We start from the raw sequence: 56,444 nt of genomic DNA, 5'->3' as shown, positions 1-56,444 counted from the left end.
GAGCCCCCGACACGGTTACGACCTCATGCAGGCTCTCACCGAGCGCACCGGCGGAACGTACTCGCCCTCGGCGGGCACGATCTACCCCCGTCTGGCGAAGCTCGAGGAAGAGGGGCTCGTGACCAAGACCGTCGACGGTCGCAAGACCGTCTATGAGATCACCGACGCCGGTCGCGCCGAGGTCGCCGCGCGCGAGGGCGACCTCGAAGGCATCCAGGCCGGCCTCGCCGACAGCGTCCGCCTGATCGCCGACGAGGTGCGAGGGAGCGTCCGGGATGCCATGCGCAGCCTCCGCGCCGACCTCGCCGCCGCGACGCGCGACGAACGCGAACACGCACAGACCGCCTCCGCGAACGACCCGCGCGTGCGCAGCCGTGAGCAGCTGCACCGCGCCGACGCGGCCCTCACCGAGTTCCGCGGTCGCGTGCGCGCGGAACTCCGGTCGCACGTGGCCCGCGGCGGCGAGTTGGCGGCATCCGGGGTCGATGAGATCGAGTCGGCGCTGCGTCACGCCTCCGAGGCCGTGGCACGCGCGATGCGCGGCTGAGCGCTCATTCCCAGACGAGCTCCTCGTCGGCGGCGAGCGGCTCACCCAGCGGAACGACCAGCACCGGACGGTGCTGCCGGTGGGTGAGCCGCGCCGCGACCGACCCGGTCAGGAACTCGCGCACCGACTCGCCGAGCCCGCGCTTGCGCGTGCCGACGACCAGGAGCGACGCCCCGAGCTCATCGGCCAGCTGGATGAGCGCGAGCGCGGGATCGCCCATCACCTGACGCACCGACCACGGCACCGTCTCGCCGTCCAGCGCCACCGTCGCATCGTTCTGCACGTCAGCCAGCGCTGCGCGTGCCGCCGCTCCCATGACGTCGGCGGTCGACGAGTGCACGTACCCGTCGGGGTCTTCGAAGGCGACGAAGCGGGTGGTGTCGACGTGCGCGATCACCAGCTCCGTTCCCGCCAGGGTCGCCTGCCGCGCCGCCTCACGGATCACACGAGGCGACTGCCCCGGGACGACACCCGCGATCACTGCTCCGACGAGGGTCGGGGACGGGGTCTTCTCAGCCATGGGGTGGTCCTCTCATTTCTCGGTGCCGGGCCTCCGGTGACCGGGAACAGGCGGGGGCAGAAAGCACCGTGATATCCTGGCTGTTACTCTTACCGGCTCGGTCCGGAACCGCAATACGCAGGGCCCGAAGCAGGCCCTCGACGTCGATCGTGAGGGGGTCTCGCATGGGGCGTGGCCGTCAGAAGGCGAAGAACACCAAGATCGCCCGTGAGCTGAAGTACGACACCTATTCGGTGAACTACTCGGCTCTCGAGCGCGAACTCGGCGCACCCGCAGCGGGTGAAGACGCGTACGTCGACAAGTGGGCCGACCAGTACGCCGACGAGTACGAAGACGAGAAGGCTTAGCCCCTTTCTCCTCCGTCCCACTCCGGGCAACGGTGGTTTTGCGCGCGTCGGCGACGGCCTGAGTCAGGCTGATCGCCGGCCGTGATGCTCCGCTGGCGCGCATCATCCGCGATGAGGCGCTCCAGCGACGCCACGGCGTGGCGGTCCGTGAGCGCCTCCCGAGCGAAGGCGAGCCGGAGTGAGCGTGATCGTCCCCGCGCGGAGGGTCAGGACTCCTGGCTGCCCTCGACCCAGGCGAGGTACTCGTCCGACACGGTGCCGGTGACGTACCGGCCGTCGAAGCAACTCATGTCGAGATCGACGAGGTCGGAGCCCTCCATGATCGCGGCCTTGAGGTCGTCGACCTCCTGGTACACGAGGTAGTCGCAGCCGAGTTCCTCGGCGATCTCGGGGATCGTCCGGCCGTGCGCGACCAGCTCCTGCCGCGACGGCATGTTGATGCCGTAGACGTGCGGGTAGCGCACGGGAGGCGCGGCCGAAGCGAATGTGACGCTCTTGGCGCCGGCATCCCGAGCCATCTGGATGATCTCGCGGCTCGTCGTGCCACGGACGATCGAGTCGTCGACCAGCAGGACGTTCTTGCCCTGGAACTCCGTCGACATGGCGTTGAGCTTCTGGCGCACGCTCTTCTTGCGCACCGCCTGCCCGGGCATGATGAACGTGCGGCCGACGTAACGGTTCTTGTAGAAGCCCTCGCGGTACTCGATACCGAGCTTGCGGGCCACCTGCATGGCCGCCGGACGCGCCGAGTCGGGGATCGGCATGACCACGTCGATCGCCCCGGCGGGGGTGTACTTCGCGATCGTGTCGGCGAGGCGCTCCCCCATGCGCAGGCGCGTCTCGTACACCGAGATGCCGTTCATGATCGAGTCCGGACGCGCGAGGTAGACGTACTCGAACGAGCACGGGGCCAGCGTCGAGTGCTGCGCGCACTGCTGGGCGTGCAGAGTGCCGTCGAGCGTGATGAACACGGCTTCGCCGGGCTCCAGGTCACGCACGACCTCGAAGCCGGCGTTCTCGAGCACGAGCGACTCGGATGCCACGACCCACTCGTCGCGCGCCTCACCGCCGGGCACCTCGGGGGCCGGCCGCCGGCCGAGGATGAGGGGACGGATGCCGAACGGGTCGCGGAACGCCAGCAGTCCGTAGCCGGCGATCAGCGCGATCGAGGCGTAGGAGCCTTCGACCCGCTCGTGCACGCGGGCGACGGCGCGGAACACCTGGGCCGGATCGAGGTCGGGGCCGGTGATCTCGGTCTGCAGCTCCGAGCCGAGGATGTTCACGAGCAGCTCGGTGTCGGAGCTGGTGTTGAGGTGGCGGCGGTCCTTGTGGAACAGCTCGCTCGTGAGCTCGCGCGTGTTCGTGAGGTTGCCGTTGTGCACCAGCACGATGCCGTAGGGCGCGTTGACGTAGAACGGCTGCGCCTCTTCTTCGCTCGACGCGGTGCCCTTCGTGGCGTAGCGCACGTGACCGAGGCCGATGTCGCCGAGGAGGGCGCGCATGTCGCGCGTGCGGAACGCCTCGCGCACCTGCCCGCGAGCCTTGTGGATGTGGAACACCCCGCTCGACTCGGCGGTGGCCATGCCCGTGGAGTCCTGACCTCGGTGCTGGAGGAGGAGGAGCGCGTCGTAGATCTCCTGGTTGACCGAGCCCTGCCCGGCCATGCCGACGATGCCGCACATGGGGTGTTACTTTGCTCCGTTCGCCGGGTGACCGGCATCCGCGTAGGAACCGACCAGGCGCACCGCGCCCCCGTCGACGCCCTTCGCGCCCTGTTCGAACTCTCCGTCGGGGCGCGCGTCGTCGCGGACCACACCGACCTGCCACGTCGCGATGCCGTCGGCCTGCAGCGCCGCGGTCGCGGCATCCGCCACCTCGGGAGCGACGACCGCGAGGAAGCCGATGCCCAGGTTCCAGGTGCCCTCGGTCGCGGTCAGGTCGAGCCCGCCCATGTCGGCGAGCACGCGGAACACCGCCGACGGGCTCCACGTTGAGCGGTCGACGTCGACCCACGTGTTCTGGGGCAGCACGCGCGCGAGGTTCGCCGCGATGCCTCCGCCGGTGACGTGGCTGAGCGAATGGATGCCGGATCCCACGACCGCGTCGTCGAGTAGACGCAGAAGCGGGGAGGTGTAGAGCCGCGTGGGCTCCAGCAGCGCCTCGCCCCAGGTGCCGCCGAGCTCGGCCGAGGCGGCGCCGTACGCGATGCCGCGACCGGCGACGATGTGCCGCACGAGCGAGTAACCGTTGGAGTGGAGTCCGCTCGAGGCGAGAGCGAGAACGACGTCTCCCCCGCGCACCCGCTCGGCGCCGAGCACGCGATCAGCCTCGACGACGCCCGTCGCCGCCCCCGCGACGTCGTAGTCGTCGACACCCAGCAGACCCGGGTGTTCGGCCGTCTCGCCGCCCACGAGAGCGGTGCCCGTCATCGCGCACCCGCGAGCGATGCCCGCGACGATGTCGGCGATACGCTCGGGCACGACCTTGCCGCAGGCGATGTAGTCGGTCATGAACAGGGGGCGCGCGCCCACCACGACGATGTCGTCGACGACCATTCCGACGAGGTCTTCGCCGATCGTGTCGTGCTTGTCGATCGCCTGCGCGATCGCGACCTTCGTGCCGACGCCGTCGGTGCTGGTCGCCAGCAGCGGTCGCGCGTAGTCGCGCAGGGCCGAGGCGTCGAACAGGCCGGCGAAGCCGCCCACACCCCCGAGCACCTCGGGGCCGTGCGTGCGACGGACCGCCGACTTCATCAGTTCGACGGCGAGGTCGCCCGCAGCGGTGTCGACGCCGGCAGCGGAATAGGGGTTTTCGTGGGGAGCAGAGGCCACCGCAACAGACTACCCGCATGACTCGCGGCGTTCCCGCGGCGGGGGGCGGGTGGGGCGGGGGCCGGGGGTGAGGGTGGGCGGGGCGGCGCGCGGGCGGGGGTGACCAAGGGAGGACACGGGACCAGCGGAGGATCCCGAAACCCCCGGCATCCTCCCTCGGCCCCACACCCTCCCGTCCGCACCACCCGAACAGCCCGCCGCAACCCGACGCGACGGCGCGATACCGGAACACGGCGCGACGGCGCGATACCGGAACACGGCGCGGCGGCGCGATACCGGAACGCGCCGCCGTAACCGGCGCGACGGCGCGACGGCGCGACGGCGCGACGGCGCGACGCCGGAACGCCGCACGCCTGGCGGCCCGCTATCTGCGGCTCGCTCCGCCCTCGCCGCTGCGGTGGAGGCCTCGTGCGATCGCGCGAGTGATCAGGGATTGCACACCCGGCCAGTCATGCACGACCTGTCGATAGCCGACCCTGATGACGTGATAGCCGTTGACCATCAACACCGCGTCGTGACGGATATCGGCATCGCGCTGCGCTCCGACGTGGTGCGCGCCGTCGATCTGGAGGACGAGACGGTCCCCGATCAGGAGATCGACGCGGTGCCCGAACAGGAACGCCTGGGGAACGAGTCGAAGGCCCAACCATCGGAGGCGGACGAGAACAAACGTCTCGAGTCCCGAGTCGGCGAGCGGCTGCGCGATCTGTGCGAGCGCCCGCGCCTTTCCCGGCAAGGGGAGCCCGGTCAGCTCGTCAAGCGACACCAAGCCCTTGTTCAGCGCGGACTCCCAGATCACGAGCGCCGGCTCGTGTGCCAGACACGTCGCGACGACGATGAGTGTGTTCACAACGCCATCGACAAGGGCGTCCGGATGCCGCGGCACGAGCGGCCGTGAGCGGTGGACCCGCGTGCCGGCGACGACGTCGACGCGCCCGGCATGCGGCGCGGCCGCGACGTGCGCTTCGTCGTGCGACGGGACCCACAGACCGTGGTGCACCGCGGCGGTGACGCACGTCATGATCACGCCGCCCCGGGCGGCGGCGACGAGGTACGGATCGGCGTCGGGTAAAGCGAGCCAGCGTCTTCTCACACGGATGAGGTCTCCACATTCGATCGCGGCGGCCACGGTGCGCCAGGAGACGCCCGCCTCGGTCAGTCGCGAGCTGCGCACCACCCCACCGGCGCGGCGCGTGAGCTCGAGGGGATCGGCGCGGGGATTTGGCATCCCGACACTATGGCCGCGGCGACCTGGATGCCGCGGCGTACCTGGCCCGAATCGTGGACGGCTGCGTCTTCTCGCCGCACGGGGAGGAGGCGTCGCGAGCGGAGCCATGCCGGGGCGGGGGAAGCCCGCAGGGAGACGGGCGGGCAGGGACCGGAGAGCGAGCGGCCGGGAGGGGGCATGGCGGAGGACGGAGGATGCGGGAGGACGGGAGGGGGATCAAGGCCGGAACATCCTTCCCCGCCCCCGACTCCTCCGCCCGGCACAACCGGCTGCGGGCGCGGCGGCCCCGGGCGGTCGGGCGCTCCCTACAATGGCGACATGACGGGCGGTCAGCCGGAGTGGGTGATCCGCGAGGATGCGGCAGTTCCGGTGTTGGTCGCGCTCTACCTCCGTCAGGCCATCGGCGTCCGGGCGCCCGACGAACTCCCCGCCCTCCGCGGCGTCGCGCGCTCCCCCCAGCCGCCCCGACCCGAGCAGGAGCAGTCGCGGCTCGAGCGGGAGTGGCGCGAGTACTGGGCGATGACGGTGGAGCCGCTCGCCCACCTGTCGCCGGTCCCCCTCGAACTCGTCGATGGGTTCGACGACCTCGTCGCCCTGCCCACCGGGCGCGCGGAGGCCCTGCGCACCGCGATCATGCCTCACGCGGCCGACGCGCTCGACTTCGCCCGCCGCACGAACGAGCGCTACACGGGCGACCGGTCGGCACGTCCCGGGGTGTCGTATCGCGCCTATGCCAGCGCGATCGCGGAGCACGAGCGGCGCGTGGGCCGGCGCGCGCACTCGTTCGAACTCAACGTGCAGGTGCTGCCGCTGGCTCAGCGCGGGGTGTGGTGGATTGGCTCGCTCACCGTGGCCGTGACCGATGGCCTGCGCAGCGACGTGGTCGCTTTCGACACGGCGATCCACCCGATCATCGCCGACCTGGCCTGATTCTCAGGAGCGGTAGCGCTCGTGGTCGACCGCGACGTCACGCGTGCGCTGCCCCACCACGCGCTCGAAGATGAGCGCCACGACAGCGCCGAGCGTGGCGCCGACGACGACGCAGATGAGAGCGGTGAACCCGAACACCTGCAGCTGGGAGTACACGACCTGCGTGTACGGGCTCAGGTTCGCCCCGTCGATCGCGAACGTCAGAATGAGCGCGGTCAGGATGCCGAGAAACGCACCCGCGGCCAGGAACACCCCGTACTTCGGTGCGCGTCGCACGCGCAGCGTCACGATCTCCTCGTGCACGAGGGGCGTGGGGTCGGAGTCGGGCTGCTCAGCCATGCTCATATTCTCCCACCGACGACCGCGGGGCGGGCCACCGATACCACGCCGTCGAGATCACGGCCGCAACGGCAGCAGCGCGCTCAGGTCGGCGCGGACGCCGGAGGCGATGATGCGGCCCGCGGCCGCGGCATCCGCCCACTTCTCCGCACCCGTGGCCACCGCGATCCACGTCGCGGCGTCGGTCTCGACGACGTTCGGCGGCGTTCCCCGCGTGTGACGGGGGCCCTCGATCACCTGCACCGCCCCGAACGGCGGCACGCGCATCTCGACCGAATTGCCCGGCGCCTTCTCGGCCAGGAGCTGCAGCAGGTACCGCACCGCGGTGGCGGTGGACGTGCGCGGGGCGTCGCCGGCGGCGACCGCGGCGAGGGCGGCGCGACCGTCTCCGGTCTCGATGCGGCGGGGAGGCATGGCATCCACGGTACGCGAGCCGCTCTGCCCCGGCCGTGCGGCAGGGGGCGGGCGGTGTCGGGCCCGCTCGCTAGGCTGGCCGGGTGAGAATCCTGGTCCTCGGTTCGGGCGCGCGCGAGCACGCCATCATCCTCGCCCTGCGCTCCGAAGAGGTCTCGCACGCGATCTTCGCGGCGCCGGGCAACGCGGGGATCGCCCGCGACGCCCACGTGGTCGACCTCGACGCGAACGATCCCGGTGCGGTGACCGAGTTCGCGCAGACGGAATCGATCAACCTCGTCGTGATCGGGCCCGAGGCGCCGCTGGTCGCCGGCGTCGCCGATGCACTGCGCGAGCGCGGCATCCCGGTCTTCGGCCCGGGCAAGGCCGCCGCGCAGCTCGAGGGTTCCAAGACCTACGCCAAGCGCATCATGGATGCCGCCGGCGTCCCCACCGGTCGCGCCGTCCGGGCGCACGACCGCGCCTCCGTCGAAGCGGCCCTCGACGAGCTCGGCGCGCCGCACGTCGTCAAGGCCGACGGGCTCGCCGCGGGCAAGGGCGTCATCGTGACGTCCGACCGCGCCGCCGCCCTCGCCCACGCCGAGAGCTACCTGCCCACCGGACCGGTGCTCATCGAGGAGTTCCTCGCCGGCCCCGAGGTGTCGCTGTTCTTCCTCAGCGACGGCGACCGGGTGCTGCCACTCAGCCCCGCGCAGGACTTCAAGCGCCTGCGCGACGGTGACGAGGGCCCCAACACCGGCGGCATGGGCGCCTACTCCCCGCTGCCGTGGCTGACCGAGCGATTCGGCGGTGAAGAGGCGTTCGTCGACCATGTCACGCGCGAGGTCGCCGAACCCGTGATCCGTCAGATGGATGCCGAGGGCACCCCGTTCATCGGACTGCTGTACGCCGGGCTCATCCTCACCGAGCAGGGCGTCAAGGTTATCGAGTTCAACGCCCGTTTCGGTGACCCCGAGACGCAGGTCGTGCTTCCGCGCCTGGTCGACCCGCTGTCGACCCTGCTCATGGCGGCGGCCTCGGGCACGCTCGAGTCCCAGCCGCGCCCCGCCTTTGCCGAGGCCACCGCGGTCACGGTCGTCCTCGCGAGCGAGGGCTACCCCGAGGCGCCCGTGACCGGGCGGGTGCTGACGGGCATCGACGACGCCGAAGAGGTCGACGGCGTGCACGTCGCGCACGCCGCGACGATGCTCCGCGGCGGCGAGCTGCACGCCACCGGGGGGCGCGTGCTCAACGTCGTCGCCCTCGGCACGACGTTCCGCGAGGCGCGGACGGCGGCGTATGAGGCGCTGGGCCGGATCGGGCTCGAGGGCGGGCAGTATCGCACCGACATCGCGGCCCGCGTCGTCGAGGACTGACGCCCGCGCCTCCGGCTAGGCCGTCGGAGCCCCCTGCGTGGCCGGGGCCGCCTCGCGCGGAGCGCCGTGCGGGCGGATCACCGACGGACGCCGCATGAACAGCACCGCGACCAGACCGATAAGGATCACCCCGATCGGCAGGAGCAGCGACTGCCCCATCGCGGTGCTGAATCCCTCGGCGATCTGCGGCGGCAGCGTGCCGGAGCCGAAGCTCTCGGCGGCATCCCCGGCTCCGGGCAGGTTCGCCTCCAGGCGGGCCTGCATGAACGCCGCGATGGATGCCGAGCCGATCACCGACCCGACGGTGCGGGTGGTGTTGTAGATGCCGGCGCCGGCCCCCGCCTGCCGCGGCGGCAGGTTGCGGGTCGCGGTGGTCGCGAGCGGACCCCACATCCCGGCGTTGCCGATGCCCATGAGCGCCGAGGGGACGAGGAACGTCCAGATCGGCGCGTCGGCGAAGATCAGGGCCGAGTAGAACACCAGGGATCCGCCGACCAGCACCAAACCCGGCACCAGCAGGAACCGCGGGTCGGTGCGGTCGAGGAGCTTGCCCGCAAACGGAGCGAGAACACCCGACAGGATCGCGAGCGGGATGAGCAGCAGCGCGGACTCCGTGGGGGTCAGCCCCCGCGCGAGCTGCAGGTAGAACATCTGCGGCAGCGCCATGCTCGTCACGGTGAAGCCGACCGCCGCGATCGCGATGTTCGCGATCGAGAAGTTGCGCTCGCGGAAGAGCTCGAGCGGCACGAGGGGCTCGGTCTTGGACCGCGCCTGCGTCCAGACGAACACCGCCATCACCACGACGCCCGCCGCGACCATCGCCCAGATCCACGGAGACCAGTCGAAGTGCTCGCCCTCCTGCAGCCCGAAGACGATGAGGAAGAGGCCAACGGCGCTGAGGGCGACGCCCACGAGATCGAACTTGTGGGCGGTCTGGGGCAGCTGCGGCACGAGGATCACCGCGGCGATGAAGCCGATGATCCCCACGGGGATGTTGATGAAGAAGATCCACTCCCACCCGAGGCCGTCGACGAGCAGACCGCCCGCGAGCGGGCCCACGAGCGTGGCGACACCCGCGGTCGCGCCCCACAGTCCCATCGCCGCGCCCCGACGCTGCGCGGGGAAGGTGCGGGTGATGACCGCCATGGTCTGCGGGGTCATGAGCGCGGCGCCGAGCCCCTGGACGGCACGGGCGATGATGAGCACCTCGAGCGACGAGGCGAGACCACACGCGAGGGACGCGAGCGTGAAGATCGCCAGCCCCGTGAGGTAGACGTTCTTGGGGCCGAACCGGTCACCCAGACGCCCGGTGACCAGCAACGGCACAGCGTACGTGAGCAGGTAGGCGCTGGTGACCCACACCACGTTGTCGAGGTTGTTGGTCGCCGGATCCAGCGCGGCCTTGATCGCCGGGTTGGCCACCGACACGATCGTGGTGTCGACGAGGATCATGAAGAACCCGATGACCAGCGCCCAAAGGGCGGGCCAGGGGCTTCGTTCGGGGGCAGCGGATGCCACGGAGGTGGGGCGGGCGTCGGTCATGCGAGGGTCTCCTTCGAGGCACGGAGTCGTTCGAGGTGATCGGAGGGTTCGTCGACGGCCCAGGGCAGGGTGCCGTCGACCAGGGCCGTGCGCAGGGAGTCCTGCCAGGCGAGTTCGGCGTCGAGGAGAACGGCCTGCCGCTCGACCTCGATCATGTACTGCTGCGGGACGGCCCGGTCGCGGGCGCGAGCGAGCCCGTCACGGTGCACGTCGCGGGAGGCGACGAGGAGGTCACGCCGCCGGTCGAGGAGGGCAACGACCTCGTCGCGCTCGAGGTTGTGGGCCTCGGCGAGCGCAACCCGGAAGTCGCCGGGCCGGTCGATCTGCGGGAGCTCGGCGCGCACCCAGGCGTCCACGGCCTCGCGTCCGGCGTCGCGCAGGGCGTAGGTCGTGCGTTCGGGGCGGTTACCATCGCGGTCGACGCCGACCTCGGCGATCAGGTTCTCACGTTCGAGACGCCCGATCGTGTGGTAAATCGTGCCCTTCTGCAGCGGAACGAGGCGGTCGTCGCCCCGGTCGCGCAAGAGACGCATGATCTCGTACGGATGCATGTCGCCCTCGCGCAGCGTCGCGAGCAGCATGACCGCGAGCGGTGTGAGTCGTGTGGTTTCCGGCATCCACCCCTCCATGGTCCGTGTCGACTAGTCCACATGGACTATAGCGCGCGGAGAGACCCGAGGGGCGCCGGTCGGGTTAACGACGAGTGTCCAAGACACGCGGGTCGCGTAGCGCGACATCCGCGTGTCTTGGACACTCAGGGGAGGGAGAGGCCGGTTACGGCGCCGGGACGTCGCTCTCGACGTCGGGGGATGCGGCGCGGCGGCGCTTCCCCCACGCGGGCAGACCGAAGATGCCGCGCTGGTTGGCCGCTTCGACCTCGAGCCCGTAGTGCTCGCCGATCTGGTCGCGCAGCTGCGCCCGCTCGACCTTGTCGTAGGCCTTGAGCTCACGCCGGAAGGCCACCACGGTGGCCCAGCAGATGGCGAGCAGCACCAGGCTGAAGGGCAGCGCGATGCTGATCGCCGCCGCCTGCAACGCCGTGAGACCACCGGCGACGAGGAGGGCGAACGCGATCACCGCGGTGGCGAGGGCGAAGAACACGCGCGTCCAGCGCGGGGGCGTCTCTTCTCCGCCGGTCGCGATCATGCTCATCACCAGCGCGCCGGAGTCGGCCGAGGTGACGAAGAAGATCCCGATGAGTAAGAGGAACCCGATCGCGAGGAACACCGATCCCGGAACGCTCTCGATCATCTGGAACAGAGCCGTGGAGACGTCGATCGTGCCGTCTTCGCCGATGAACGAGACCGAGCCGGTCAGCTCGGCGTAGATGGCCGACCCGCCCAGAACCGTGAACCACAGGATGCCGACGAGGGTGGGCACCAGGATGACTCCGGTGACGAATTCGCGCACCGTGCGCCCGCGCGAGATGCGCGCGATGAAGATGCCGACGAAGGGCGCCCACGAGATCCACCAGCCCCAGTAGAACGCCGTCCACGCGCCCTGCCAGGCGACTCCCGCGTCGCCCGCGTACGCGCTGACGGTGAAGGAGAGGCCGACGAAATTCTGGATGTAGTTGCCGATCGACTGCACGACATCGCGTAGGAGGAACTCGGTGGGTCCGGCGAACAGCAGGTACAGCATGAGGACGCCCGCGAGCACGAGGTTGAAGTTTGAGAGCCACTTCATTCCGCGACCGACGCCGGAGAGCAGCGAGAACAGCACGAATCCGGTGATGATGCCGATGAGGATCGCCTGGCTCACGATCGAGGGCTCCACGACCCCGAGGAAGTCCAGCCCCGCGCTGATCTGAATGATGCCGAGACCCAGCGACGTCGCCACGCCGAAGAGCGTGCCCACGAGGGCGGCGACGTCGATCGCGTTGCCCCAGCCCCCCTGCACGAGGCGGGCACCGAGGATCGGCTCGAGCGCCCAGCGGATCGTGCGGGGGCGCTTGCGCCGGTGGAAGGCGTACGCGAGACCGAGACCGATCACGACGTAGATCGACCACGCGTGCACGCCCCAGTGCAGGAAGGTCTGCGACATCGCCTGCTGCGCGAGCTCGCTCGGCGTGCCTTCGACCCCCGGGCGAGGCGAGGCGAAGTGGCTGAGCGGCTCGCTCACGCCGTAGAAGACGAGGCCGATCCCCATTCCCGCGGCGAAGAGGAGCGAGAACCACGACAGGGTCGAGAACTCGGGCTCATCGTCGTCTTGGCCGAGCTTGATGCGGCCGAACCGGCTGAAGCCCATGGTGAGGGCGAACACCACGAAGAACGCGGCGATGAGCACGTAGTACCAGTTGAAAGCCGAGACGATCGCGGTCTGCAGCGTGCCGAACGCGGCCTCCGCCGCAGACGGGAAGATCAGGGAGAAGGCGATGAAGGCCAACGCGATCGCCGCCGCGGGCCAGAACACCCAGCCGCGCAACGTGCGGCGGGAGCCTTCCGCGGGGGGATCGATGGATGCCTCGGTTTCAGGGTTCGCCTCGGTCATCGTTCCACGGTAGCGATCCGGCGTGATCGCACGGGAGGGAGGGCGCGGCGCACCGCGTTGTGGCACAATCCGCTCCGCGCGCCCGGCGTCGCGGCATCCAACCCGCGATAATGGGCGGGTGATCCCCGCTTCTCCCCTCGAGCTCGACGGCTGGCGCCACGTCTACTCCGGGAAGGTCCGCGACCTCTACGTCCCGGACGACACCCCCGACGACGCTGCCCCCGCGCACCTGCTGGTCGTCGCGAGCGACCGCGTCAGCGCGTTCGATCACGTGCTGAGTCCCGGCATCCCCGACAAGGGCGTGCTCCTGACGACGCTGAGCCTGTGGTGGTTCGACCAGCTCGCCGGCGCCGACGGAGGTCGTGGCATCCCGAATCATCTGGCCGCCGACCACGTCCTCGTCGGCGACGACGCCGTGGAGCTGATCCCCGGGGCCGTGCGCGGGCGCGCCATGCTCGTACGCTCGCTCGACATGCAGCCGATCGAGTGCGTCGTGCGCGGCTACCTCACCGGCTCCGGGTGGGCCGAATACCAGGCCTCTCGCACGGTGTGTGGCATCCCGCTCCCGGAGGGGCTCCACGACGGCGATCGCCTTCCGGAGCCGCTGTACACCCCCGCGTTCAAGGCGCCCCAGGGCGAGCACGACGAGAACATCACGTTCGAGCGGTCCGTGGAGCTCGTCGGCGCCGAGACCGCGGCCGCGCTGCGCGACGCGTCGCTCGAGATCTACCGTCGCGCCGCCGCGACCGCCGAGAGCCGTGGGCTGATCCTCGCCGACACCAAGTTCGAGTTCGGCTTCGACGCCGACGGCGTGCTCACGCTGGCCGACGAGGTGCTGACGTCGGATTCGTCGCGGTACTGGGATGCCGAGGCCTGGCGCACCGGCTCGACCCCCGCCGAGCGCATGGCCAGCTTCGACAAGCAGATCGTGCGGGACTGGCTCGCCGCGAACTGGGACAAGCAGGGTGAGCCCCCGGCCCTCCCCGACGAGATCGTCGCCCGCACCCGCGCCCGCTACGCCGAGCTGCTCGAGCGCCTGACCGGCGCCTGACCGGCGCCCGGCGCCTGACGCCGCGGGCGCGTGCTGGCTCTGCCCCCTGCCCCTGCCCCTGCCCCTGCCGAAGGCACACGATCCGGTCGAAACCACACGCTATGGGCCGCACGAACGTGTGACTTCGTGCCGAACGTGTGAGCTCGACGTCCATTCCACCCCGTACAAGGAGAGACATGTTCCGCTGGAAGCTGCACGGAAACGGGCGCACCGTGGCGCCGGGAGCGGTCGTCGCACCGGATGAGCGACTGAACTGGGGCGCGACGGTCGCGATCGGCCTGCAGCACGTCATCGCGATGTTCGGCGCGACCTTCCTCGTGCCCGTGCTCACGGGCTTCCCGGTGTCGACGACGCTGCTGTTCTCGGGCGTCGGGACGCTGCTGTTCCTCCTCGTCACGCGCAACCGCCTCCCCAGCTACCTCGGCTCGTCGTTCGCGTTCATCGCGCCCGTGACCGCGGCGACCGCGACCGCCGGGTTCGGTTCCGCCCTCGCGGGCATCGTGGCCGTCGGCATCCTGCTCATGGCCATCGGCTTCGTCGTGCAGTTCGTCGGGCTCGGGTGGGTCGACAGGCTCATGCCGCCGGTGGTCGCGGGCGCGATCGTGGCACTCATCGGCTTCAACCTCGCGCCGGTGGCGTGGTCGAACTTCCAGGTGCAGCCGCTGCCCGGCACGATCACGCTCGTCGCGGTGATCCTCTTCAGCGTGCTGTTCCGCGGGTTCCTGGGGCGCATCTCGATCTTTCTCGGCGTCATCGTCGGCTACGTCGCCACCGTGCTGATCCAGGCCGTCACGGGCGAGACGCTCATCGACTTCGCCGCCGTCGCGGCCGCGCCGTGGATCGGGTGGCCCGAGTTCCAGATCGCCGACTTCACCTCCCCGGCGACGTGGTCGGTCATCGCGATGTTCCTCCCCGTCGTGCTGGTGCTCGTGGCCGAGAACGTCGGTCACGTGCGGGGTGTGGCGGCGATGACGGATGCCACGGCCAACCGCTCCACCGGGCGAGCGCTCATCGCCGACGGTGCGGCGACGACGCTCGCGGGAACGTTCGGCGGATCCGGCACCACGACGTACGGCGAGAACATCGGCGTGATGGCGGCGACCCGCGTGTACTCGACGGCCGTCTACTGGATCGCCGGATGCACGGCGATCGTGCTGAGCCTCTCGCCCAAGATCGGTGCCGTGTTCAACACGATCCCCGCGGGCGTGCTCGGCGGCGTGACGACGGCGCTGTACGGCCTGATCGGCATCATCGGCATCAAGATCTGGGTCGACAACCGCGTCGACTTCTCGCGGCCCGTCAACCAGTACACCGGCGCGGTGGCGCTGGTGCTCGCGATCGCCGGGTTCACGATGCAGTGGGGCGACTTCCAGCTCGGGGCGATCGTGCTCGGTTCCGTCGCGGCGCTGGTGATCTACCACCTCGGCAATGCGATCGCCCGCGCGCGCAAGACCGGCGCCGACGACGGTGGTCCGATCCCTGCGGTGGGCCCGCTGGGCGGCGACCCGCGCTGACGCGCCGGGCTGCGGCATCCGGCGCGGGCACCGTCGGCGCGCGAGCGCACACGTTCGGGTCGAGCGCACACGTTTCGGACGACCCCAACGTGTGCGCTCGTCCGTTTCGTGCGCTCTCGCCGTCGCGGGCGCCTACGCCGACCCCGCACCGCGAAGCGGGCACCCGCTGCACACCCGGCGCCGGCCCGCAAGCGGGGTCGACGTGCCGCCCTGCCTCGGTAGCGTCGGCGATCCCGGCGACGGCGTCCTCGCGCCCCGCCACCGACGACGAGAAGGGCATGTTCATGGCATCCGAAACCGATCCCTCGCAGGCCGGGGCCGACGAGAACTCCTACGAAGGCGCCGACGTCGAGGTCTCACCGTCAGGCACCGACGGCGACGCCAAGCCCGGCGGCCTCGGCACCGACGGCACCATCCCCGATGCCCCCGGCGGAGTCGCCGCCGGCCACTCCGACACGGCCTCGAACTTCAACGCCGAAGAGGACTGACTCACCTCCAGCGCACACGTTCGGGTCGAGCGCACACGTCGCAGCCGTCCCGAACGTGTGCACTCGTCCCGAACGTGTGCACTCGCGGTTCGCCCAGCCGCGCCCCGGTAGACTGGCGGAGGCGTGTCGGGAAGTCTGGTCGACGATTGTGTCGATCGACCCCGAAAGGATGCCATGACCGACAATGACGCCCGCGCCCCCCGGTGGCCCGGATACGCCGAGGTCCACCGCGTCACGACCCTGCTGCGCCGCGAGGCCGTCGGCGGAATGCTGCTCGTGGGGGCCGCGATCATCGCCATCATCTGGGCGAACTCCCCCGCCGCCGACACCTACTTCGCGCTGCGCGACTTCCGCATGGGTTACGAGCCGTGGCACCTCGACCTCAGCCTCGGTGCGTGGGCGGCCGACGGCCTGCTCGCGATCTTCTTCTTCATGGTCGGCCTCGAGCTCAAGCGCGAGATCGTCGTCGGCAGCCTGCGGCGGTTCAGCACGGCCATCGTCCCCGTCACCGCCGCCTTCGCTGGCGTCGCCGTCCCGGCCCTCATCTACGTGGCCGTGGTCCACACCCAGCCGAGCCTGCTCGCGGGGTGGGCCATCCCGACCGCGACCGACATCGCCTTCGCGGTGGCGGTGCTCGCCCTCGTCGGCTCCCACCTCCCCGGCCCGCTGCGCATCTTCCTGCTGACCCTCGCGGTCGTCGACGACCTGATCGCCATCGCGATCATCGCCATCTTCTACACCAGCGACATCTCGCTCCTCCCCCTCGGGATCTTCGCGGTCCTCGTCGTGATCTACGGCGTCATTGCGCACCGCGCTCGCGCCTGGTTCTCCCGCGCCCCGTGGGCGGCCTGGGTCGTTCTGCTCCCGATCGGCTTCGCCGCCTGGGCGTTCCTGCACGCCTCCGGGGTGCACGCGACGATCGCCGGTGTCGTGCTGGCGTTCACCGTCCCGGTGGCTGCCTCCCGCCGTCGCCCCGAGACCAACGGCATGGACCTCGCGGAGGTGTTCGAGCACCGTTTCCGCCCCCTGTCGGCGGGCATCGCGGTTCCGATTTTCGCCTTCTTCGCCGCGGGCGTCTCGGTCGGCGGTGGCGAGGGCCTCGCGCGGGCGATCATGGACCCCGTGACCATCGGTGTCGTCGCCGGTCTCGTGCTCGGCAAGCCGCTCGGCATCCTGCTGGGCGTGCGTCTCCTCACGCTCGTGACGAAGGTGCGCCTCGACCCGGCGCTGAAGTGGATCGACCTCGCGGGCGTGGGTCTTCTCGCCGGCATCGGCTTCACCGTGTCACTGCTCATTGCCGACCTGAGCTTCCCCGAGGGGTCGCCGCACACCGACGACGCGAAGATCGCGATCATGGTCGCGTCGCTCCTGGCATCCCTGCTCGCGGCCAGCGTGCTGCTGGTGCGCAACCGTCGTTACAAGCAGATCGAGGCCGCCGAGAACGTGGATGCCGACGGCGACGACGTCCCCGACGTCTACCAGCAGCCGCTGCGCCGCAACCCGGCCGGCGACCGCTGAACGCGCGGCGCGATCAGCCGAAGATCTGCGCGGTGATGTCGGAGAGCCAGCCGCGGGCGTTGACGTTGACGGTCTCGAGGTAGACCCACACGTCGTCGCGGGCGACCACGACGTCTTCGTTGGTCACGGTGTCAGAGGGTCGGGTGCAGTACTGCACCCCGAAGTCCTGGGCGGCCTGGCACTGATACCCCTCGGATGCCAGGGACTCCAGGCCCTGCGCCACGTCGGCGTCGCTCGCGGTGCTGACGATCAGCAGCACCGCGGCGGCTTCTTCCTGGATCCAGTTGCACGACAGAACGGTTGTGGCGTCCGCGGGTGCGGGGCGGACGAAGCCGTCGGCGTGCTGGGCGGTGAGGGCCCCCACGGTCTCGTCACGGCTCGTGGCGGTGCCCAGATCGTCGCAGGATGCCGGGATGTTCGCGGCCGCACTCGCCGATGTGGCCGTGGCCGACGGACGGGGCGTCTCGCTCGGGGTGACGACGGTGACCGACGGGGTGGGGGTCGACGACGCCACCGGTGTCACCTCGTCGGGGACACAGCCGGCGAGACCGACGATCGCCATCAGAATCGCCCCGGCGACAACGCCTCTGCTCCGACGCATGATCGACCCTCTCCACACCGGCGGACCGGGTGGTCCGCGCGCTCGATAGCGCTCAGGCTAGCGCCCGGGAGCCGGAGCCGCCCCGTCGGTCACGCCGAGGCGCGCTCGATGATCTCCGTCGGAAGGATGGCGGTGTGCGCGGTCGCCCGCCCGGCGAGCACGTCGAGCAGCATGGTCGCCATCTGACGACCCTGGTCGTGCGAGGGCTGGCGCACCGTCGTGAGCGCGGGCACGAGCGAGGTCGCGACCGCGGAGTCGTCGAAGCCGATGATCGCGACGTCGCGCCCGGGCTGATGACCGTGCTCGCGCAGCGCGGTGTACGCGCCCCGCGCCATGAGGTCGCTCGCCACGAACAGCGCCTCGGGAAGATCTCCGGATGCCAGAATCCGCCGCATCGCCGCAGCGCCCCCGGCCTCGGTGAAGTCGCCGTCTTCCACGGCCACCGGCTCGAGCCCGGCGTCAGCCAGTGCCTCGCGGAACCCCTGCAGGCGGTCGATGCCGGCGGGCATGTCGGCGGGACCGGCGATGGTGGCGAGGCGCCGATGCCCCCGGTCGAGCAGGTAGGCCGTGGCATCCCGGCCACCCCGCACGTTGTCGACGTCGACGAAGTGGTCGGTGGGGCGGACCCGTGCGGGGCGTCCGCCGTAGACGACGGGCACCGCATCGCCGAGACGGTCGATGAACGTGTCGCTCGTGTGGTGGGACGCCACGATCGCCCCGTCGACGCTGCCGCTGCGGAGGTAACCGAGTGCCTTCGCGCTGGCGTCGTCGCTGGCGATGAGCATGTTCATGACGTAATCGGACTCACCGATCACATCGCTGATCCCGGCGACGATCGATCCGAAGAACGGGTCGCCGAAGAACCGGTCGGTGTCTTCGGGAATGACGAGGGCGATCGCCCGCGTCTGCCGGCTCGCGAGCGAGCGGGCGGCCCGGTTGGGGACGTACTGCAGCTCCTCGATCGCGCGCTGGACGGCCGCGAGCGCGGCGGGAGACACAGAGGTCGAGCCGTTGACCACCCGAGAAACCGTGGAGCGGGACACACCTGCTCGCGCGGCGACCTCCTCGATGGTCGCGGAACCGCGCACCGGCGTGAGTTCCATCGCTCTCCTCTCCCGAGCGACGGTTTACTGCGCGGGGGCCGCTGCCAGCGCTCGCTCGGCGATGATGCGAGCGTACTGCCGCCCCGAGTCCTTCACCGTCCGCTCCTGCGTCGCGTAATCCACGTAGACGATGCCGAAGCGCTTCTCGTAGCCCCAGGCCCACTCGAAGTTGTCCATCAGCGACCAGTAGAAGTAGCCGCGCACATCGATGCCCTTGTCGACCGCGTCGAGGATGGCGGCGAGGTGCGCCTCGACGAACTCCACCCGCTCGGTGTCGTGCACGCGCGTCTCTTCGCCCTCCACGACCGGGACGTCGTCGTAAGCGGCGCCGTTCTCGGTGACGTACAGCGCGACGCCGGCCTCGGCCGAGTACTCGTCGCTGACGCGCTCCAGCAGGCGGGTGAGCCCCTCGGGCTGCACCTCCCAGCCCATCGTCGTGCGGGGGAGGCTCCGGTCGTGCCAGAACAGGTTCTCGTGCGAGGGGAACGGCGACGAGATCGGTCGGGCGGTGGGGGCGTCGCCGCCCGGCGGGTTCACCAGGGGCGGGGTGCCGCCGACGAACTCGCCGTGGTAGTAGTTCACGCCGAGGGTGTCGATGGGGGTCGCGATCGTCTCGAGGTCGCCGGGCCGAACGGCCTCCTGCCAGCGCGAGACGGCCTCGGCGTCGACCGCGCGGAAGTCCTCGACGATGTCGGCCGGGTAGGAGCCGCGGAAGACGGGGTCGAGGAACCAACGGTTGAACTGGCCGTCGACGCGCCGCGCGGCGTCGCGGTCGGCGGAGTTCGCCGGGTCGACGGCATCCGCCACCGTCAGGTTGAGCGTGAGCCCCAGGTTGAGCGAGGCGTCGCGGGAGCGCAGCTCGCGCACCGTCTGCCCGTGGCCGAGCAGCAGGTGATGGGCGGCCAGCATGCCCTCGGCCTGCGAGGAGTGACCGGGCGCGTGCGCACCGGCGGTGTAGCTGAGGAACGACGAGCACCACGGCTCGTTCAGCGTCGTCCACACGTTCACGCGGTCGCCGAGGGCGTCGTGCATGTCGAGCGCGTACTCGGTGAAGAGGTCGCTCGTCTCCCGTACGGTCCACCCGCCGCGGTCCTGCAGAGCCTGCGGGAGATCCCAGTGGTACAGGGTCAGCCACGGGAGGATGCCGGCATCCAAGAGCTCGTCGACGAGACGCTTGTAGAAGTCGACGCCCTTCGCGTTGAGCGCACCGCCGTCGGGACGCACGCGCGACCACGAGGTCGAGAACCGGTAGGTCTGCAGGCCCAGGCGCTTCATCAGCTGCACGTCGTCGCCGTAGCGGTGGTAGTGGTCGCAGGCGACGTCGCCGGTGTCACCGTTGATGACGGCGTCGGGCACGCGGCTGAAGGTGTCCCAGATGGAGGCCGTGCGGCCGTCCTCGAACGCGGCGCCTTCGATCTGGAAGGCGGCCGTGGCCGCGCCGAACAGGAAGCCCTGGGGAAAGGCTCGGGTGGGGGACATGGATCGGGTTCCTTCCGTGGGCGCAAGCGTCATCCCTTGACCGCCCCTTGCATGATGCCACTGACCAGCTGCTTGCCGGCGAAGACGAACAGCAGCAGCAGCGGGATCGTCGACAGCAGCACGCCCGCGAGCACGATCGAGTAGTCGACGAAGTAGTTGGACTGCAGCAGCGACAGCGCGACCGGCAGCGTGGGGTTCTGACGGTCGAGCACGATGAACGGCCAGAAGAAGTTGTTCCAGGCGCTGACGAACGTGAAGAGGGCCAGCATCGCCGCGGCCGGTCGCGCAGCCGGGACGCCCACGGTGAGGAACGTGCGGAAGGAGCTGGCCCCGTCGACGCGCGCGGCCTCGATGAGCTCGTCGGGCACGGCCTGGCGCAGGTACTGCGTCATCCAGAACACCCCGAACGCGCTCGTGAGGGCGGGGATGATGATGGCCCCCAGCTGGCCGGTCCAGCCGAGCTCGCTGAACAGGATGTACAGCGGCACGACGCCCAGCTGCGTGGGCACGGCCATCGTCGCGACGACGAAGACCAGCAGCCACGGGCCGCCGCGGAACTTCAGCTTCGCGAACGCCCAGCCCGCGAGCGTGGAGAAGAACACGACGGATGCCGCGATCAATCCGGAGCTGATGATCGAGTTCACCAGCGCCGGCCAGAAGTTCACCGCGGGATCGCCCATGACGGCGGCGGCGTTGGCGAAGAAGTTGCCCCCGGGGATCCACGACCGGTTGGCGTCGCGGATCGTGGACGAGTCGCCCGATCCGATGAGGAGCGACCAGTAGAAGGGGAACAGGCTCGCCAGGAGCACCGCGCCGAGGGTGGCGTAGACGATCCAGCCGGGGCGCGAGCCGCGGACGGGCCGCGCGCGCCGGCGGGGCTTCGGGGGCAGATCCGGGTCGACGACCGACACAGGGATGGCGTTGACGGAACTCATCGGCCCGCCTCCTCTCGTGCGAGACGCGCCTTCGCGGCCCGCGCCTGGGCGCGCATCTCGCGCCGGGACCGCGCGTCGCGCCGCCCTTCGTCGCGGACGAGGGAGCGTGTGATGAACAGGTTGATCACGCCGATAGCCAGGATGATGAGGAACAGGATCCACGCGAGCGCCGCCGCACGGCCGAAGTTCCACTCCCCCCAGCCGACGTTGTAGAGCCAGAGCGTGACGGTGAGCCACTGGTTGTCGGCGCCGCCGGTGCCGTACTGGTCGTACATGCGCGGCTCGTCAAAGATCTGCAGCCCGCCGATGGTCGAGGTGATGATCACGAAGATCAGCGTCGGTTTGAGGCTCGGAAGGGTGATGGAGAAGAACTGCCGCACCTTGCCGGCGCCGTCGACGGTCGCGGCCTCGTAGTACTCGCGGGGCACGGCCTGCATCGCCGCCAGCAGGATGAGGGTGTTGTAGCCGGTCCACCGGAAGTTCACCATCGTGGCGATCGCGATGTGGCTGGCGAAGGCGTCGGAGTGCCACGGCACGGCGGGCAGGCCCAGGTTCTGCAGCGTGGTGTTCACCACGCCGTACTGGTCGCCGAACATGTTGCTGAAGATGAGGGCCACGGCCACCGGCGCCATGACGTAGGGCACCAGCACGCTCATGCGCCAGAAGGTCTTGGCGCGGATGTTCTGATCGAGCATCGCGGCGATGAAGATCGCGAGGATCAGCTGCGGGACGCTGGAGAGCAGGAAGATGCTGAAGGTGTTGCGCAGCGCGATCCAGAACTTGGGCTGGCTGAGCACCCACGCGTACTGGTCGAAGCCGATGAACTCGCCCGAGTTTCGCACGAGATCCCAGTCCATGAACGAGATCACGGCGGTGTACGCGATGGGGAAGAGACCCGTGATCGCGAACAGAATGAAGAACGGCGAGATGTAGAGGTAGGGCGAGAACTTCAGGTCCCACGCGCTGCGGCGTCGGCTGAAGCCCACGCGCCGGGGCTCGCGCGCCCCGGGCGTCGCGGACCGTGTGGGCCGCTCGAGTGTGCTGGTCACGTTCTGTCTCCTCAGGGTCCTCACGCGTGAGGGGTCAGAATCTGTCGCCTGCGACGAACGCAGGCGACAGTTCTTGACCCCTCACGCGCGAGGAAAAGGGGGGAAGGGGGGTTAAGACAGGGCCTCTACCTCGGTTGCCCACTGCTGCCACGAGGACGAGGCATCCTGGGTACCGTCTTCGACGCGCGTCAGCGCCTTCTGCATGGCGTCGTTGATCTGGAAGTAGAAGGCGCCCTTGTACGGCGACACCTTCACGGCCTGCGCGCGCTCGGAGAGGATCTCGCCGACGGGCGCGTCGTTGAAGTACGCGTTCGTGTTGCTGAGGAGGGCATCGGCCTCCAGCGCCTCGGTCTGGCTCGGGAACGTCCCCGCGTTCTCGAAGGCCTTGACCTGCGTCTCAGGGTCGGTCAGCCAGTCGGCCAGTTCCTGAGCGGCCTCGACGTTCGCGCCGTTGGCGGGGACGGTCAGGTACGACCCGCCCCAGTTACCCGCACCGCCGGGGAAGACGTTGGCGATGTCCCAGCCCGTGACCTCGGGGGCGTTGCCCTCGATGACGCCGAGCATCCACCCGGGGCAGAGCATGGTGGCGAAGGCGCCGTTGGAGAGGCCGGCGAACCAGTCGTCCGACCACTGTCCGAGGTGCGCCGACTGCGTCGCGCTGGCCGAGAGCACCTGGTCGTAGATCTTCTTGACCTCGGGGTTCTCGGTGGCGATGATCTCCCCGTTGTCGGGGTCTTCGTAGGCGGCTTCGACCTGGTTGATCGCGCCCTGGTAGGTGCCGCCGGCGGAGTCGAAGAAGGCCTTGCCGGTCGCGGCGACGTACTGGTCGCCGACCGAGAAGTAGGTCGACCAATCGCCCTCGAGGAGCGCAGCGACCTCGGCGCGATCGGTCGGGAGGCCCGCGGCCGCGAAGAGGTCGGAGCGGTAGCAGACGCCCTCGGGGCCGATGTCGGTGCCGTAGCCGACGAGGTTGCCCTCGGGGCTGGTGGCGGCGGTGACCTTGTAGTCGAGCCAGCGGCTCGTGAGGTCCTCGGGCACGGGCGCGAGAAGGTCGGCGTACTCCATGACCTCGGGCAGCCAGTCGACCTCGATCGCCTCGATGTCGGCGAGGCCGGTCTTGCCGAGCTTCTGGAAGTAGTTCTCGCGGGCCTCGTTGCTGGTCGCCGCCTTGTTGTGGACGATCGTCACGTTCGGGTGCGCATCCATGTACTCCTGGAGGAGCGCATCGGTGTAACCGAAGTCGTTGAACGTCGCGATGGTGAGGGTGATCTCGCCGTCGGTTCCGCCGGAGGCGGAGCCCCCGCCGCCGGAGCATCCGGCGAGGACGAGGGCGGAGGTGGAGGCGACGGCCGCGACGACGGCGGCACGGCGCAGGGCACGTGATTTCACTGGACACTCCTTCGTGGTGGGCAAAATCGGTGCGCTTCTGTGCGTGTCGCCCCCTCGACCTCTGAACCGTGGGAGCGCTCTCACCGATCGCGATCGACGTTATGGGATCGCTCCCACGCTGTCAAGAGAGCGCTCCCACGCGACGAGGAATGCCTGTCGCACGCCTTCCCGGAGGCGCCCCCGTCGCGGCGTCGCGCCGGGCGGTCTAGCGGGCGCGTCAGCGCCCGGGAAGTGTCGCGTAGCGCCGCACGTACTCGTCGAGAGCGAGGCTCGTGCGCCTCTTAATGACGAAGGCGTCGCCGCCCCAAAGCCCGATGCCCTGCAGGTTCGAAAACTCCGGTCCGGCAATCACGGCACCGCCGTCGGCGGCCAGCGCGACGAGCGCCACCTGGTCCATGGCCGATCCGTCCGGCACGAGGACGATCCGCTCCCTCAGGACTCCCGACGCCTCGACCACCGCGCGCGCGGCGCGGAAACCAGGCTCTCGGGGTCCGGGCTCGATACCGTTCTCGCGCTGATACGCCGCCACCTCCTCAACCTCTGCGGCGTCGATCTCGCGTTGTCGCGCCGTGAACGCCGTCACGATGTGGACGTTTCGACCGGTCTTGCGCGTGAGGGCGTGGGCGGCCAGCCAGATGACCTGCGGCGAGTTGTCCGTCATCCAGTCATGCTCGAACACCTCTGGTTGCGCGAGAACCGCGTCGTACGCCCGCTGCCCCTTTCCCAGAACCGCACCGATCGCGCTGAGCTGCCACGACGGGGCGACGCCGGCGCGCTCCAACGCGTCCGCGACGGCGACCGCCTTCTCCCCTGCCGTCTGCGCCCATCGCAGGATGACGTCCTCGGGGAAGGCTGCCAGTCGCTGAACCGCCGCATCGAGAGTCCGGGCCCACAGCCGGCCGCCGAGCGAATCGATCACCGGCCAGAACTCGGCATCCGACAGCCCGTCGAGGTACGTCGCGTCCGTCCGGACGGGCGGCGGCGGATCACGTAGCTCGTTGCCGTCGAACCATGCGACGGGATCGGCTTGAGCATGCGCGGGCAGGACGGCGTCCCAGATCGTGATCGCCTCATCGGACATGCCGCGGAACGCCCTCTCTCCGAGCACGGACCCCGGCACGTCCCCTCGCTGCGCGGTGACGTGTCACGACCCCCGCGTCGAAGATCACCGAGAAGTACTCCGTGCGGGTGCGAGCCGACGCAACGATGGACCGGATGACGTCGCCGCTCAGCGGCATCCGCAGAATTTCCACGCGGCCACCCTACGTTCGCCGTCACGAGGCGTCGAGCGGGCCGCGCGCGGCGACGCGTGAGCCCCGCCCTGAGACCGGCGTGAAGCCGCGCGCCCCGTAGAATGGCATCCACTGCCCTTCCGACACCTGGAGCTGGAATGCCCACCATCGTCGTCGACGTCATGCCCAAGGCCGAGCTTCTCGACCCGCAGGGAAAGGCGGTCGCCGGAGCCCTGTCGCGTCTGGGCGAAAGCCGGTTCTCCGACGTGCGCATCGGCAAGCGCTTCGAGCTCACCGTCGAGGGCGACGTCGACGAGGCCACCCTCGCCCGTGCCCGTGAGATCGCCGACGAGATGCTCTCGAACGCGGTCATCGAAGACGTGGTGAACATCGAGGTCGTGGAGTGACCGCTCGCATCGGGGTCATCACGTTCCCCGGTTCGCTCGACGACCGCGACGCCCAGCGCGCGATCCGTCTCGCCGGTGCCGAGCCGGTCGCCCTCTGGCACGGCGACCATGACCTGCAGGGCGTCGACGCCCTCGTGCTCCCCGGCGGCTTCAGCTACGGCGACTACCTGCGCGCCGGCGCGATCGCCGCGTTCGCGCCGATCATGTCCGAGGTCAAAGACGCCGCGGCGAAGGGCATGCCCGTGCTGGGCATCTGCAACGGCTTCCAGATGCTCGTCGAGGCGCACCTGCTGCCCGGCGGGCTCATCCGCAACGCTCACCAGCAGTTCATCCGCCGCGACCAGCGGCTCCGCGTCGAGAACGCCGCGACCGCGTGGACCAGCGACTTCACTGAGGGCGACGAGATCGTCATCCCGCTCAAGAACGCCGACGGCGGGTACATCGCGGATGCCGAGACCCTGGCGCGCGTGAACGGTGAGGGCCTCGTGACCTTCCGCTACCTCGGGGTGAATCCCAACGGCTCGCTCGACGACATCGCCGGGCTCACCAACGAGCGCGGCAACGTGGTCGGCCTCATGCCACACCCCGAGCACGCCGTCGAACCCGGCTTCGGCCCGGGCACTCCCGCCGCAATGCGCTCGGGTGTCGACGGGCTCGGCTTCTTCACCTCGGCGATCTCGGCCGTCGTGGCCGCGACCGCCTGATCCGAGCCCTCCGCTCACCGCGCGATCTGCGCGGAATGCCAAGACGAATTCGCGCCATTTGGCGTATCCTCGCAACTGGAACCGCTTCCCGGGGCAGGCGGCTCCAGCGGCCGTTCGCGAACCCGAAGCGCGCTCGACCGCCCGTCCAGGGTGTCTGGCATTTACGACGCGACCGCGTGTGCGCAACACGGCACGGGGCAGCGCTCGTCTGGCGGAGGTCACATGAGCGATTCCGATCGACCGAGCGAATCCGGCGCGGTCCTCCGCGCCGCAGCTGCACACACATTCTTGCGACTGGAGCCCGGACACGGGCAGCCGCTCGCGCGGCACCTGTCGCTCCTGGCCGAGCCAGACCCCGGTGCACCACCGCTGGTGTGGACCGACACCCGCGCGTCGCTCCTCTCGGCGATGCTGGTCGCGCGGGCGCGGCACGACGCACTGGGGGACGGCATCGAGCTGATCTCGCGGTACTTCGCCACCGGGCGGCTGGTGCGCCCCTCGGCCCTCTCGGGCCCGGCGAGGTCGAGTCTCTTCGCCGCTGTCGCCGAGTACTGCGCGGCCGTCGGTTGGCCGCAGATCGGCGCTCACTACGCCTTCGAATCCCTGCTGTTCGCAGAGACGCCCGCGCAGCGGTTCCGGGCGCTGAGCGTCCAGGCGCTGAGCCTCGGCCTCAATGCGGAATACCCCGCCGCGGCCGCAGCCATCGCCGAAGCGCGTCGGATCTTCGACGACCAGGGATGGAAGCGCGTCGACATGTCGCACTGTCTCCTCCTGGGCGACGGTCTCGTCGCCGTAAGTCACGCCGACACGGCCCAGATGCGAGCGATTGCCGACGAGCTCGACGCGACGCAGCCCGACGACCCGTACTGGAACTACAGCGCGAGCATGATCCGGGTCACGACCTACTTCATCGACCGCGACACCACCGAGGGCCTCGCGAAGACCTGGCAACTCATGCACAGCTCGGGCCGGGCGCGCAGCTTCCGTATCGTGCGGGAGCTGCTCCTGGGGCTCCACGCCGACATGCTCACCTCGCAGGGTCAGTACGACGAGGCTCTGGCCGTGCTCTCCCAGGCCGTCACCCACCCGGGCCACGCCGTGTGTTTCCCCATGCAGCGAGCCGCGACCCTTCTGCAGATGGGCCGCGAGCGCGAGGTCATCGAGACGACCAACGCCTGCGTCGCCCTCTACGACGAACACTGCCTGCGCACCCTCACGCCGCTCTTGACCCGCCGCGCCGTGGCGTTCCTCCGGCTGGGTAGCCAGAAGCGCGCGGTTCAGAGCATGGAATCGGCCATCCTGCTCATCCAGCGCACGGGCGGGTCGGTCACGCCGTTCCTCATGATCCCGCTCACTGACACCGATCGACTGCTCGATCTGGTCGCGGCACACAACCCCGACCTCGTCCCGACGATCACGGCGATGCGCCAGATGCTCCCCGGGATCGCCGCGCGCGCCACCGGGTCCACCGCCCTCACAGCCCTCACGAGCACCGAGCGCGAACTCGCCCACCTGCTGACGTCTCACCTGGGTTTGGCCGAAATCGCTCGGACGCGCAGTGTTTCCTTGAACACGGTCAAATCGCAGGTGCGCTCGATCTACGGCAAGCTGGGGGTGTCGAGCCGGGAGGAAGCGGTCGAGGTGCTGCAGCACCCGACGGAGTAACCCGGCGGCGACCGACGCGAACGGGGGCCCATGAGCGCGAACGATCAGGATGCCGTCATCGACCGGATCCTGGCCCTGTGGAGCGGCGACCTGGAGACGCTGCCCTCGGAGCCGCGGCTGGCGGAATTGACCGGGGCCAGCCGAGCCTCCGTCCGCGAAGCGCTCGTCCGACTCGAGGAGCGGGGTTACGTGCACCGCACGCAGGGCACCCGCACCACACCGAATCGGCGCCTGCCCGACGTGGGTCGCCGGATCGACGAGCAGTTCGATCATTCGCTCTCGATCCGCTCCGCCGGGTACGAGCCGCGCCTCGAGCTGGCGGAATCCGATGTCCGCGTCCTGCGCGGGGGCGATCCGGAGCGGTTCGACGACCTGCCCGACGGCACCCGCGTGCTGCGCACGGTCAAGATGTGGCGGGTCGACGGCGCGCCGTACGCCCTCGCCGAGGATCTGATCCCCCTCGCCCGCGACGTCGACCTCGACCCGCGGCGGCCGGTGTTCGAGCTGGCCGAGGAAGCCAATGGCATCCGGGTGGCGTGGGAGACCCTGTGGGTCGATGCGGTGGGACTGGATGCCGAGCGTGCGGCGCTGCTGTCGACCGCTGCCGGGACCCCGGTGGTCGAAATGACGTACTGCGGTTACGGCACCGGCGACGACGTCGGGTACTGGTCGCGCGAGGTGCAGGTGTCGGCCCCGACGGGTCTGCGCAACGCCCTCATCCGCCGGGTCCGGCACGAGCGAGGCGTTTCGAACCTGTAACCGCGGAGTGAACATGTCAGACAAGTGATTCCCTGCCGTGCCAGGCGCGCGTAGGTTCTCGGACATGACCGACTCCCTCGCCACGCATCACCTGACCGCCGAGACCGTCACCGCCGAGGGCTTCGCCCCGTTCGGCGTGGTCCTCACCCCGCTGGCCGACGGCACCCCGTTCACGTCGGAAGAGGCCGTGCTCGACGTGTCGGGCGGCATCCCGCGCTTCTACCTGATGGCGCTCGACGACAAGCATCCCGAGTTCACCCGGGTCACCCAGCACCTCGACACGACGCAGACGCTCATGGCCGTCGGCGACGTCGAGTGGACGATCGCGGTGGCCCCGCCGACCGTCTCGGCGCCGACTCTCGACGACCTGCGGGCATTCCGCATTCCGCCCCGCACCGCGATCACGATGCTCAAGGGCACCTGGCACGCCGGCCCCTTCTTCGCCGAACCGCACATGGACTTCGTCAACCTGGAGCTCGACGACACCAACGTCGTCGACCACCACAATTTCCGCCTCGACGAGGCGCACGGCGTTCGTGTCGTGATCGACGCACCATGAGCGGGCCCACGCCGCTTCCCGACGCCGGCACCCGCCTTGCCGCGCTCGAGCGCGCGGCGGCGCACCAGGAAGAACTGAGCGCGGGCGACGGCCGGCCCTGGGTCGGCGAGCGTGACGGCGAGCACCCGGTCGTGATCGTCGGCGCCGGCCAGGCCGGTCTCGTGCTGGCTCGGGGTCTGCGCCGTCGCGGGATCGACGACGTCGTCGTCCTCGACGCCGCACCCGCCGACGCGACGGGGCCGTGGACGACCTACGCGCGCATGCACACGCTGCGGACGCCGAAAGACATCGCGTGGCCGACGTGGGGCGTACCGGCCGCGAGTCCTCGGGCGTGGTTCGAAGCCGTGTACGGCGAGGCCGCGTGGCATGGGATCGAGTACTTCCCGACCGTCGCGTGGCAGGGGTTCCTCCGGTGGTACCGCGAGGTCGCCGGCATCGCGGTGATCGGGTCGACCACCGTGTCCGCGATCACTCCGACGAGCCCCGACGGCCCGCTCCGGGTGGCGCTGAACGGGCCGGACGGGAGCTGGATCCTTCCGGCTCGGCACGTCGTGCTCGCCACCGGCATCGAGGGGGCGGGCGGCCGGCACATCCCCGCCCTGTTGGACGGGCTCCCCCGCGACCGCGTCCACCACACCCACGACCCCCTCGACTTCGGCGTGCTCGCCGGCGCGCGCGTCGGGATCCTCGGGGCGGGCACGGGCGCCTTCGACAACGCCGCGACCGCGCTGGAGCACGGCGCGGCCGCGGTCGACGTGCACATGCGCCGGCCCGCCATGCCGCAGGTGAGCCCGTACCGGTGGATGGAGTTCGCGGGGCTCATCGAGAACTACGGCTCCTTCACCGACGCCCAGAAGTGGGCGTTCAACGTCCACCTCTCGGCCGTGGATCAGCCCGCGACCCAGAACGCGATCTGGCGCGCGCACGCCTTCGACGGCTTCCGGTTCCTCACCTCCTCGCCGTGGCAGCACGTGGAGTGGGACGGCACCGAGATCGTCGTGACGACGCCGCATGGCATCCATCGATACGACGTCGTCCTCGCCGCGACGGGGATCGTCGCCGACCTCGCGCGGCGTCCGGAGCTGGCCGCCTTCGCCGCGGATGCCACGGTGTGGAGCGACCGTCTGACCCCGGAGCAGGTGGCGCAGAACCCCGGGCTCGCGGCCTTCCCGTACCTCGACGACGATTTCGGGCTCGTCAGCCGTACCGCGCCCGACGCGTCGGCGATGTCGCGCGTCCACCTGTTCAACCACGGCGCGCGGCTGAGCCAGGGAATGCTGAGCCATCAGATCCCCGGCCTCGTGGGGGGCGCGACCCAGCTCGCCGCCGCCCTGTCGCGGCGGCTGTTCGCGCGCGACGCGGAGACGCTGCTCGCGGAGTACCTCGCCTACGACGTGCCGGTCGGGGTGCACGTCGGGCGACGGCCCGAGCCGGAGGGCACGGAGGTAGCGTGGGTCGCGTGACTTTCGAGACCCCCCTGGTCGTGTCCGTTCCGACCGCGGAGCTGCGCGACGATCTGCTCCCCCTCCCCGACGGCGTCGACGTGCTGGTGTGGGACATGAAAGAGCCCGCCCCGCGCCCGCACATCGACATCGTCGTGCCCCCGTACCTGTCGATGGACCGCGTGATCGCCCGGCTGTCGGAGGTCACCACCCGCCTCGTGCAGAGCCAGTCGATCGGCTACGACAACGTCGACGGCCGCCTGCCCGACGGCATCGTCTTCGCGAACGCCTCGAGCGTGCACGAAACCGCGACCTCAGAGCTCGCTGTCGCCCTCGCCCTCGCCGCCCAGCGCGCGCTGCCCACCTTCGTACGCGCGCAGGACCGCCGTGAGTGGAAGGGGCAGTGGATGCCGGGACTCGCCGACGCGCGCGTGACCCTGCTCGGTTTCGGGGGCGTGGGCCGCGCGATCGCGGCGCGGCTGAAGCCCTTCGAGGTCGAGCTGCGCGCGGTCGCCTCGCACGGCCGCCTGCAGGATGACGTCGAGGTGCTCCCGCTCGGCGATCTGCCCGAGGTGCTCGCCCGGACCGACGTGCTGATCGCGTCGCTCCCCGGCGGCGACGCGACGCGTCACCTGCTCGATGACGAGATGCTCTCCGCCCTCCCCGACGGCGCGCTGGTCGTGAACGTCGGCCGGGGCCCGCTCATCGACACCGACGCCCTCGTCGACCACGTGCGGCGCGGGCGTCTGCGGGCAGCGCTCGACGTGACCGACCCCGAACCACTCCCGACCGAGCACCCGCTCTGGACCCTGGAGGGCGTGCTCATCGCCCCGCACGTCGGCGGCTCGACCGGCGCCATGCGCCCGCGCATCGCTCGCCTCGTGCGGCGCCAGATCGATCGGATGCGCGCGGGCGAAGAACCGCTGAACGTCGTGATCGGCGGCTGAGCGCCGCTCAGCCCGCGGCGCGAGCGGCGTACGCGTTCGCGGCGGCGGCGACGTCGTCGACGTAGCTGTCGAGGTGGTTGTAGGAGAAGATCGCGCGGCGCCACCCGGGAGCGCTCGTCATTTCGCCCGCGGCGCACAGGTACCGCGCGGCCGCGAGGGCGGCGTCGTCGATCTGGTTCGGGTCGGCGGCTCCGTCGCCGTTGCCGTCGGCGCCCCAGCGCTCCCACGTCGCGGGGATGAACTGCAGGGGGCCCACGGCGCGATCCCACGTGGCATCCCCGTCCCAGACTCCCCCGTCGGTGTCGGAGATCTGCGCGCTCGCGCTGCCGTCGAGCGGAATGCCGCGGATCGCGGGGCGGGGGTAGCCGGCGTCGTCCAGGCTCCCGCCGGAATGGGTGCCGTGCGCGGACTCGATCGCGCCGATCCCGGCGAGCGTGTTCCACCCGATCCCGCACGCGGGCTGTTCGGCCTGGATCGTCAGCGCCGCCGAGGCGTACGCGCGCAGGGCACGCTCGGGGATGCCGGCGACCGCGGCGGTCCGCGCCGTCCAGACGGGGTCGGCGGCGATGACGGGCGGGCGCGGTGCCGCGGGCAGCGCCGCCGCAGCTTCCCCTCCGACTCCCACGGGAGCCTCCGCCCCAGCCTCCACGCCGGCCACCGCCGGCGCCCCGACGGAGGTGCGCTCGCTCAGCGGCCGTTCGCGACTGCTCGCCTGCGACGAGGCGTACAGCACGAGGGCGATGGCGACGAGCGCCACCGCCACGACCGCGGCGAGAATCGAGGGCCACGGGGTCGCGCGGCCGGCGTCGTCATTCACGCGGACCCCCCGAGCACCGGCCGGGTGCCGGTATCGCCGGAACAGTAGCCGCGCAGATCGACCGGACGGTGAACGCCGACCGACGATCGGGGGTCAGGCGCGGAAGCCGGCGGGGTTGGACAGCAGATCGGCGAAGGCGAGCTCGGCGGGGCCGATGAGCATGAGGCGCGAGCGCAGGTGCGCACGCTCGAGACGGATCGTGCGGCCCTCCGCGCCGAGCGGATGCACGCGCACCGCCTCGGCGAGGCGCTCGCGGCTCACCGACAGCAGCGCCCCGAGGTAGCCCGAGAGCACGACCGTCTCGGGGCTGAAGGCGTTGACGAAGTTCGTCAGCGCGAGTGAGAGCACCTCGACCTGACGGGTCACCTCGGCCATCACCCGGGGGTCGCGGGCGACGCCGAGTTCGACGTCGAGCTCGTCCTCGTCGAGCTTGCGACGCCCGAGCAGCGGCTCCAGGAGGTCGAGCCGCACCTCGGCCTCGAGGCATCCCCGCCGCCCGCACACGCACGTGCGTCCGCGCGGGTCGACGACCGTGTGGCCGAGCTCGCCCGCGTAGCCCGAGGTTCCGCGCAGCAGCGTGCCGTCGATGATGAGACCGCCGCCGATGCTGTGCATCGCCCCGCCGAGGTACAGCAGGTTCGACACGCCCATCCCCACCCCGAAGCGGGATTCGGCCAGGGCACCGATGCTCGCGTCGTTGCCGGCCGACACGGCGAGACCGAGCTCGTCGCTGAGGCGGGCCGCGACCGGGTCGCGCTTCCACCCGAGTGTGGGGGAGACGAGCACGGAGCCGTTCGCATTGACCAGTCCCGGCACCGCCAGCCCCGCGCCGACCACCCGGTAGTGCCGGTCGATGTCGGCGCGCATCGCCTCGACCGACGAGGCGACGATCTGCACGAACCGCCGCGGCGAGGGGGCCTGCGCGGTGTCGTGGCGCAGCCGCGCGTGGACCACGCCGCCGAGTCCGACCAGGGCGACGGTGACCGCGTGGGGCTCCGCCCGCACGCTCAGGGCGGCGACGTGATCCTCGGGCTCGATGTCGAGCGTGGGGCGCCCGACCTTGCCGGTGCGTTCCCCGGCGGCGACCTCGCGGACGAGGCCCAGCTCGGTGAGCTCCATGACCAGCCCCGTCACCGTGGAACGGTTCAGACCGATCGAGGCGCCCAGCTGTGCCCGTGAGAGCGCTCCCCGCAGATGCAGCAACGACAGCACTGACGCGAGGTTCTGCTGCCGGATGAGGTCGTTCGTCGTACGACCCGACGGAGGAGCGAGCGGCGTCGCAGGCTCGAACACGGCAGGGGTCATGAGGAGGGCACCTCCCCCATCATCCCATCGCGGAGACGGGGATGGGGAGCCGGCCCCGCGGCCGAGCTCCCCACCCGATCAGACACCGCCGTTGCGTCGCTTGTTGAAGATGTCGAAGGCGACCGCCAGCAGCAGCACGATGCCCTTGATCGCCATCTGCCACGCGGCGTCGACGCTGAGGATGGACAGACCCATGTTGAGCACGCCCATCACGAGGCCACCGACGACCGCCCCCACGACCGTGCCGATGCCGCCCTGCACGGCGGCGCCGCCGATGAACACCGCGGCGATGGCATCCAGTTCGTAGTTCTGACCGGCGGATGCCACGGCGCTGCCGGCGCGTGCGGTGCTGACCACGGCTGCCAGGCCCGCGAGCACGCCCATGTTGACGAAGATGAAGAACGTCACCCACTTCGTCTTCACACCGCTCATCACGGCGGCGAACAGGTTGCCGCCCATCGCGTAGACGTGGCGACCGAACGTCGTGCGGTTGAGCACGAACGTGTAGGCGAGCACGAGCGCCGCGAGGATGATGAGCACGATCGGGGTGCCGTTGTAGGTGGCGAGGGTGAAGGAGACCGCCATGATCGCCACGACCGCGACGGCGTTCTTCACCCAGAACGACCACGCCACCTCGCGCGGCAGCTCCAGACGACGCAGCGTCGCCCGCGTGCGCAGCTGCTGGGCGATCAGGGCGACGGAGGCGAGCGCGCCGAGCACGAGGGTCAGGCTGTCCCAGTTGCCGAGGTAGCCGAGCACGGGCGGGAGCCAGCCGGCGCCGATCGCGGTGAAGCCGTCGGGCAGGCCGCTGATCGTGCCGCCCGTGAGCAGCACGAGCGTGAGGCCGCGGAACAGCAGCATGCCCGCGAGGGTCACGATGAACGCGGGGATCCCGACGAAGGCGACCCAGAATCCCTGCCAGGCGCCGATCACCGCGCCCACGAGGAGCGAGACGAGCACGGCGATGTACCACGGGAGTCCCCATTGGTTCATCGCGATCGCCGCGATGGCCCCGACCATGGCCACCACCGAGCCGACCGACAGGTCGATGTGCCCGGCGATGATCACCATGACCATGCCGATCGCGAGGATCAGCACGTAGGCGTTCTGCTGGATGAGGTTGTTGACGTTTCCGGGGAGCAGCAACCGGCCGCCGGTGAGCACCTGGAAGAACACGATGATGATCACCAGGGCGGCGAGGATACCGAACTGCCGGAAGTTGATCCGCGCGAGCAGGCCGCGGCGCCGGGGTCCGGGCTGCGTCGGAGCCTCGACGGTCTGAGTGGATGCGGTGGCCATTGCAGTCAGTTCCTTCCGGCGGTCATGTGCCGCATGAGCGTCTCTTGCGTGGCGTCTTCACGGCTGACCTCGGCCGTGATGCGTCCCTCGGAGATGGTGTAGATGCGGTCGGAGAGCCCGATGACCTCGGGCAGCTCCGACGAGATGACGATGACGGCCTTCCCCTGGGCCGCGAGTTCGTTGATGATGCCGTAGATCTCGTACTTCGCTCCGACGTCGATGCCACGGGTGGGCTCGTCGAGGATGAGCACGTCGGGTCCGGTGAACATCCACTTCGACAGGACGACCTTTTGCTGGTTCCCGCCGGAGAGACGACCGGTGATCGCGGCGACGCTGGGCGCCTTGATGTTCATCTTGTAGCGGTACGAGTCGGCGACCTTGTACTCGCGGTAGCGGTCGACGACGCCGAGACGCGCGAGGCGCGACAGCGCGGACGCCGAGACGTTGACCTGAATGTCGCCGATGAGGTTGAGGCCGTACTTCTTGCGATCCTCGGTGGCGTACGCGATGCCGTGCTTGATCGCGGCGTCCACGGTGCGCACGTCGATCTGCTGACCGTTCTTGTACACCTCTCCCGAAATGCCGGTGCCGTACATGCGGCCGAAGATGCTCATCGCGAGCTCCGTGCGCCCGGCGCCCATGAGGCCGGCGAAGCCGACGATCTCGCCCGCGCGCACCATGAAGGAGGCGTCGTCGATGACGACGCGCTCCGTGTCGACGGGGTGGTGCACCGTCCAGTTCTCGACGCGGAAGAGTTCCTCGCCGATGTCGGGCTCGCGCGGCGGGAACAGGCTGTTCAGATCCCGGCCGACCATCGCACGGATGATGCGCCCCTCGTCGGTGTCGGGGTCGTCGCGCCCCATCGTCTCGATGGTGCGACCGTCGCGGATGATCGTGATGCGATCGGCGATGCGGAGCACCTCCTTCAGCTTGTGGCTGATGATGATGCAGGTGATTCCCTGGTCGCGCAGCTGATCGATGAGGTCGAGCAGGTGCGCGGAATCGTCGTCGTTGAGAGCGGCGGTGGGCTCGTCGAGGATGAGGAGCTTGACCTCCTTGGCCAGCGCCTTGGCGATCTCGACGAGCTGCTGCTTGCCGACGCCGATCTCGTAGATCTTGGTGGCCGGGCTCTCGCGGAGCCCCACGCGCGTGAGCAACTCGGCGGCGGCGGTGTTCGTGGCGTTCCAGTCGATGACGCCGCGCTTGGCCTTCTCGTTGCCGAGGAAGATGTTCTCGGCGATCGAGAGATACGGGCTGAGCGCGAGCTCCTGGTGGATGATGACGACGCCGGCGGCCTCGCTGTCGTTGATCGAGCGAAAGGCCACGGTCTCACCATCGAGGGTGATGGTTCCGGCGAAGCTCCCGGCCGGGTAGACCCCGCTCAGCACCTTCATCAGCGTGGACTTGCCGGCCCCGTTCTCGCCGCAGATCGCGTGCACCTCTCCGCGGTGCACGTCGATCGAGACGTCGGCGAGGGCCGGGATGCCGTTGAACGACTTGGAGATCCCCGCCATGCGCAGGATCGGTTCGGTCATGGTGTCTCCCTCCGTCGCCGTGGGGCGACAGGTAGTTCCGTCGCCGGGGGCGACAGAGAGAGCGGCGGGGCGGGCGAACCCGCCCCGCCGCAGAGTGGATCAGAGCCCGACGTCGGAGGCCTTGAGGAAGCCCGAGTCGATGAGCATGGTCTGCACGTCGTCCTTGACGACCACCTCGGGAGTGAGGAGGTACGACGGCACGACCTTGACACCGTTGTCGTAGGTCTCGGTGTCGTTGACCTCGACCTCCTCGCCGTTGGTGATCTCTTCGATCATCGTGAAGACGCGGTCACCGAGCGCGCGGGTGTCCTTCCAGACCGTCATGGACTGCAGACCCTCGAGGATCGCCTTGACGTTGGCCTTGTCGGCATCCTGGCCCGTGATGATGGGGTAGTCCGCACCGGCGGTGTAGCCGGCCGACTTCAGGGATGCCTCGATACCGATCGCGAGGCTGTCGTTGGGCGACAGGACCACGTTGACCTTCTTGCCGTCGCCGTAGAACGACGACAGACGGTTGTCCATCTCGGCCTGAGCCTTGTCGGACGCCCAGCCCTGGATGCCGATGCTGGCCCACGCGTCGTCGTTGGCCGGCGCCTTGCCGCTCGGCACGACCAGCTGGCCGCTCTCGACGTAGGGCTGGAGAACGTCCCACGCGCCGGCGAAGAAGAACTTCGCGTTGTTGTCGTCGGGGCTACCGGCGAAGGGCTCGAGGTTGAAGGGGCCTGCGCCGCCCGCGAGGCCGAGCTGCTCCTCGATGTACTCGCCCTGGAGGGTACCGACCTTGTAGTTGTCGAACGTGGCGTAGTAGTCGACGTTCTCGCTGCCGTTGATGAGACGGTCGTAGGCGATGACGGTCGCGTTCTGCGACTTGGCCTCTTCGAGCACGGGGCCGAGCGTCGAGCCGTCGATCGCGGCGATCACGAGGATCTTCGCGCCGCCCGAGATCTGGTTCTGGATCTGGCTGATCTGCTGGTCGGTCTTGTTGTCGGCGTACTGCAGGTCGACGGTGCAGCCCGCGTCTTCGAGCTTCTGCTGCAGCTGCTCGCCGTCGTTGATCCAGCGCTCGAGGCTGCGGGTCGGCATCGCGATGCCGACGTTGCACTCGGTGGTGCCTTCGCCGGCCGCGTCGCCGCCGTCGGCCGGTCGCGTGGAGCTACACGCTCCGAGGGTGACGGCGAGAGCGGCAACGGCCGCTCCGGTCAGGATTTTCTTCAGCATTGTGATCTGCGTTCCTCTCTGAACTGCAGGGACCCCCGAGGGTCGCACCCGGCGCCCACCCCGGCGTCGAATCGGGTACGTCCTCGTCCCGGCTTCGTGGTGCCGTCGTAATTATGACGGCTCCGTGAACATATCCCCGCGGCCCCGAAGTTGTCCAGAGCCGGAGCGCGCGTGGAATGCAACGAACGCATAACGGAACGGGTGGGGCACAGCGGCGTGCCGCACCCGACCCGGTTCGTTCAGATTCCCGCCAGGAGTTCCTTCATGGTCGCGATCTCCGCCGTCTGCGTCTGGACGATCGCATTCGCCAGAGCGATCGCGTCGCTGTTCTGGCCGTCAGCCTGCTCCTGCTGAGCCATGTCGATCGCACCCTGGTGGTGTTCGATCATCTGTTGAAGGAACAGTCGTGCAGCTTCGGCTCCGGAAGCCTGCTCGAGCGACTGCATATCGCCGTCGCTCATCATGCCGTTGCCGTGATCCATGCCGCCCATGTCGGCGGCACAGGCATCCCACTCCTCGAGCCAGCCCTTCATCTGTTGGATCTCGGGGGTTTGCGCGGCCTTGATCTGCTGCGCCAGCGCGGTCACCCGCTCGTCGATACCGCTCTTTGACAGCAGCGTTTCCGACATCTCGATCGCTTGCTCGTGGTGCGGGATCATCATGCTCGCGAACATGACGTCGGCCGCATTCGCGTCAGCGGTGCTCCCGGCGGCCGAGCTGCTGGCGCCTCTGTGGTCCATTCCGGGCATGCCGCCGCCGGAGTTCGCACCGCCGGCGCAGCCGGACAGGGCGAGCACGGCGGCGAGGGTGAGGGCAGCGGTCGCCGCAAAAGGGGTTCTCATGGTGATGTTCTCCAAAGTCGGTAGTGAAGACTCGACCGTCGTCGAGCGAAAGATGCGTCGCCCGCGCGAACAAGCGGGCACACGCGTCCTCACGTACGACTGATGCAGAGAACGACGAGGGAGGGCGGCGGCAAGCGGGAAGCGCCGACGCTCCACGTCCCCGGGAACGCGCGTGACGCCGTCGCTCGTGAGGGGATCCGCCATCGCGCCCGGCGCGACCCCCACACGATCACGCCGACCAGCAGAGCCAGAACGCAGGCCGCCCAGGCCATCTGATGATCGTCGCCGCAGTCCGCGCACGCGGGGGCCGCGGCGGGGACAGCGGCATCCGTCGTGATGTGATGGTGGCCTCCATCGGCGACGGGGTCACCGCCGATGGAGAACACGTCGCTGTGCCCGGCTGGCATGCCGTGCGTATTCAGAGAATGCATCGCCAGCAGGCCGGCGATGATGGCCGCGATCGCGCCGATGATCACGACGAACATGCGCGTTCGTGATCCCCGCACCTGCTGCTCGACGACGATCAGCGACATCCTCACCTCCCGTTCCCCCAGGCTAGCGACTCCCCCGGGCCCGGGATTCACGACGGACGTGATCTCCACCGGTCAACGCACCACCCGCGCCGGTCGTGGCGCGTTCAGATGGCGGGGCGGAAGGGGCGCAGGAGGGTGATGCCGTCCTCGATGGAGCCCTGGATGAGTTCGAGCATCTGCGGGACGAGTTCCTGCATGCGCGGTGCTCCCAGGTGGGCGTCGAGGAGTTCCTTGGTCTCCCAGCGTTCGTAGATGACGAAGGAGCCGGGCTTGCCCTCGACTTCGTGTGCTTCGTAGTCGATGTTCCCGGCATCGTTCCTGGACGGGGTGACGGCGGCGGCGATGAACGCCTTCAGGTCTGCTTCCTTCCCGGCCTTGGCCGTGGCCTCCCAGATGACGGTGACGTATCCGTTCTCAGTGGCGGTCATGCGTGTTCCTTTCGTGTCGATGACGAATCCACTGTGCGATGGGCGCAGCAGCCCGAGCCAGGGAAGAACGGTGCTACCCAACCGCGCCGCCGACTCGAGTGCCGGTGCCGCCGCATGGGACAGCCGTTCCTAGGCTCTCGTTGGTGGGTGATCGGAGAATGGAGGCGTGTCAGCAGAACCGGTCGATCGCCTCGGAGAACTGCTGCGCGCCTGGAGAGGACGGCTCAGCCCCGCCGACGTCGGGATGGAATCGTTCGGCCGCCGCCGCACGGTCGGCCTGCGCCGGGAGGAAGTCGCGCAGCTCGCCGGCGTCAGCGTGGACTACATCATGCGGCTCGAACAGGGCCGCTCCCGCACGCCCTCGGCACAAGTGGTCCAGTCGCTCGCCCGCGCCCTGCAGCTCGACCGCACGGAGACCGACCTGTTCCACCAGGCGGCGGGGCTTGCCGCGCCCCGAACGGACTCCGTGTCCCGACATATCCCGCCCGGAGTGCAACGCATGCTCGTGCGGATGGCCGACCTGCCGCTGGCCGTATTCGCGGCGGACTGGACGCTACTGCACTCCACACCGCTCTGGCAGGCGCTCTTCGACGCCCCCTCCGCACACAGCGACCCCGACCAGAACCTCGTCGTCCAGACCTTCCTCGACGAGAGCGTCGGCCGGATCGCGACCGCGCACGGCGGACCAGACGCCTTCGAACGGGCGCTCGTCGCCGACCTCCGACGCACCGCAGCAACCCTCGGCGCAGACCCGGACTTCCGGGCGTTCATCGCACGACTCCGCACCGGCAGTGCACGCTTCGCCTCGTACTGGGACGAAGGACGCGCCGCGGCGCACCGATCGGTCGTGAAAACGGTCCACAACCGGATCGTCGGCGACCTCATCCTCGACTGCGATGTCGTCACCGTCCCCGATTCCGACATCAAACTCGTCGTCTACTCCACGACAGACAGCAGTTCCGACGCCGAGAAGCTCGACTTCCTGCGCGTCGGAGCCGTCCGAGCATCACGCACCACCGAGGACTGACGTCCGGCTACATCCACCGAGAGGTGCGCCGCCATCAGCGCACGTCGAGGTCGGCACCCGACCACAGGTCGGCGCACTCGACGACAAGGGCACCGTGCGCGCGAAGGTACGGGCCGGCGCCGACGTCGCCGCTCACCGCGGCGGCCACCGCCCGCCAGTGGTCCCGGCCGATCAGGGCGGGATGGCCGGGGGCTCCGCCGTACGTCGCGTACGCGAGAACGCCGACGTCCGCTCGGCGCGCGAGCCGTGCGACCGCGGCGGCGGGCAGATCGGGGGTGTCCACCGGCACCACGACGACGGCGAAAGCCTCGGTGGATGCCACGGCCTCGAGGCCCGCACGCAGGGATGCCGAGAGACCGTCCGGCCAGGCTCCGGCGAGCGCGACGCCCGTCCCGGCCGGCACGAGCCGCGCGGCGTCGTCGGCGGCCGCACCGAGCACGACGATGATCGGGTCGCAGCCGCCCTCGCGCAGCGCTCGGACGGCCTTCTCGACCCAGGGCACCCCGTCGGGATCACGGGCCAGAGCCTTGGGACCGCCGAACCGACGGCCGGCCCCCGCGGCGAGGACGAGGCCCGCAATCCGCCCTCCGGAAGGGGCGGGAGGCGGCTCGGCAGGCATGGTCACGACAGCGTAGCGTGCGTGAAACACGGCGCGGATACCGTCGCCAGCATGCTCGAACTGGCCGCCGACCTCCTCCCCCTCATCGAGGCGGGGACGCCCGTGGCGGCGGTCACGGTCACCCGGGTCGTGCGGAGCGCACCGCGCGGCGTGGGCGCCACCCTGGCCGTAACGCTGGACGCCCGCGTGATCGGCTCGATCTCCGGCGGCTGCGTCGAGGGCGACGCCGTGATGCTCGGGCTCGACGCCCTGCGCACGGGAACAGTCCGCCGCGGACGGTTCGGATTCGTCGGCCCCGACGACGCGATCGTGGCGGCGGGCCTCGCCTGCGGCGGCGCGGTCGAGGTGGCCGTCTACCCGGTGGACGGCCATGACCCTCGCGTGCGCGCGGCCCTCCTCGACGCGGCGGCCGGACGCGAGACCACGCTGGAGCTCGCACTCGACGACGACCTCCCGCTGCTGCTCCACCGCCCCGCCCGCCCGCGCCTGATCGTGCTCGGCGCCGGCGAGCACGCCGCGGCCCTGTGCCGCGTGGGGGCGGCGGCCGGTTTCGCCGTGACGGTGTGCGACGCGTGGGCCCTGCTGGTCACGCGCGAGCGCTTTCCCGAGGCGGCCGAGCTCGTTGTCGCGCCCCCGCACGAATACCTCGCCACCCTCGACCGGCCCGATAACCGCACCGCCGTGTGCGTCCTGACCCACGACGAGCGCCTCGACGTTCCCGCCCTGAAGACCGCCCTGCGCCTGCCCGTGGGGTTCGTGGGGGCGATGGGCTCGCGAGCCACCGTGGCCCGACGCGCGGCCCTGCTCACCCAGGCCGGGGTGACGGATGCCGACCTCTCGCGGCTGCACTCGCCGCTGGGCCTCGACCTGGGGGCGTCGACCCCGGAGGAGACGGCCCTCTCGGTGATCGCCGAGATCGTCGCCGCCCGGAGCGGGGCGAGCGCCACCCCTCTCCGTGACCGCGTCGACGGACGCCTCCACGCCGGCGCCGCAGAGGCGGCCTGCGGACTGCCCGAACCGGTGCTGGCCCGATGAGCGTGCTCGTTATTCGCGACGCGCTCGCCGTCGTCGAGGCGGAGGGGCGCGTCCGCACCGGAGACGTCGTGTGCGTCGACGGGCTCGTCACCGACGCCGCGGTGGATCTCACCGACGCCGTCATCGTCGACGCGGCCGGCGGCGTGGTCACTCCCGGCCTCGTCAACGCGCACCACCACCTGCTGCAGACGGCGTTCCGGACGCTGCCCGGCACCCGTGGCATCCCGATGCGGGAGTGGCTGCCGGCGATGGCCGCCGCCTACACCGCCGCCGGGGTGGATCCCGAGCTCACGGGGCTCGCCGCGGCCGCGGGTCTCGCCGAGGCCCTGCTGAGCGGGGTCACCACCGTCGCCGACCACCACCTCACCTGGCCCGCCGAGGCGGACACAGTGGGCATGGCCCGCGCGGCCGCCGACGCTGCCGGGGCGTTCGGCGCACGACTCGCGTTCGTGCGCGGGGCGGCGCGGGACGACCCGGAGGAAGCCGCACTGTCGGCCGAGGCGATCGCCGCCGCGCTTGTGGACGGGCGCCCGGGCGGTGTGACCGCGGACGGGATGCTGCAGGTCGCCGTCGGACCCGCGGGGGTGCACAGCGACCCCCGCGAGACGTTCGCCCTGCTGGCCGAGGTCGCCGAGCGGCGCGGGCTGCGCCGCCGCACACAGGCGAACGAGGTCGTCGACGTCGAGATCGCGCGTGAAAAGTACGGTCGCCGCCCCCTGGACCTCCTCGAGGAGTGGGGCTGGCTCGCCCCCGACGTGACGCTCGCGCACCTGTGCGACGTGACCGACGACGAGATCGCCCGACTCGCGGCGGCGGGAGTGACGGCCACGCACGCCCCCGGCTGCGACGTGCCGATGGGGTGGGGCGTCGCGCCCGTCGCGAAGCTGCGGGATGCCGGCATCCCGGTCGGCCTCGGAACGAGCGGGGGCGGCAGCAACGACGCCGGACACCTCCTGGCCGACGCCCGCCTGGCGATGCAGGTCTCGGCGCTCGTGGGGCCCCAGCTCGCGGCATCCGCGGTGCTCGCGATGGCCACGGCCGGTTCCGCAGACGGCCTCGGACGCCCCGACCTGGGCAGGCTCACCCCCGGCTCCGCCGCCGACCTGTGCGTGTGGGATGTCTCGGGCGTGGCCGACGCGGGCGTCGCCGACCGGGTCGCCGGGCTCCTGTGGGCCTCGCCCGGGCGCCGGCCCCGCACGGTCGTCGTCGCGGGGCGCGTCGTGGTCGACGACGGACGGCTGACGAGCGCGGACGAGTCCGAGATCACCGCCCGCCTGTTCGAGAGGGTGGGACGATGACCACCATGGCCCCCGCGATCCCCGCCGACGATCCCGCCACCGGTGACGAGCGCCTCGGTGCGCACCTCCGCGGCCTGCGCAAGGCCCGTGGCCTCACCCTGACCCAGCTGGCCGAGGCCGCGGCCCTGTCGCATCCGTTCCTCAGCCAGCTCGAGCGCGGCCTCGCGCGGCCGAGCATGGCGAGCCTGGAGCGCCTCGCCCGCGCGCTCGGGACGAGCCGGGTGGAGCTCATCGCGGCGTCGGAGCCGCCGCGCCCCGACGAGAGCGCGCACCCGACGTTCGTCACCGCCGACGAGGGGCTCGTGGGGCCCTACGCCGAGGGCACCGCCCGCATGCTCGCCGAGGGACCCCGCCGGTTCGAGCCGATGGAGTTCACCGGCGCCAACGCCGAGCCGGGCGACCACTACGTGCACGAGGAAGACGAGTTCCTCACCGTGCTGGAGGGGTCGATCGTGATTTCGCTCGGACCCTTCGGCGAGCGCACGCTCCACGCCCGCGACTCGGTCTACTGCCGTTCGGGGACGCCGCACCGCTGGCATTCGCCGGGAGGGGCGCCCTACCGACTGTTGATCGTGAAAGAACTCGTACACGGCTCCCCCGCCGAGGCACCCGAAGGAGAGACATGACCGGTGGCGTGACCTTCGAGGCGGTCGTCCGCGCGCGGACGGAGGCGGCCGATGGTGTCGTCGTGCTCGACCTCGAACGGCCCGGCGGCGTGCTGCCGCACTGGTCGCCCGGGGCGCACATCGACGTCGTGCTGCCCGGCGGCGTCGAACGCCAGTACTCGCTGTGCGGATCGCCCGCCGAGCGCGGCACCTGGCGCATCGGCGTGCTGCGCGAGCGCGACGGATCGGTGTGGCTGCACGAGAACGCCCACCCCGGCACCGCCCTGCGCGTGCGGGGTCCCGCCAATCACTTCCTCTTCGCGCCGACCGCGGGACGCTCCTACGTCTTCGTCGCCGGGGGCATCGGAATCACCCCGATCGTGCCGATGATCGAGGCCGCCGAGGCCGCGGGCGCTGCCTGGACGCTGCTGTACGCGGGCCGGTCGCGCCGCACGATGGTGTTCGCCGACGAGCTGACCGCGCGCTACGGCGACCGCGTCGAGGTGTTCGCGGCCGACGAGGGGCGCCGCCTCGACCTCGCCGATCGTCTCGGCCAGCCGGTGGCCCGCACCGTCGTCTACGCGTGCGGCCCCACCCGCCTGCTGGAAGCCCTGGATGCCACGATGTCGGTGTGGCCGCGCGGGAGCCTCCACGTTGAGCGCTTCGAGGCCAAGGTGCTCGGGCCGCCCGTGTGGACCGAGTCGTTCGAGGTCGACCTCATGCTGTCGGGGCTGACGGTGACGGTGCCGCCGGAGCGATCCGTGCTCGAGGTCGTCGAGGAGTACGGCGCGGTGGTGCCGTCGAGCTGCCGGGTGGGCACGTGCGGAACGTGCGAGGTGGCGGTGGTCGACGGCGAGATCGAGCACCGTGACTCGGTGCTCTCGCCGGAGGAGCAGGAGGTCAACCGCACGATGATGCTGTGCGTCTCCCGCGCGGCGTGCCCGCGCATCACGCTGGAGCTGTAGACGGCGACTCACCCGGCATATCACCAGCCGGGTGAGGCCGATTCAGATCTCGGCGCGGCGTCCGAGTCGGCCCGCCGACGCGTCGCGGACGGCGCGGTGGATGATGCGCAGCTTGCCGCCCCGGCGCGTGACGACCGCGCACGCGAGACACAGCGCGAGGAACAGGGCACCGTTGCCCACGCGCGCGACGGTCCAGCGGCGTCCCGTCGCCAGCTCACGGTGCAGACGATTGCGGAGGTAGTAGTAGAGCAGCGCGTCGTTCGTCGACAGGAGCATCGCGCGCACCTCGAAGCCGGGCGGCATCCATCTCTCCCCCCGCGGATCGACGACCACCGCGTCGGGGACGGCAGCGAGGCGCCCTCCTCGCGCCGGGATGCGCGAGGTGTACTCGAGATCGTCGCCGTAGAGGACGAGCTCGACCGTGGGCAGGCCGATCCGGTGGAGCACGTTGGTGCGGGCGAGCAGCCCCCCGTAGGGGGCGTAGGCCAGCTCGGTACCGACGACCCGGGGGCGCGGGCGCCGGAGACCGACGCGCTCGAGGAAACGGCGGGCGAACAGGCCCGCCTCGACCCCCGCGAACGACACCGCCTCTCGCGGGGTCTCGCGCGTGTGCACCGCTCCGACGGCGGCAGCGATCGTGGCGGGGTCGTCATCGGGGACGCGCAGGGGCGCCACGGCGGTGAGATCGTGGCCGGACGCGCGCAGCGCACGGTCGGCCGCGAGGAGCCTCGCGAGGGCCTCGGGCTCGGCCAGGTTGTCGTCGTCGAGCAGCCACACGTACTCGGCGCCCACCTCGCCCGCGAGGGAGATCGCCGTGGCGAAGGCGGGGGCCGACCCTTCGTTGCGGGTCATGCGGTGCACGACGATGCGGCCGTCGCTGGCCGACGCCGCGCGGTCGAGCGCGGCGGCGGACTCGGGCGACGAGCCGTTGTCGACGATGACGACCGCCTCGACCCCGGACTCGATCATGCGCCGCACGACCGCGAGGCACGAGAGGTGGCGGGAGGCGTAGGTGACCGTCGCACCGGCGACGGTGGGGAGTGGGGTGATCACGGGGTCGATCCTCCGTAGATGTCAGCGAGGGCACGGTGGAAGGCAGCGCCGGAGAACTCCTCCGCGGCGGCGACGCGGGAGCGGGCCGCCTGTCGGCGCGCTCCCTCCGGATCGGCGAGGGCCCGCCCGATCGCCGCAGCGAGACCCGCGGCGTCCTCGGCCACGGCGAAGGCCGCGATCCGCCCGTCGACGATCCCTTCGACGCCGACGCTCGTCGAGACGACCGGGATGCCGCGCAGCATCGCCTCGACGGTCTTGAACTTGACCCCGGCACCGGCCCGCAGCGGGACGAGCACGACGTCGGCGCCCGCGTAGGCCCCGTCGAGCGAGTCCACCCGCCCCGTCACGACGAACGTGTCGGGGTACGCGCGGGCGAGGCGGTGCATGGCGTCGGTCGGGTGCGCCCCCGCGAAGACGAATCGCACGCCGGGGCGCTCCGCGATCACCCGCGGAGCGATGTCGGTCATGGTCCACGACGCCGCCTCCGCGTTCACCGAGCGGTCGAACGCGCCCACGAACAGCACGGTGGGCGTGGCATCCCCTTCGCGCCGTCGCGGCTCCACGCCCCCGGCGAGCGGGGGACGCACGGCCACCGCGCGCACCGGGGCACCGGCGGCCCGGCGGACGAGCGCGACGTCTTTCGCGCTGAACGCGATGGTGGCCTCGACACTCCGGTAGATGCGGCGCTCGTCGCGGAGCACGCTCCACCGCCGCCAGCGCGCAACCACGGCCCGCGGTCGCCACCCCGGGCCGGCCGCGGCGAGGAAGCGCTCGTAACTCTGCAGAAGCACGTCGTGCGCGATGACGACGCGGCGCGCAGACCCGCGCGCGCGGCCGATCCCGAACCACGCCGATTCGGTCCACTGGTACTCGATGATGTCGGCGGACGCGAGGGCGGCGCTGGCCCGTACACTGCGCCGGAGGGCGCGACGACGGCGCGCGACCGGACGTGCCGGGAACACGCGTTGCTCCTGCCGCTCGAGCCACCGGAGGGCACGGCGCGCGACGGCGTTCCGCGGTTCGGCGAGGGGAATGAGGACGACCTCGATCGGGTCGTTCAGCGCAGCGCGGGCCGCGCGGTTCCGCTCGTCGTCGAACGAGACCACCACGACCCGGTGTCCGAGCGCGGTCAGGGCGCGGAAGTGACGCAGCACGTACTGCCCGCCGGCGTGCGGAATTCCCTCGTACGGGACGACCGGCGACAGACTCACGACTCGCATGCACCCCACCCTTCGAGCCGTCCGCACGGCACCGGCGCCCAGTGTGCCGAGGCCGGGGCGCGGCGGTGCGGGCAGCGCGATCGCCGCGCCCCGGGTGAAAAGACCGCTGAGGCGTGGCGACGCCGCGCGTGAACGCGGCGGAGCACTCACGCGCGGCGGGTGCGAGGGGTGGCGGTGTGTGGGCGAGCGGCGGGGAGCGCTCGCCTACTCTGTGTGGCGGCGTCAGCCCGGGTCCGCCCGGGAAGAGAGGACCGTCGTGAGGATCACCCACCTCCAGAGCACGTTCACGACCCCGTGGGGTGGGGCGGAGGCGTATCTGTTCTCGCTCGCCGCGGCGCAGCGGGCGCGCGGTCACGAGGTCGAGATCGTTACGGCCTTCACGGATGCCGAGAGCATCGCGCGGGCCTCCGCGTGCGGTGTCGCGGTGCGGGCGCGTCGGTCGTGGCGGCCCTACCCGCCCGATCGTCACGGCCCCTCCGCCCTGTCACGCGCGCTCTTCCACGCCCTCGATGCCGTGCACGCCCTGGTTCTCCCCGGCCCGTACCGGCATGTGCAGGACGGTCGCGACGTCGTGCACGTGCACCGGTTCCAGGGCGTGGGTGCCAGCGTCCTGCGCCCGCGGCGCGCGGCGGTCGTGCACACCGCCCACGATTACGGCCTCGTCGACAGCACTTCGACCACGCTGCGCGACGGCGCGATGCCCGCGCGCCTGGAGCTCGTGCAGCGATGGCGGGCACGTGTGGTGGCGATGTCGGCGCGGCGGGCGAGCGTGCTCGTCTTTCCGAGCGAGCGAACGCGCCGTCGGCACGAAGAGCTCGGCTACGCCGCGAACGACACACGAGTTCGTGTCGTGCCCCACGGCTGGCCCGCGCCCACCCTCCCCCTCGGGGATCGATCGAGCGACGGGCGCACCCGGTTCGTGTTCCTCGGCAGACTGCAGAAATCCAAGGGCATCTCCCTTCTCCTGGCGGCGTGGGCCTCCGCGTCACTGGACGCCGAACTCGTGATCGCGGGCGACGGACCGGAACGCGCCGTCGTCGAGGCGGCGACGAGCGACACGGTCCGCTACGTCGGGTGGGTCGGGGCCGAGGCCAAGGCTGCGCTGATCGCCTCGGCGACGGCTTTGGTCTTCCCCTCGCTGTGGCCCGAGACGTTCGGTCTGGTGATCGCCGAGAGCCTGCTGATGGGTCGCCCCGTGGTCGCCACGCCCGCCGCCGCCGGAGACCTCGTCCTCGACGGCGTCAACGGCGTGGTCGCCGCGGATGCCACGCCCACCGCGTTCGCCGAGGCCCTGCGCCGCACGGCCACCGACACCACCCTCCTGCGCCGCGTCACCGACGGCGCCGAGGCGAGCGCTGCGGCGCTCGACTTCGACCGCCACGTCGATCGCCTCGACGACGTCTATCGCGACGCGCGCGCCCTCTTCGCTGCGGGGGCGGGGCTGCACGCTGCCGGTGCGTGAATAACCGCCACCGAAACGCCGCTGCGGGGGCGTGACCGACCACCGCTGGAACGCGGCCCACCGCGGGAACAACCGCCCGTCGGCAGAACACCGCCCGCCACCGAAACGCCGCCCACGCCGGAATGCGGCCCGCGCCGGAACACCGCCCGCCACCGAAACACCGCCCGCCACCGGAACGCCGCCCGCGATGATCAGAACGGGGCAGATTCGACGCGTCCCGGGGGCCCCGCCGCGCTCAGTTCATCGGGCAGGAACCGCACGCCGGATGCGGGTGCGTCCGGGGGAATCGCCGGGTAGGGGTCGGGGTGGTCGATGTAGACGCGTCCGGTGGGTGAGGTCCATTCCAGGACCCCGCCGTCGAGCTGTCGCACCGTCCACCGGGTGAACTGCTTCTGGGTGTGGTGTCGCTGACACAGGCAGCAGAGGTTGCGGACATCGGTGGCCCCACCGAGCGCCCAGTCGATGCTGTGGTCGATCTCGCAGCGGATCGCGGGAGCGGTACACCCCGGCCACCGGCAGTGCCGATCCCGGGCCCGCAGATACCGGTCGATCGCGGCCGTCCGCTGATACGTGTCGGTACACAGCACCGCCCCCGTGACCGGATGCGTGATGACCCGATCCCACGGGACACTCGTCGCCTCCGCCAACCGTCGCGCGGTGTCGGCATCGATCGGACCCCGCCCCACCAGCTCCGCCGGAGCGAGGTTCTCCCGCCCGGGAGCGAGCATCGTCAACGCCGGCACCACCACCTGCACACGCGCACGGATCTTCCCCAACGTCCCGGGACCATCACCACGACGCGTCGGATCCACAGTCGGATCGGACGTGAGAAGCATGTCGGCGAACACATCCGCCCGCACCTGATCCACCGTGCGGGTATCCGGCGTCGCGGGCCGGGAACCGGCGACACCCGCCTCCCCCGCACTCGTCGACGCCGCCTCGCGGCCCGCGTCAACGATGACCCGCGCCTGCTGCGTCAACCGGTCATGAATCGCCTCGGCCAACACCGTCGGCAACGTCGCAATCAGATCCGACATCCCCTCCGCCCCCGGCACCACCCGCACACACCGACCCTCCCGCCCGGCCCGGTGCCGCTCGGTCACCGTCCGCGGATGCAACCGCTGCGCCACACCCGTGAGCCGGGACTTCAACCGCCCCGGACTCGACACCTCCCCCGCCAGCGCGACAGCCAACACATCAAACTCCCCCCGCGCCTCGACCGGCAGCTCCGCCCCGACCTCAGCGATCACCCGCACATACCGGCGGGACAACACCCCCGCCTCCCACGCCGCCACCGTCACCGGATACGACTCCACCAACGTCACCGCCTCACCGATGTCACGCTGCACCGTCCGATCCGACAGCCCACACGCCGCCGCAACCTCCGACGCCACCTCCCGCATCGCCATATCCGAGCCCCGCACCGACGCCCGCACCGACGCCGCAGCATCCAGAGCAAACCGCCCCACCCCCGCCAACGCCCGCACCCGCGCCACCTCCGCCAGAGCCACCGCCCCCTCCGCCGCGACCACCTCGGCCACCAATCCGGCAAGCACCTCCACGTCACCCGACGGACCGCTCGCGGGGTGCGACGCGAAGTCGGACGGCTCCGGCGAAACATTCGAACACATATCCGAAGCCTAACGTCCGCCTCCGATATATCCCAGGTCAAACGTTAAATCTGTGGACAACTTCCCTCTCACCCCACCTGTGGAGGAACCGTCAACCCGGACGCCGGCGCACACCGCGACCGCCACCGCACGAGCACCCGGCGAGCCCCACGACACCCCGCCTCCCCCGCGCCCCGCCCAGGTTTGTCACGAGGGTCACGAGCGGGAAATACGACGGAAACGACCGGTTCCTAGCATCGGACTCACCGCAGATGTTGGTCACACCAACACTGACACCGCGAGTGAGACCCACACGCAGAGCACCACCGATGCACCATCCGCCCCTCCCCGGGGCCCGCCGCTCCCGACGGCACGCCTCGATGACGTGGCTCCCCGCTCCCCTTCTCCGGAGGTCTTCGTGTCCGCCGCTCCACCCGTCCCGATCGCCGCGATCCGCAACGCGCGCCTGGCCTCCGGCGCGCTCGTGGACATCGCCCTCGACGGCGACACGGTCATCGCCGTCGTCCCGAGCGGCTCTCCGCTGCCCGAGACGGGAGGCGAGACGCTCGACCTCACCGGGTACGTCATCACCGCCGCCGGAGCCGAACCGCACGCCCACCTCGACAAATCGCAGTCGTGGGATGCCATCCAGCCCCCGTTCGGCGACCTCGAGCGCGCCATCGAGAGCTGGCACGCCTTCGCGATGACGCTCGACGAAGAGGACACGCTCGACCGTGCGCGGTCGACGGCGCTGCGGATGCTGGCATCCGGGATCACCGCCGTTCGCACCCACGTCGACCTCCTCCGCGGCGAAGATGCCCTGACCGGCGTCCGGGCGCTCGTGCGGCTGCGCGCGGAGCTCGCCGGCCTCATGGACATCGAGCTCGTCGCCCTCGGGGGCCCCACGGTCCCCGACGAGGTCTTCGAGGCCGCTCTCGACGCCGGCCTCGACCTGGTCGGCGGCGCCCCGCACCTCGCCGACGACCCGCTCGCCGATCTCGAGCGCCTCATCGCCCTCGCCCGACGCCGCGACGTCGGACTCGACCTGCACACCGACGAGAGCCTCGCCGGCGTCGACACCCTCGCCGCCTACGCCCGCGCCGTCACCGGCTGGCACCGTCCGCGCTCCGCGGGCCACTGCGTGCGCCTCAGCATGATGCCCACGGAAGACCTCGCGGCCCTCGCCGACGAGGTGCGCGCCGCCGACATCGGCGTCATCGCCCTGCCGATCACCAACCTCTACCTGCAGGGGTGGGATGCCGATCACGCGGTGCCCCGCGGAATCGCGCCGATCGGGCGCCTCAAGGCCGCGGGCGTCCGCGTGGCCGCGGGGGCCGACAACGTGCGCGACCCGTTCAACCCCGTCGGCCGGTGCGACCACCTCGAGACCGCCTCCCTGCTGGTCAGTGCCGGGCACCTCGCCCCCGAAGACGCCGTCGAGGCCGTCACCATCGGCGCCCGCGACGTGATGAACCTCCCCCTCGCCGGCCCGATCCCCGGCGCCCGCGCCGACCTCGTCGCCGTCCGGGCCGCCTCGCTCGGCGAGACGGTCGCCTTCGCCTCCGCCGATCGCGCGGTGATCCACCGCGGACGACTGGTCAGCCGCACGACGGTCTCGACCCGCATAGCCTCCGCCCTCTCTGTCGCCGACGCACCCGTGCCGGCGGTTCCGACCCTCGTCCCGACCGGAAAGTGAGCGTTCCGTGACCCTCGCCTCTCCTTCCCCGGCAGCCACCCTCGCGGGCCCGACCCCGCCGCTGCTGGACTTCCGGAACGTCGCCATGACGTTCCCCAACGGCACCACCGCCCTCTCGGGAGTCGATCTCGTCGTCGAGCGCGGCGAGTTCGTCAGCGTCGTCGGTCCGTCCGGATGCGGAAAGTCGACGCTGCTGCGCATCGCCTCGGGCCTCGAGTCCGCCAGCGAAGGCACCGCCACCGTCAACACCGACCGCATCGGCTACGTCTTCCAGGACGCCACGCTCCTGCCCTGGCGCGACGTGCAGTCGAACGTCGAGCTGCTGGCCGAACTCAACTGGCAGCCCAAGCGCGTGCGCACACCCAAGGCGCAGTGGGCCATCGACCTCGTGGGCCTGAAGGGCTTCGAGAAGCACCTCCCCAAGCAGATGTCGGGCGGCATGAAGATGCGCGCCTCGCTGGCTCGCTCCCTCACGCTCGACCCCGAGCTCTTCCTCTTCGACGAGCCGTTCGGCGCGCTCGACGAGATCACCCGCGAACGACTGAACGACGAGCTGCTGAAGATCTTCGTCGAGCAGAAGTTCGGTGGCCTGTTCATCACGCACTCGGTCTCCGAAGCGGTCTACCTCTCCACCAAGGTCGTCGTGATGTCGGGTCGCCCCGGCCGTCTCGTCGACACCTTCGAGGTTCCCTTCGACATGCCTCGAGACCCCGAGATCCGCTACACGGGCGAGTTCGCCAAGCTCGTCGGCGAGGTCTCCCACGCCCTCCGGGAAGGACACTCATGAGCACCACCTCTGCAGAGCCGGTCGTCTCCGAGACGTCCGAGCCGATGGCATCCACCCCCACACCGCCGTCCGACGCGGCGCCGAAGGCTCCGCCCCGCGGTCGCGGCCCGGTCGCTCGCGCGCTGATCCTGGCGGGCCCGCCGCTGGGCGTCCTCGCCGTGCTCGTGGGCGTCTGGTACCTCATCGCGAGCATCCTCACCGCGACCGGCAAGGGCTTCCTCCTGCCGATGCCGCACGAGATGTTCACGAAGGGCTTCTTCGACCCGCAGGTCAGCGTCGACATCTGGACGGCGCTGTTCCGCACCACGGGTGTCGCCCTGACCGGTCTGGCGGTCGCCATGGTCCTCGGCATCGGCTGGGCCATCGCGATGTCGCTGGCCCGCTGGGTCGAGCGCAGCACCTACGCCTACGCGGTGATCCTGCAGTGCATCCCGATCCTCGCGCTCGTGCCGCTGGTCGGGTTCTGGTTCGGCTACGAGTTCACGGCCCGCGTCATCGTCTGCATCCTGATCGCCCTGTTCCCGATGGTCTCGAACACCCTGTTCGGCCTCCAGTCGGTCGACAAGTCGCAGCGGGAGCTGTTCCGCCTCCAGAAGGCGAACAAGTGGACGGTGCTCACGAAGCTCACCCTCCCCGCCGCACTCCCGTCGATCTTCGTCGGCATGCGCACCTCGGCAGGCCTCTCGGTCATCGGCGCGATCGTCGGCGACTACTTCTTCCGCCGCGGCGAACCGGGCATCGGCTCGCTCATCTCCAACTACCAGTCGCGCCTGCAGAGCGCCGAGCTGTTCGCCTCGATCCTCGCGGCGTGCCTTCTCGGCGTGGCGATCTTCGCCTTCTTCGGCTGGCTGTCCAAGGTCGCCGTCGGCCGCTGGTACGAAGCCGCCCGCTGACCCGCTCCACCCGCCAGACCCCGCCAGACCCCGCACCACCCCGCAAGACACCGGATGCCACGGCGCCGCGCCCTCACGCGTGCCCGCTGCCGTGGCATCCCCTCGAACCCGCACCACCTTCCGCACCCGAGAGCTCCACCCGTCACAGAAAGCGAAACAGCATGAAGCGCAGCACCCTCGTCCGCGGCACCGCCGTCACCGGCGCGTTCGCGATGGCCCTCACGCTCACCTCGTGCGCCGGCAGCGCCGCGGATCAGACGGAACCGGCCGCCGACCTCACCGTCGGCTCGGTCGACCTGTCGGCCGACTGCCCCGCGACCATCGTCGTGCAGACCGACTGGAACCCGGAGGCCGAGCACGGTCACCTCTACGAGATGATCAAGGACGACTACACGGTCGACGCCAACACCAAGGCGGTCACCGGCCCCCTGATGTCCGACGGCGAGTACACCGGGGTCGACCTGGAGATCCGCGCCGGCGGCCCCGCCATCGGCTTCCAGACCGTCTCGGCCCAGATGTACCAGGACGACGCGATCACCCTCGGCTACGTCAGCACCGACGAGGCGATCCAGCTCTCGGGCACGACCCCCACCAAGGCCGTCATGGCTCCGCTGGAGATCAGCCCGACCATGGTGATGTGGGACCCGGAGACCTACCCCGATGTCAAGACCATCGAGGACGTCAAGCCCGCCCTCGAGGGCAACGGCGGTGTGTGGCGCTACTTCGACGGCTCGGCCTACATCGAGTACCTGAAGAGCGCCGACCTCGCCAGCCCCGCGATCCTCGACGGCTCGTACGACGGCACGCCGTCGAACTTCGTCGCCGCCGGCGGCAAGGACATGCAGCAGGGCTTCGCCTCCGCGGAGCCGTACGTCTACCAGAACGAGGTCTCGGCCTGGGGCAAGCCCGTGGAGTTCGCCCTCATCCACGACTCCGGTTGGCAGACCTACCAGTCGGCGATGTCGGTGAAGGCCGACGACTTCGAGGAGCTCTCGCCCTGCCTGACCCAGCTCGTCCCCGTGCTGCAGAAGGCCGGCGTCGCGTACTACGACGACCCGGCGGCCACCAACGCTCTGATCCTGGACCTCGTCGAGCAGTACGACACCGGCTGGACCTACTCGCAGGGCGTGGCCGACTACTCGGTCAAGACCCAGATCGACCTCGGCCTCGTCGGTGACGGTCCCGACTCCACGTACGGCAACTTCGACGACGCCCGTTTCGAGGACTTCTTCACCAAGGCGAGCGCGGTCTACACCGAGCTCGGCACCCCGCCGGCGGACGGGTACACCCCCGCCGACCTCTACACGAACGAGTTCATCGACACCTCGATCTCGTTCTGACCGATCGGCCCGGTCCGCCTCGCGCGGACCGGGCCGTCCGGTTCCCGGCCTCACCCCCACCCGCGTCACCCGGAGACACCCCACCATGAGCGACACCGCCACCCGCGTCCTCTCCCTCGAGGACGATCTGCTCGATCTGCTCGGCCCGGCCGCCGTGAGCACCGAACCGCGCGTCCGCGAGCGCGCGAGCGTCGACGGCTCGCCGATGTCGCCGATCATCGCCGCCAAGCTCCCCCTCGGCCTCGCCGACCTCGTCGTCTTTCCCGCCGATGCCGAGCAGATCGCGATCGCGGTCGCCGCCGCCACGCGCCACGGCGTTCCCGTCACGGTGCGCGGGAAGGGCACCGGCAACTACGGCCAGGGCATCCCGATGCACGGCGGTCTCGTGATCGACACGACCCGCGCAAAGGCCATCGTCGAGGTGGGCGACGGATACATCACCGCCGAGGCGGGAGCCCCCATGGTGCTGCTCGAGCAGGCCGCGTGGGCCGCGGGCCAGGCGCTGTGGATGTACCCCTCGACGGCGCAGTCCACCATCGGCGGCTTCCTCTCCGGAGGGTCGGGCGGCACCGGTTCCATCGAGCACGGCTCCAACGACCGCGGCTTCGTCGCTGCGCTCGACGTCGTGCACGCCGACGGCAACGCCGACATCCTCCACGTCGAGGGCGACGAAGCCCAGAAGTACGTGCACAACTACGGCACCGCCGGCGTCATCGTCCGCGCCACCGTGCGCCTGGAGCCCCTGCGCGACTGGCGCGGGCTGTGGGCGAGCTTCCCCGACTACGCCGGCACCCTCTCCGTGCTCCAGACCATCGGCGCCCTCGAGCCGGCCCCGCGCCTCGTCTCGGGCGACGGCCCCGACATCTCGGCATCCCTCCCCGCCGACGAGGCCATCCCGGCGGGCCGGTCGAGCCTGCGCGCGATCATCGACGCGTCGCTCGTCGACACCGTGACGGCGATCATCGAGGGCGCGGGTGGCCGTGTCGAGGCCGTGCGCGAGGGGCCGCAGGCCAGCATCCGCCTATCGATGCTCAGCTACAACCACCCGATCGAGTGGTACCAGAAGAGCCAGCCGCACGAGGTGTTCCACCTCGAGGTAGCCGGGATGCCGCTGACCGAAAACGTCGAGGGCGTCGAGGCCGTGTTCCCCGGTGGGAAGCTGCACGTGGAGTCCACGCGCGAGCACCCGATCGGCATGCTCGCCGCGCCCTACGTGAGCGAAGACGACGTCTACGCCGGCATCGCGGCGCTCAACGCGATCGGCGTGGGCGTGCACAACCCGCACCAGTGGAACGTCGACTTCAACGTCGAGCAGACCGCCGCCACCGCCCGCGTGACCGACCCGCACGGGCTGCTCAACCCCGGCAAGCTCGACCCCGAGTACACGGGCCCGCGCAAGGGCGCGATCCGATGACCCGGCTGCTCGCCGAGCTCAGCGGTCCGGCGGCCGCCGAGGCCCTGACCGAGAAGTC

At 70.7% G+C, this 56,444-nt stretch carries 55 protein-coding genes (2 of these 55 cut by a window edge); 27 read left to right on the top strand and 28 right to left on the bottom strand.

All coding sequences use genetic code 11. The features are described from left to right. On the top strand, nt 1-547 hold the 3' portion of the coding sequence (locus ACU6WY_RS01080; protein ID WP_483820644.1) for a PadR family transcriptional regulator. Its footprint begins 59 nt before the window's first position; only the last 547 of its 606 coding nucleotides appear in the window; its start codon lies off the left edge, out of view; its stop codon occupies nt 545-547. Nucleotides 548-551: 4 nt separating this feature from the next. Here the strand turns inward: ACU6WY_RS01080 and ACU6WY_RS01075 are convergent, their stop codons facing one another. Then, nucleotides 552-1,067, bottom strand: coding sequence for a universal stress protein (locus ACU6WY_RS01075; RefSeq protein ID WP_483820643.1), 516 nt, complete (start codon nt 1,065-1,067; stop codon nt 552-554). A 164-nt stretch (nt 1,068-1,231) separates the two neighbouring features. On the opposite strand from ACU6WY_RS01075, the gene ACU6WY_RS01070 reads away from it, so the two are divergent. Further along, complete coding sequence (locus ACU6WY_RS01070; RefSeq protein ID WP_136586128.1) at nt 1,232-1,414, top strand: DUF3073 family protein; 183 nt, start codon at nt 1,232-1,234, stop codon at nt 1,412-1,414. Nucleotides 1,415-1,620: 206 nt separating this feature from the next. Here ACU6WY_RS01070 and purF read toward each other — a convergent pair whose 3' ends face one another. From purF to ACU6WY_RS01055, 3 genes are all read right to left on the bottom strand, one after another. After that, nucleotides 1,621-3,096: an amidophosphoribosyltransferase gene (gene purF / locus ACU6WY_RS01065; protein WP_483820642.1), complete on the bottom strand. Its 1,476-nt coding sequence runs from the start codon at nt 3,094-3,096 to the stop codon at nt 1,621-1,623. 6 nt (nt 3,097-3,102) lie between these two features. After that, nucleotides 3,103-4,245: a phosphoribosylformylglycinamidine cyclo-ligase gene (gene purM / locus ACU6WY_RS01060; RefSeq protein WP_483820641.1), complete on the bottom strand. Its 1,143-nt coding sequence runs from the start codon at nt 4,243-4,245 to the stop codon at nt 3,103-3,105. A 364-nt stretch (nt 4,246-4,609) separates the two neighbouring features. Further along, nucleotides 4,610-5,473: an endonuclease domain-containing protein gene (locus ACU6WY_RS01055; RefSeq protein WP_483820640.1), complete on the bottom strand. Its 864-nt coding sequence runs from the start codon at nt 5,471-5,473 to the stop codon at nt 4,610-4,612. A 318-nt stretch (nt 5,474-5,791) separates the two neighbouring features. Here ACU6WY_RS01055 and ACU6WY_RS01050 point away from each other — a divergent pair, with 318 nt between their 5' ends. After that, on the top strand, nt 5,792-6,403 hold the full coding sequence (locus tag ACU6WY_RS01050) for a zinc-binding alcohol dehydrogenase (RefSeq protein ID WP_483820639.1): 612 nt from the start codon (nt 5,792-5,794) through the stop codon (nt 6,401-6,403). Between the two features lie 3 nt (nt 6,404-6,406). On the opposite strand, the gene ACU6WY_RS01045 is transcribed toward ACU6WY_RS01050, so the two are convergent. Then, a complete protein-coding gene (locus ACU6WY_RS01045) occupies nt 6,407-6,742 on the bottom strand; it encodes a potassium transporter Trk (RefSeq protein WP_483820638.1) in 336 nt (111 codons plus the stop codon). Between the two features lie 57 nt (nt 6,743-6,799). Then, entirely contained in the window at nt 6,800-7,156 is a 357-nt protein-coding gene (locus ACU6WY_RS01040) for a sterol carrier family protein (RefSeq protein WP_483820637.1), read from the bottom strand. Between the two features lie 83 nt (nt 7,157-7,239). Between ACU6WY_RS01040 and purD the strand changes: the two genes are divergently transcribed. Continuing rightward, nucleotides 7,240-8,511 carry a phosphoribosylamine--glycine ligase gene (gene purD / locus ACU6WY_RS01035; protein ID WP_483820636.1) on the top strand — a complete coding sequence of 424 codons (1,272 nt, stop codon included), beginning with the start codon at nt 7,240-7,242 and terminating at the stop codon, nt 8,509-8,511. 15 nt (nt 8,512-8,526) lie between these two features. Here purD and ACU6WY_RS01030 read toward each other — a convergent pair whose 3' ends face one another. The 3 genes from ACU6WY_RS01030 to ACU6WY_RS01020 all read right to left on the bottom strand — a co-directional run bounded on the left by ACU6WY_RS01030 (nt 8,527) and on the right by ACU6WY_RS01020 (nt 12,543). Next, nucleotides 8,527-10,053, bottom strand: a complete 1,527-nt coding sequence (locus ACU6WY_RS01030; protein ID WP_483820635.1) for an MFS transporter — start codon at nt 10,051-10,053, stop codon at nt 8,527-8,529. Further along, nucleotides 10,050-10,670 carry a PadR family transcriptional regulator gene (locus ACU6WY_RS01025; protein ID WP_483820634.1) on the bottom strand — a complete coding sequence of 207 codons (621 nt, stop codon included), beginning with the start codon at nt 10,668-10,670 and terminating at the stop codon, nt 10,050-10,052. Before ACU6WY_RS01025 ends, ACU6WY_RS01030 begins: the two co-directional genes overlap by 4 nt. A gap of 157 nt (nt 10,671-10,827) precedes the next feature. Continuing rightward, entirely contained in the window at nt 10,828-12,543 is a 1,716-nt protein-coding gene (locus tag ACU6WY_RS01020; protein ID WP_483820633.1) for a BCCT family transporter, read from the bottom strand. A 118-nt stretch (nt 12,544-12,661) separates the two neighbouring features. Between ACU6WY_RS01020 and ACU6WY_RS01015 the strand changes: the two genes are divergently transcribed. From ACU6WY_RS01015 to nhaA, 4 genes are all read left to right on the top strand, one after another. Further along, entirely contained in the window at nt 12,662-13,594 is a 933-nt protein-coding gene (locus ACU6WY_RS01015) for a phosphoribosylaminoimidazolesuccinocarboxamide synthase (RefSeq protein ID WP_483820632.1), read from the top strand. A gap of 176 nt (nt 13,595-13,770) precedes the next feature. Next, nucleotides 13,771-15,108, top strand: coding sequence for a uracil-xanthine permease family protein (locus ACU6WY_RS01010; protein WP_483820631.1), 1,338 nt, complete (start codon nt 13,771-13,773; stop codon nt 15,106-15,108). Between the two features lie 284 nt (nt 15,109-15,392). Beyond that, nucleotides 15,393-15,596 (top strand): hypothetical protein, encoded by a 204-nt coding sequence (locus ACU6WY_RS01005; protein WP_483820630.1) that lies wholly within the window; start codon nt 15,393-15,395, stop codon nt 15,594-15,596. A gap of 174 nt (nt 15,597-15,770) precedes the next feature. After that, nucleotides 15,771-17,114 carry a Na+/H+ antiporter NhaA gene (gene nhaA / locus ACU6WY_RS01000; protein WP_483820629.1) on the top strand — a complete coding sequence of 448 codons (1,344 nt, stop codon included), beginning with the start codon at nt 15,771-15,773 and terminating at the stop codon, nt 17,112-17,114. A gap of 13 nt (nt 17,115-17,127) precedes the next feature. On the opposite strand, the gene ACU6WY_RS00995 is transcribed toward nhaA, so the two are convergent. From ACU6WY_RS00995 to ACU6WY_RS00965, 7 genes are all read right to left on the bottom strand, one after another. Continuing rightward, nucleotides 17,128-17,715 carry a hypothetical protein gene (locus ACU6WY_RS00995; protein WP_483820628.1) on the bottom strand — a complete coding sequence of 196 codons (588 nt, stop codon included), beginning with the start codon at nt 17,713-17,715 and terminating at the stop codon, nt 17,128-17,130. A gap of 89 nt (nt 17,716-17,804) precedes the next feature. Further along, the gene (locus ACU6WY_RS00990) at nt 17,805-18,818 is read right to left on the bottom strand and encodes a LacI family DNA-binding transcriptional regulator (protein WP_483820627.1); all 1,014 of its coding nucleotides are present in this window, start codon (nt 18,816-18,818) and stop codon (nt 17,805-17,807) included. A 24-nt stretch (nt 18,819-18,842) separates the two neighbouring features. Further along, nucleotides 18,843-20,297 carry a glycoside hydrolase family 1 protein gene (locus ACU6WY_RS00985; protein WP_483820626.1) on the bottom strand — a complete coding sequence of 485 codons (1,455 nt, stop codon included), beginning with the start codon at nt 20,295-20,297 and terminating at the stop codon, nt 18,843-18,845. A 29-nt stretch (nt 20,298-20,326) separates the two neighbouring features. Continuing rightward, nucleotides 20,327-21,232, bottom strand: a complete 906-nt coding sequence (locus tag ACU6WY_RS00980) for a carbohydrate ABC transporter permease (protein ID WP_483820625.1) — start codon at nt 21,230-21,232, stop codon at nt 20,327-20,329. Continuing rightward, entirely contained in the window at nt 21,229-22,281 is a 1,053-nt protein-coding gene (locus tag ACU6WY_RS00975; protein WP_483820624.1) for a carbohydrate ABC transporter permease, read from the bottom strand. The genes ACU6WY_RS00980 and ACU6WY_RS00975 overlap by 4 nt, the downstream gene beginning before the upstream one ends. Nucleotides 22,282-22,392: 111 nt before the next feature. Next, entirely contained in the window at nt 22,393-23,670 is a 1,278-nt protein-coding gene (locus ACU6WY_RS00970; protein WP_483820623.1) for an ABC transporter substrate-binding protein, read from the bottom strand. 217 nt (nt 23,671-23,887) lie between these two features. Then, entirely contained in the window at nt 23,888-24,790 is a 903-nt protein-coding gene (locus tag ACU6WY_RS00965) for a hypothetical protein (RefSeq protein WP_483820622.1), read from the bottom strand. Nucleotides 24,791-25,060: 270 nt separating this feature from the next. Here ACU6WY_RS00965 and purS point away from each other — a divergent pair, with 270 nt between their 5' ends. The 7 genes from purS to ACU6WY_RS00930 all read left to right on the top strand — a co-directional run bounded on the left by purS (nt 25,061) and on the right by ACU6WY_RS00930 (nt 31,385). Next, nucleotides 25,061-25,309, top strand: coding sequence for a phosphoribosylformylglycinamidine synthase subunit PurS (gene purS / locus ACU6WY_RS00960; protein WP_483820621.1), 249 nt, complete (start codon nt 25,061-25,063; stop codon nt 25,307-25,309). Continuing rightward, a complete protein-coding gene (gene purQ / locus ACU6WY_RS00955) occupies nt 25,306-26,013 on the top strand; it encodes a phosphoribosylformylglycinamidine synthase subunit PurQ (protein WP_483820620.1) in 708 nt (235 codons plus the stop codon). Before purS ends, purQ begins: the two co-directional genes overlap by 4 nt. A 222-nt stretch (nt 26,014-26,235) precedes the next feature. Then, the gene (locus tag ACU6WY_RS00950; protein ID WP_483820619.1) at nt 26,236-27,678 is read left to right on the top strand and encodes a response regulator transcription factor; all 1,443 of its coding nucleotides are present in this window, start codon (nt 26,236-26,238) and stop codon (nt 27,676-27,678) included. A 30-nt stretch (nt 27,679-27,708) separates the two neighbouring features. Beyond that, nucleotides 27,709-28,437 carry a GntR family transcriptional regulator gene (locus tag ACU6WY_RS00945; RefSeq protein WP_483820618.1) on the top strand — a complete coding sequence of 243 codons (729 nt, stop codon included), beginning with the start codon at nt 27,709-27,711 and terminating at the stop codon, nt 28,435-28,437. Nucleotides 28,438-28,501: 64 nt separating this feature from the next. Continuing rightward, on the top strand, nt 28,502-28,996 hold the full coding sequence (locus tag ACU6WY_RS00940; RefSeq protein ID WP_483820617.1) for an ureidoglycolate lyase: 495 nt from the start codon (nt 28,502-28,504) through the stop codon (nt 28,994-28,996). Further along, nucleotides 28,993-30,459 (top strand): FAD-dependent oxidoreductase, encoded by a 1,467-nt coding sequence (locus ACU6WY_RS00935; protein WP_483820616.1) that lies wholly within the window; start codon nt 28,993-28,995, stop codon nt 30,457-30,459. The genes ACU6WY_RS00940 and ACU6WY_RS00935 overlap by 4 nt, the downstream gene beginning before the upstream one ends. Then, nucleotides 30,456-31,385, top strand: coding sequence for a 2-hydroxyacid dehydrogenase (locus ACU6WY_RS00930; RefSeq protein WP_483820615.1), 930 nt, complete (start codon nt 30,456-30,458; stop codon nt 31,383-31,385). The genes ACU6WY_RS00935 and ACU6WY_RS00930 overlap by 4 nt, the downstream gene beginning before the upstream one ends. A 7-nt stretch (nt 31,386-31,392) precedes the next feature. Here the strand turns inward: ACU6WY_RS00930 and ACU6WY_RS00925 are convergent, their stop codons facing one another. From ACU6WY_RS00925 to ACU6WY_RS00890, 8 genes are all read right to left on the bottom strand, one after another. Beyond that, nucleotides 31,393-32,202, bottom strand: coding sequence for a lytic transglycosylase domain-containing protein (locus tag ACU6WY_RS00925; RefSeq protein ID WP_483820614.1), 810 nt, complete (start codon nt 32,200-32,202; stop codon nt 31,393-31,395). 93 nt (nt 32,203-32,295) lie between these two features. After that, the gene (locus ACU6WY_RS00920; RefSeq protein ID WP_483820613.1) at nt 32,296-33,507 is read right to left on the bottom strand and encodes an ROK family protein; all 1,212 of its coding nucleotides are present in this window, start codon (nt 33,505-33,507) and stop codon (nt 32,296-32,298) included. A gap of 78 nt (nt 33,508-33,585) precedes the next feature. Then, a complete protein-coding gene (gene mmsB, locus ACU6WY_RS00915) occupies nt 33,586-34,806 on the bottom strand; it encodes a multiple monosaccharide ABC transporter permease (protein WP_483820612.1) in 1,221 nt (406 codons plus the stop codon). A gap of 5 nt (nt 34,807-34,811) precedes the next feature. Further along, nucleotides 34,812-36,341, bottom strand: a complete 1,530-nt coding sequence (gene mmsA, locus ACU6WY_RS00910; protein WP_483820611.1) for a multiple monosaccharide ABC transporter ATP-binding protein — start codon at nt 36,339-36,341, stop codon at nt 34,812-34,814. Between the two features lie 99 nt (nt 36,342-36,440). Further along, nucleotides 36,441-37,559, bottom strand: coding sequence for a multiple monosaccharide ABC transporter substrate-binding protein (gene chvE / locus ACU6WY_RS00905; protein ID WP_483820610.1), 1,119 nt, complete (start codon nt 37,557-37,559; stop codon nt 36,441-36,443). Between the two features lie 239 nt (nt 37,560-37,798). Next, nucleotides 37,799-38,401, bottom strand: coding sequence for a DUF305 domain-containing protein (locus tag ACU6WY_RS00900; RefSeq protein WP_483821941.1), 603 nt, complete (start codon nt 38,399-38,401; stop codon nt 37,799-37,801). A gap of 89 nt (nt 38,402-38,490) precedes the next feature. Beyond that, nucleotides 38,491-38,934: a DUF6153 family protein gene (locus ACU6WY_RS00895; RefSeq protein ID WP_483820609.1), complete on the bottom strand. Its 444-nt coding sequence runs from the start codon at nt 38,932-38,934 to the stop codon at nt 38,491-38,493. Between the two features lie 104 nt (nt 38,935-39,038). Further along, nucleotides 39,039-39,362, bottom strand: a complete 324-nt coding sequence (locus ACU6WY_RS00890; protein ID WP_483820608.1) for a putative quinol monooxygenase — start codon at nt 39,360-39,362, stop codon at nt 39,039-39,041. A 166-nt stretch (nt 39,363-39,528) separates the two neighbouring features. Between ACU6WY_RS00890 and ACU6WY_RS00885 the strand changes: the two genes are divergently transcribed. Next, nucleotides 39,529-40,389 carry a helix-turn-helix transcriptional regulator gene (locus ACU6WY_RS00885; RefSeq protein WP_483820607.1) on the top strand — a complete coding sequence of 287 codons (861 nt, stop codon included), beginning with the start codon at nt 39,529-39,531 and terminating at the stop codon, nt 40,387-40,389. A gap of 34 nt (nt 40,390-40,423) precedes the next feature. Here the strand turns inward: ACU6WY_RS00885 and ACU6WY_RS00880 are convergent, their stop codons facing one another. Then, entirely contained in the window at nt 40,424-41,008 is a 585-nt protein-coding gene (locus ACU6WY_RS00880) for a nucleotidyltransferase family protein (protein WP_483820606.1), read from the bottom strand. Nucleotides 41,009-41,059: 51 nt separating this feature from the next. Here ACU6WY_RS00880 and ACU6WY_RS00875 point away from each other — a divergent pair, with 51 nt between their 5' ends. Genes ACU6WY_RS00875 through ACU6WY_RS00860 form a run of 4 tightly spaced genes read left to right on the top strand, consistent with a single transcriptional unit; the run spans nt 41,060 to nt 44,911 of the window. Beyond that, nucleotides 41,060-42,043 carry an XdhC family protein gene (locus ACU6WY_RS00875; protein ID WP_483820605.1) on the top strand — a complete coding sequence of 328 codons (984 nt, stop codon included), beginning with the start codon at nt 41,060-41,062 and terminating at the stop codon, nt 42,041-42,043. Next, nucleotides 42,040-43,341, top strand: a complete 1,302-nt coding sequence (locus ACU6WY_RS00870; RefSeq protein ID WP_483820604.1) for an amidohydrolase family protein — start codon at nt 42,040-42,042, stop codon at nt 43,339-43,341. The genes ACU6WY_RS00875 and ACU6WY_RS00870 overlap by 4 nt, the downstream gene beginning before the upstream one ends. Next, the gene (locus ACU6WY_RS00865; protein ID WP_483820603.1) at nt 43,338-43,967 is read left to right on the top strand and encodes a helix-turn-helix domain-containing protein; all 630 of its coding nucleotides are present in this window, start codon (nt 43,338-43,340) and stop codon (nt 43,965-43,967) included. Before ACU6WY_RS00870 ends, ACU6WY_RS00865 begins: the two co-directional genes overlap by 4 nt. Continuing rightward, nucleotides 43,964-44,911 carry a PDR/VanB family oxidoreductase gene (locus ACU6WY_RS00860; RefSeq protein WP_483820602.1) on the top strand — a complete coding sequence of 316 codons (948 nt, stop codon included), beginning with the start codon at nt 43,964-43,966 and terminating at the stop codon, nt 44,909-44,911. Before ACU6WY_RS00865 ends, ACU6WY_RS00860 begins: the two co-directional genes overlap by 4 nt. Nucleotides 44,912-44,953: 42 nt before the next feature. Here ACU6WY_RS00860 and ACU6WY_RS00855 read toward each other — a convergent pair whose 3' ends face one another. Then, nucleotides 44,954-45,964, bottom strand: coding sequence for a glycosyltransferase (locus tag ACU6WY_RS00855; RefSeq protein ID WP_483820601.1), 1,011 nt, complete (start codon nt 45,962-45,964; stop codon nt 44,954-44,956). After that, entirely contained in the window at nt 45,961-47,184 is a 1,224-nt protein-coding gene (locus tag ACU6WY_RS00850; RefSeq protein ID WP_483820600.1) for a glycosyltransferase, read from the bottom strand. The genes ACU6WY_RS00855 and ACU6WY_RS00850 overlap by 4 nt, the downstream gene beginning before the upstream one ends. A 256-nt stretch (nt 47,185-47,440) precedes the next feature. Between ACU6WY_RS00850 and ACU6WY_RS00845 the strand changes: the two genes are divergently transcribed. Next, entirely contained in the window at nt 47,441-48,646 is a 1,206-nt protein-coding gene (locus tag ACU6WY_RS00845) for a glycosyltransferase (protein ID WP_483820599.1), read from the top strand. Nucleotides 48,647-48,837: 191 nt separating this feature from the next. Here ACU6WY_RS00845 and ACU6WY_RS00840 read toward each other — a convergent pair whose 3' ends face one another. Continuing rightward, nucleotides 48,838-50,277 carry an HNH endonuclease signature motif containing protein gene (locus ACU6WY_RS00840; protein ID WP_483820598.1) on the bottom strand — a complete coding sequence of 480 codons (1,440 nt, stop codon included), beginning with the start codon at nt 50,275-50,277 and terminating at the stop codon, nt 48,838-48,840. Between the two features lie 397 nt (nt 50,278-50,674). On the opposite strand from ACU6WY_RS00840, the gene ACU6WY_RS00835 reads away from it, so the two are divergent. From ACU6WY_RS00835 to ACU6WY_RS00810, 6 genes are all read left to right on the top strand, one after another. After that, complete coding sequence (locus tag ACU6WY_RS00835) at nt 50,675-51,952, top strand: amidohydrolase family protein (protein ID WP_483820597.1); 1,278 nt, start codon at nt 50,675-50,677, stop codon at nt 51,950-51,952. A 7-nt stretch (nt 51,953-51,959) separates the two neighbouring features. Beyond that, nucleotides 51,960-52,739 (top strand): ABC transporter ATP-binding protein, encoded by a 780-nt coding sequence (locus ACU6WY_RS00830; RefSeq protein WP_483820596.1) that lies wholly within the window; start codon nt 51,960-51,962, stop codon nt 52,737-52,739. After that, nucleotides 52,736-53,632 carry an ABC transporter permease gene (locus ACU6WY_RS00825; protein WP_483820595.1) on the top strand — a complete coding sequence of 299 codons (897 nt, stop codon included), beginning with the start codon at nt 52,736-52,738 and terminating at the stop codon, nt 53,630-53,632. The genes ACU6WY_RS00830 and ACU6WY_RS00825 overlap by 4 nt, the downstream gene beginning before the upstream one ends. 161 nt (nt 53,633-53,793) lie before the next feature. Next, nucleotides 53,794-54,972, top strand: a complete 1,179-nt coding sequence (locus tag ACU6WY_RS00820; protein ID WP_483820594.1) for an ABC transporter substrate-binding protein — start codon at nt 53,794-53,796, stop codon at nt 54,970-54,972. An 85-nt stretch (nt 54,973-55,057) separates the two neighbouring features. After that, complete coding sequence (locus ACU6WY_RS00815) at nt 55,058-56,386, top strand: FAD-binding oxidoreductase (protein WP_483820593.1); 1,329 nt, start codon at nt 55,058-55,060, stop codon at nt 56,384-56,386. After that, on the top strand, nt 56,383-56,444 hold the 5' end (the start) of the coding sequence (locus ACU6WY_RS00810; protein ID WP_483820592.1) for a creatininase family protein. The gene runs 718 nt beyond the window's last position; 62 of the gene's 780 nt are visible here — the first part of the coding sequence; the start codon lies at nt 56,383-56,385; its stop codon lies off the right edge, out of view. The genes ACU6WY_RS00815 and ACU6WY_RS00810 overlap by 4 nt, the downstream gene beginning before the upstream one ends.

The sequence above is a fragment of the Microbacterium sp. ZW3a genome, assembly GCF_057167165.1.
This window is presented reverse-complemented; position numbering and strand designations above follow the sequence as displayed.

Bases quoted from the DNA above. Each gene is read 5' to 3' on its own strand.
- ACU6WY_RS01075 (WP_483820643.1), bottom strand. From the start codon at position 1,067: ATGGCTGAGAAGACCCCGTCCCCGACCCTCGTCGGAGCAGTGATCGCG.
- ACU6WY_RS01070 (WP_136586128.1), top strand. From the start codon at position 1,232: ATGGGGCGTGGCCGTCAGAAGGCGAAGAACACCAAGATCGCCCGTGAG.
- purF (WP_483820642.1), bottom strand. From the start codon at position 3,096: ATGTGCGGCATCGTCGGCATGGCCGGGCAGGGCTCGGTCAACCAGGAG.
- ACU6WY_RS01055 (WP_483820640.1), bottom strand. From the start codon at position 5,473: ATGCCAAATCCCCGCGCCGATCCCCTCGAGCTCACGCGCCGCGCCGGT.
- ACU6WY_RS01050 (WP_483820639.1), top strand. From the start codon at position 5,792: ATGACGGGCGGTCAGCCGGAGTGGGTGATCCGCGAGGATGCGGCAGTT.
- ACU6WY_RS01045 (WP_483820638.1), bottom strand. From the start codon at position 6,742: ATGGCTGAGCAGCCCGACTCCGACCCCACGCCCCTCGTGCACGAGGAG.
- ACU6WY_RS01040 (WP_483820637.1), bottom strand. From the start codon at position 7,156: ATGCCTCCCCGCCGCATCGAGACCGGAGACGGTCGCGCCGCCCTCGCC.
- ACU6WY_RS01030 (WP_483820635.1), bottom strand. From the start codon at position 10,053: ATGACCGACGCCCGCCCCACCTCCGTGGCATCCGCTGCCCCCGAACGA.
- ACU6WY_RS01025 (WP_483820634.1), bottom strand. From the start codon at position 10,670: ATGCCGGAAACCACACGACTCACACCGCTCGCGGTCATGCTGCTCGCG.
- ACU6WY_RS01020 (WP_483820633.1), bottom strand. From the start codon at position 12,543: ATGACCGAGGCGAACCCTGAAACCGAGGCATCCATCGATCCCCCCGCG.
- ACU6WY_RS01010 (WP_483820631.1), top strand. From the start codon at position 13,771: ATGTTCCGCTGGAAGCTGCACGGAAACGGGCGCACCGTGGCGCCGGGA.
- ACU6WY_RS01005 (WP_483820630.1), top strand. From the start codon at position 15,393: ATGGCATCCGAAACCGATCCCTCGCAGGCCGGGGCCGACGAGAACTCC.
- nhaA (WP_483820629.1), top strand. From the start codon at position 15,771: ATGACCGACAATGACGCCCGCGCCCCCCGGTGGCCCGGATACGCCGAG.
- ACU6WY_RS00995 (WP_483820628.1), bottom strand. From the start codon at position 17,715: ATGCGTCGGAGCAGAGGCGTTGTCGCCGGGGCGATTCTGATGGCGATC.
- ACU6WY_RS00990 (WP_483820627.1), bottom strand. From the start codon at position 18,818: ATGGAACTCACGCCGGTGCGCGGTTCCGCGACCATCGAGGAGGTCGCC.
- ACU6WY_RS00985 (WP_483820626.1), bottom strand. From the start codon at position 20,297: ATGTCCCCCACCCGAGCCTTTCCCCAGGGCTTCCTGTTCGGCGCGGCC.
- ACU6WY_RS00980 (WP_483820625.1), bottom strand. From the start codon at position 21,232: ATGAGTTCCGTCAACGCCATCCCTGTGTCGGTCGTCGACCCGGATCTG.
- purS (WP_483820621.1), top strand. From the start codon at position 25,061: ATGCCCACCATCGTCGTCGACGTCATGCCCAAGGCCGAGCTTCTCGAC.
- ACU6WY_RS00950 (WP_483820619.1), top strand. From the start codon at position 26,236: ATGAGCGATTCCGATCGACCGAGCGAATCCGGCGCGGTCCTCCGCGCC.
- ACU6WY_RS00945 (WP_483820618.1), top strand. From the start codon at position 27,709: ATGAGCGCGAACGATCAGGATGCCGTCATCGACCGGATCCTGGCCCTG.
- ACU6WY_RS00940 (WP_483820617.1), top strand. From the start codon at position 28,502: ATGACCGACTCCCTCGCCACGCATCACCTGACCGCCGAGACCGTCACC.
- ACU6WY_RS00935 (WP_483820616.1), top strand. From the start codon at position 28,993: ATGAGCGGGCCCACGCCGCTTCCCGACGCCGGCACCCGCCTTGCCGCG.
- ACU6WY_RS00920 (WP_483820613.1), bottom strand. From the start codon at position 33,507: ATGACCCCTGCCGTGTTCGAGCCTGCGACGCCGCTCGCTCCTCCGTCG.
- mmsB (WP_483820612.1), bottom strand. From the start codon at position 34,806: ATGGCCACCGCATCCACTCAGACCGTCGAGGCTCCGACGCAGCCCGGA.
- mmsA (WP_483820611.1), bottom strand. From the start codon at position 36,341: ATGACCGAACCGATCCTGCGCATGGCGGGGATCTCCAAGTCGTTCAAC.
- chvE (WP_483820610.1), bottom strand. From the start codon at position 37,559: ATGCTGAAGAAAATCCTGACCGGAGCGGCCGTTGCCGCTCTCGCCGTC.
- ACU6WY_RS00900 (WP_483821941.1), bottom strand. From the start codon at position 38,401: ATGAGAACCCCTTTTGCGGCGACCGCTGCCCTCACCCTCGCCGCCGTG.
- ACU6WY_RS00895 (WP_483820609.1), bottom strand. From the start codon at position 38,934: ATGTCGCTGATCGTCGTCGAGCAGCAGGTGCGGGGATCACGAACGCGC.
- ACU6WY_RS00890 (WP_483820608.1), bottom strand. From the start codon at position 39,362: ATGACCGCCACTGAGAACGGATACGTCACCGTCATCTGGGAGGCCACG.
- ACU6WY_RS00880 (WP_483820606.1), bottom strand. From the start codon at position 41,008: ATGCCTGCCGAGCCGCCTCCCGCCCCTTCCGGAGGGCGGATTGCGGGC.
- ACU6WY_RS00875 (WP_483820605.1), top strand. From the start codon at position 41,060: ATGCTCGAACTGGCCGCCGACCTCCTCCCCCTCATCGAGGCGGGGACG.
- ACU6WY_RS00870 (WP_483820604.1), top strand. From the start codon at position 42,040: ATGAGCGTGCTCGTTATTCGCGACGCGCTCGCCGTCGTCGAGGCGGAG.
- ACU6WY_RS00865 (WP_483820603.1), top strand. From the start codon at position 43,338: ATGACCACCATGGCCCCCGCGATCCCCGCCGACGATCCCGCCACCGGT.
- ACU6WY_RS00860 (WP_483820602.1), top strand. From the start codon at position 43,964: ATGACCGGTGGCGTGACCTTCGAGGCGGTCGTCCGCGCGCGGACGGAG.
- ACU6WY_RS00850 (WP_483820600.1), bottom strand. From the start codon at position 47,184: ATGCGAGTCGTGAGTCTGTCGCCGGTCGTCCCGTACGAGGGAATTCCG.
- ACU6WY_RS00840 (WP_483820598.1), bottom strand. From the start codon at position 50,277: ATGTGTTCGAATGTTTCGCCGGAGCCGTCCGACTTCGCGTCGCACCCC.
- ACU6WY_RS00825 (WP_483820595.1), top strand. From the start codon at position 52,736: ATGAGCACCACCTCTGCAGAGCCGGTCGTCTCCGAGACGTCCGAGCCG.
- ACU6WY_RS00820 (WP_483820594.1), top strand. From the start codon at position 53,794: ATGAAGCGCAGCACCCTCGTCCGCGGCACCGCCGTCACCGGCGCGTTC.
- ACU6WY_RS00815 (WP_483820593.1), top strand. From the start codon at position 55,058: ATGAGCGACACCGCCACCCGCGTCCTCTCCCTCGAGGACGATCTGCTC.